This window comes from Dactylosporangium maewongense (assembly GCF_039531485.1).
Classification (GTDB): domain Bacteria; phylum Actinomycetota; class Actinomycetes; order Mycobacteriales; family Micromonosporaceae; genus Dactylosporangium; species Dactylosporangium maewongense.
Map to the genome: position 1 here is coordinate 280,257 of NZ_BAAAQD010000002.1, position 57,413 is coordinate 337,669.

General features: G+C 70.9%; 52 protein-coding genes, 1 tRNA gene and 1 pseudogene (2 of these 54 cut by a window edge). 23 read left to right on the forward strand and 31 right to left on the reverse strand.

All coding sequences use genetic code 11. The annotated features are described in order from the left end of the window. The 4 genes from ABD332_RS08160 to ABD332_RS08175 all read left to right on the forward strand — a co-directional run. Nucleotides 1-2,720, forward strand: partial view of a sensor histidine kinase gene (locus ABD332_RS08160; protein ID WP_344501173.1) — the 3' portion only. Its footprint begins 25 nt before the window's first position; 2,720 of the gene's 2,745 nt are visible here — the last part of the coding sequence; its start codon lies beyond the left edge, outside the window; it ends in the stop codon at nt 2,718-2,720. A gap of 5 nt (nt 2,721-2,725) precedes the next feature. Next, the gene (locus ABD332_RS08165) at nt 2,726-3,142 is read left to right on the forward strand and encodes a roadblock/LC7 domain-containing protein (RefSeq protein ID WP_344501174.1); all 417 of its coding nucleotides are present in this window, start codon (nt 2,726-2,728) and stop codon (nt 3,140-3,142) included. Then, on the forward strand, nt 3,139-4,104 hold the full coding sequence (locus tag ABD332_RS08170; RefSeq protein ID WP_344501175.1) for a TAXI family TRAP transporter solute-binding subunit: 966 nt from the start codon (nt 3,139-3,141) through the stop codon (nt 4,102-4,104). The genes ABD332_RS08165 and ABD332_RS08170 overlap by 4 nt, the downstream gene beginning before the upstream one ends. A 75-nt stretch (nt 4,105-4,179) precedes the next feature. Further along, complete coding sequence (locus tag ABD332_RS08175; protein ID WP_344501176.1) at nt 4,180-5,139, forward strand: threonine ammonia-lyase; 960 nt, start codon at nt 4,180-4,182, stop codon at nt 5,137-5,139. A gap of 257 nt (nt 5,140-5,396) precedes the next feature. Here ABD332_RS08175 and ABD332_RS08180 read toward each other — a convergent pair whose 3' ends face one another. The 6 genes from ABD332_RS08180 to ABD332_RS08205 form a co-directional block, all read right to left on the reverse strand. Then, nucleotides 5,397-6,377 (reverse strand): glycosyltransferase family 2 protein, encoded by a 981-nt coding sequence (locus tag ABD332_RS08180; RefSeq protein WP_344501177.1) that lies wholly within the window; start codon nt 6,375-6,377, stop codon nt 5,397-5,399. A 53-nt stretch (nt 6,378-6,430) separates the two neighbouring features. Next, nucleotides 6,431-7,624 carry an acyl-CoA reductase gene (locus tag ABD332_RS08185; protein WP_425552159.1) on the reverse strand — a complete coding sequence of 398 codons (1,194 nt, stop codon included), beginning with the start codon at nt 7,622-7,624 and terminating at the stop codon, nt 6,431-6,433. Nucleotides 7,625-7,650: 26 nt separating this feature from the next. Then, nucleotides 7,651-8,697, reverse strand: a complete 1,047-nt coding sequence (locus tag ABD332_RS08190) for a LuxE/PaaK family acyltransferase (protein ID WP_344501179.1) — start codon at nt 8,695-8,697, stop codon at nt 7,651-7,653. Continuing rightward, nucleotides 8,694-10,094 carry an AMP-binding protein gene (locus ABD332_RS08195; protein ID WP_344501180.1) on the reverse strand — a complete coding sequence of 467 codons (1,401 nt, stop codon included), beginning with the start codon at nt 10,092-10,094 and terminating at the stop codon, nt 8,694-8,696. Before ABD332_RS08195 ends, ABD332_RS08190 begins: the two co-directional genes overlap by 4 nt. A gap of 111 nt (nt 10,095-10,205) precedes the next feature. Continuing rightward, entirely contained in the window at nt 10,206-10,955 is a 750-nt protein-coding gene (locus ABD332_RS08200; RefSeq protein ID WP_344501181.1) for an SDR family NAD(P)-dependent oxidoreductase, read from the reverse strand. Next, entirely contained in the window at nt 10,939-11,184 is a 246-nt protein-coding gene (locus tag ABD332_RS08205) for an acyl carrier protein (protein WP_344501182.1), read from the reverse strand. The genes ABD332_RS08200 and ABD332_RS08205 overlap by 17 nt, the downstream gene beginning before the upstream one ends. Nucleotides 11,185-11,289: 105 nt before the next feature. Between ABD332_RS08205 and ABD332_RS08210 the strand changes: the two genes are divergently transcribed. Then, entirely contained in the window at nt 11,290-11,784 is a 495-nt protein-coding gene (locus tag ABD332_RS08210) for a GNAT family N-acetyltransferase (protein WP_344501183.1), read from the forward strand. Here ABD332_RS08210 and ABD332_RS08215 read toward each other — a convergent pair. Together ABD332_RS08215 and ABD332_RS08220 are read right to left on the reverse strand one after the other, a co-directional pair. Beyond that, nucleotides 11,781-13,001 (reverse strand): FAD-binding oxidoreductase, encoded by a 1,221-nt coding sequence (locus tag ABD332_RS08215; protein ID WP_344501184.1) that lies wholly within the window; start codon nt 12,999-13,001, stop codon nt 11,781-11,783. The two genes, ABD332_RS08210 and ABD332_RS08215, sit on opposite strands and share 4 nt — an antisense overlap. A gap of 223 nt (nt 13,002-13,224) precedes the next feature. Further along, entirely contained in the window at nt 13,225-14,151 is a 927-nt protein-coding gene (locus ABD332_RS08220) for an alpha/beta hydrolase family protein (protein ID WP_344501185.1), read from the reverse strand. Nucleotides 14,152-14,390: 239 nt separating this feature from the next. Here ABD332_RS08220 and ABD332_RS08225 point away from each other — a divergent pair, with 239 nt between their 5' ends. After that, entirely contained in the window at nt 14,391-16,469 is a 2,079-nt protein-coding gene (locus tag ABD332_RS08225) for a S9 family peptidase (protein ID WP_344501455.1), read from the forward strand. Nucleotides 16,470-17,563: 1,094 nt separating this feature from the next. Here the strand turns inward: ABD332_RS08225 and ABD332_RS08230 are convergent. Genes ABD332_RS08230 through ABD332_RS08250 form a run of 5 tightly spaced genes read right to left on the reverse strand, consistent with a single transcriptional unit; the run spans nt 17,564 to nt 23,882 of the window. Then, on the reverse strand, nt 17,564-18,142 hold the full coding sequence (locus tag ABD332_RS08230) for a GtrA family protein (RefSeq protein ID WP_344501186.1): 579 nt from the start codon (nt 18,140-18,142) through the stop codon (nt 17,564-17,566). Further along, nucleotides 18,139-19,296 carry a dTDP-4-amino-4,6-dideoxygalactose transaminase gene (gene rffA, locus ABD332_RS08235; protein ID WP_344501187.1) on the reverse strand — a complete coding sequence of 386 codons (1,158 nt, stop codon included), beginning with the start codon at nt 19,294-19,296 and terminating at the stop codon, nt 18,139-18,141. The genes ABD332_RS08230 and rffA overlap by 4 nt, the downstream gene beginning before the upstream one ends. Nucleotides 19,297-19,323: 27 nt before the next feature. Then, complete coding sequence (locus ABD332_RS08240; protein WP_344501188.1) at nt 19,324-21,687, reverse strand: hypothetical protein; 2,364 nt, start codon at nt 21,685-21,687, stop codon at nt 19,324-19,326. Between the two features lie 43 nt (nt 21,688-21,730). Next, nucleotides 21,731-22,546 carry a MaoC/PaaZ C-terminal domain-containing protein gene (locus tag ABD332_RS08245; protein WP_344501189.1) on the reverse strand — a complete coding sequence of 272 codons (816 nt, stop codon included), beginning with the start codon at nt 22,544-22,546 and terminating at the stop codon, nt 21,731-21,733. A 22-nt stretch (nt 22,547-22,568) separates the two neighbouring features. Next, nucleotides 22,569-23,882 carry a 3-oxoacyl-ACP reductase gene (locus tag ABD332_RS08250; protein WP_344501190.1) on the reverse strand — a complete coding sequence of 438 codons (1,314 nt, stop codon included), beginning with the start codon at nt 23,880-23,882 and terminating at the stop codon, nt 22,569-22,571. A gap of 88 nt (nt 23,883-23,970) precedes the next feature. Here ABD332_RS08250 and ABD332_RS08255 point away from each other — a divergent pair, with 88 nt between their 5' ends. From ABD332_RS08255 to ABD332_RS08295, 9 genes are all read left to right on the forward strand, one after another. Beyond that, entirely contained in the window at nt 23,971-25,245 is a 1,275-nt protein-coding gene (locus ABD332_RS08255) for an acetyl-CoA C-acetyltransferase (protein ID WP_344501191.1), read from the forward strand. Between the two features lie 33 nt (nt 25,246-25,278). Beyond that, nucleotides 25,279-26,868 carry a sugar ABC transporter permease gene (locus ABD332_RS08260; RefSeq protein WP_344501192.1) on the forward strand — a complete coding sequence of 530 codons (1,590 nt, stop codon included), beginning with the start codon at nt 25,279-25,281 and terminating at the stop codon, nt 26,866-26,868. A 54-nt stretch (nt 26,869-26,922) separates the two neighbouring features. Next, nucleotides 26,923-27,489, forward strand: a complete 567-nt coding sequence (locus tag ABD332_RS08265) for a helix-turn-helix domain-containing protein (protein WP_344501193.1) — start codon at nt 26,923-26,925, stop codon at nt 27,487-27,489. A 37-nt stretch (nt 27,490-27,526) separates the two neighbouring features. Then, complete coding sequence (locus tag ABD332_RS08270) at nt 27,527-27,955, forward strand: hypothetical protein (protein WP_344501194.1); 429 nt, start codon at nt 27,527-27,529, stop codon at nt 27,953-27,955. Nucleotides 27,956-27,969: 14 nt separating this feature from the next. Next, a complete protein-coding gene (purB, locus tag ABD332_RS08275) occupies nt 27,970-29,397 on the forward strand; it encodes an adenylosuccinate lyase (protein WP_425552160.1) in 1,428 nt (475 codons plus the stop codon). Between the two features lie 161 nt (nt 29,398-29,558). Continuing rightward, nucleotides 29,559-29,819, forward strand: a complete 261-nt coding sequence (gene purS, locus ABD332_RS08280; RefSeq protein ID WP_344501196.1) for a phosphoribosylformylglycinamidine synthase subunit PurS — start codon at nt 29,559-29,561, stop codon at nt 29,817-29,819. Further along, nucleotides 29,816-30,496 carry a phosphoribosylformylglycinamidine synthase subunit PurQ gene (gene purQ, locus ABD332_RS08285; RefSeq protein WP_344501197.1) on the forward strand — a complete coding sequence of 227 codons (681 nt, stop codon included), beginning with the start codon at nt 29,816-29,818 and terminating at the stop codon, nt 30,494-30,496. The genes purS and purQ overlap by 4 nt, the downstream gene beginning before the upstream one ends. Then, nucleotides 30,493-32,985: a phosphoribosylformylglycinamidine synthase subunit PurL gene (gene purL / locus ABD332_RS08290; protein WP_344501198.1), complete on the forward strand. Its 2,493-nt coding sequence runs from the start codon at nt 30,493-30,495 to the stop codon at nt 32,983-32,985. Before purQ ends, purL begins: the two co-directional genes overlap by 4 nt. A gap of 2 nt (nt 32,986-32,987) precedes the next feature. Beyond that, nucleotides 32,988-33,746: a 2-phosphosulfolactate phosphatase gene (locus ABD332_RS08295; RefSeq protein ID WP_344501199.1), complete on the forward strand. Its 759-nt coding sequence runs from the start codon at nt 32,988-32,990 to the stop codon at nt 33,744-33,746. Between the two features lie 215 nt (nt 33,747-33,961). On the opposite strand, the gene ABD332_RS08300 is transcribed toward ABD332_RS08295, so the two are convergent. The 3 genes from ABD332_RS08300 to ABD332_RS08310 form a co-directional block, all read right to left on the reverse strand. Continuing rightward, nucleotides 33,962-35,401, reverse strand: coding sequence for a Fic family protein (locus ABD332_RS08300; protein ID WP_344501200.1), 1,440 nt, complete (start codon nt 35,399-35,401; stop codon nt 33,962-33,964). 62 nt (nt 35,402-35,463) lie between these two features. Next, nucleotides 35,464-35,551 (reverse strand) — tRNA-Ser (locus ABD332_RS08305). Nucleotides 35,552-35,717: 166 nt separating this feature from the next. After that, entirely contained in the window at nt 35,718-36,248 is a 531-nt protein-coding gene (locus tag ABD332_RS08310; RefSeq protein ID WP_344501201.1) for a hypothetical protein, read from the reverse strand. A 101-nt stretch (nt 36,249-36,349) separates the two neighbouring features. On the opposite strand from ABD332_RS08310, the gene ABD332_RS08315 reads away from it, so the two are divergent. Further along, nucleotides 36,350-37,300: an NAD(P)H-quinone oxidoreductase gene (locus ABD332_RS08315; RefSeq protein WP_344501202.1), complete on the forward strand. Its 951-nt coding sequence runs from the start codon at nt 36,350-36,352 to the stop codon at nt 37,298-37,300. On the opposite strand, the gene soxR is transcribed toward ABD332_RS08315, so the two are convergent. Next, on the reverse strand, nt 37,281-37,751 hold the full coding sequence (gene soxR / locus ABD332_RS08320) for a redox-sensitive transcriptional activator SoxR (RefSeq protein ID WP_344501203.1): 471 nt from the start codon (nt 37,749-37,751) through the stop codon (nt 37,281-37,283). The genes ABD332_RS08315 and soxR overlap by 20 nt on opposite strands. A 5-nt stretch (nt 37,752-37,756) precedes the next feature. After that, complete coding sequence (locus tag ABD332_RS08325; RefSeq protein WP_344501204.1) at nt 37,757-38,455, reverse strand: glycosyltransferase family 2 protein; 699 nt, start codon at nt 38,453-38,455, stop codon at nt 37,757-37,759. A gap of 102 nt (nt 38,456-38,557) precedes the next feature. On the opposite strand from ABD332_RS08325, the gene ABD332_RS08330 reads away from it, so the two are divergent. After that, nucleotides 38,558-38,938 carry a PPOX class F420-dependent oxidoreductase gene (locus tag ABD332_RS08330; protein WP_344501205.1) on the forward strand — a complete coding sequence of 127 codons (381 nt, stop codon included), beginning with the start codon at nt 38,558-38,560 and terminating at the stop codon, nt 38,936-38,938. A gap of 117 nt (nt 38,939-39,055) precedes the next feature. Here ABD332_RS08330 and ABD332_RS08335 read toward each other — a convergent pair whose 3' ends face one another. Beyond that, nucleotides 39,056-39,265 carry a BldC family transcriptional regulator gene (locus ABD332_RS08335; RefSeq protein WP_033365012.1) on the reverse strand — a complete coding sequence of 70 codons (210 nt, stop codon included), beginning with the start codon at nt 39,263-39,265 and terminating at the stop codon, nt 39,056-39,058. A 424-nt stretch (nt 39,266-39,689) separates the two neighbouring features. Beyond that, a complete protein-coding gene (locus tag ABD332_RS08340) occupies nt 39,690-40,529 on the reverse strand; it encodes a DUF8083 family protein (protein WP_344501206.1) in 840 nt (279 codons plus the stop codon). Nucleotides 40,530-40,628: 99 nt separating this feature from the next. Here ABD332_RS08340 and ABD332_RS08345 point away from each other — a divergent pair, with 99 nt between their 5' ends. Together ABD332_RS08345 and ABD332_RS08350 are read left to right on the forward strand one after the other, a co-directional pair. Continuing rightward, nucleotides 40,629-41,687, forward strand: coding sequence for a Glu/Leu/Phe/Val dehydrogenase dimerization domain-containing protein (locus ABD332_RS08345; RefSeq protein WP_344501207.1), 1,059 nt, complete (start codon nt 40,629-40,631; stop codon nt 41,685-41,687). Nucleotides 41,688-41,884: 197 nt separating this feature from the next. After that, nucleotides 41,885-42,115 (forward strand): DUF3073 domain-containing protein, encoded by a 231-nt coding sequence (locus tag ABD332_RS08350; RefSeq protein WP_033365009.1) that lies wholly within the window; start codon nt 41,885-41,887, stop codon nt 42,113-42,115. Nucleotides 42,116-42,253: 138 nt separating this feature from the next. Here ABD332_RS08350 and amcA read toward each other — a convergent pair whose 3' ends face one another. From amcA to ABD332_RS08375, 5 genes and pseudogenes are all read right to left on the reverse strand, one after another. Continuing rightward, entirely contained in the window at nt 42,254-42,388 is a 135-nt protein-coding gene (amcA, locus tag ABD332_RS08355; protein ID WP_425552161.1) for a multiple cyclophane-containing RiPP AmcA, read from the reverse strand. Nucleotides 42,389-42,424: 36 nt separating this feature from the next. Beyond that, nucleotides 42,425-43,526, reverse strand: a pseudogene (amcB, locus tag ABD332_RS08360) (cyclophane-forming radical SAM peptide maturase AmcB); the annotation flags it as partial. A 159-nt stretch (nt 43,527-43,685) separates the two neighbouring features. After that, the gene (gene purM, locus ABD332_RS08365) at nt 43,686-44,840 is read right to left on the reverse strand and encodes a phosphoribosylformylglycinamidine cyclo-ligase (RefSeq protein ID WP_344501209.1); all 1,155 of its coding nucleotides are present in this window, start codon (nt 44,838-44,840) and stop codon (nt 43,686-43,688) included. A gap of 57 nt (nt 44,841-44,897) precedes the next feature. After that, nucleotides 44,898-46,457 (reverse strand): amidophosphoribosyltransferase, encoded by a 1,560-nt coding sequence (gene purF, locus ABD332_RS08370; RefSeq protein WP_344501210.1) that lies wholly within the window; start codon nt 46,455-46,457, stop codon nt 44,898-44,900. Nucleotides 46,458-46,641: 184 nt separating this feature from the next. After that, the gene (locus ABD332_RS08375; RefSeq protein ID WP_344501211.1) at nt 46,642-46,995 is read right to left on the reverse strand and encodes a sterol carrier family protein; all 354 of its coding nucleotides are present in this window, start codon (nt 46,993-46,995) and stop codon (nt 46,642-46,644) included. Between the two features lie 184 nt (nt 46,996-47,179). Here ABD332_RS08375 and ABD332_RS08380 point away from each other — a divergent pair, with 184 nt between their 5' ends. Further along, nucleotides 47,180-49,258, forward strand: a complete 2,079-nt coding sequence (locus tag ABD332_RS08380) for a carboxypeptidase-like regulatory domain-containing protein (RefSeq protein WP_344501212.1) — start codon at nt 47,180-47,182, stop codon at nt 49,256-49,258. A gap of 110 nt (nt 49,259-49,368) precedes the next feature. On the opposite strand, the gene ABD332_RS08385 is transcribed toward ABD332_RS08380, so the two are convergent. From ABD332_RS08385 to ABD332_RS08405, 5 genes are all read right to left on the reverse strand, one after another. Beyond that, nucleotides 49,369-49,554 carry a hypothetical protein gene (locus tag ABD332_RS08385; RefSeq protein ID WP_344501213.1) on the reverse strand — a complete coding sequence of 62 codons (186 nt, stop codon included), beginning with the start codon at nt 49,552-49,554 and terminating at the stop codon, nt 49,369-49,371. 142 nt (nt 49,555-49,696) lie between these two features. After that, complete coding sequence (locus ABD332_RS08390) at nt 49,697-50,203, reverse strand: NUDIX domain-containing protein (protein ID WP_344501214.1); 507 nt, start codon at nt 50,201-50,203, stop codon at nt 49,697-49,699. Between the two features lie 35 nt (nt 50,204-50,238). Next, entirely contained in the window at nt 50,239-51,165 is a 927-nt protein-coding gene (locus ABD332_RS08395; RefSeq protein ID WP_344501215.1) for an anti-sigma factor RsbA family regulatory protein, read from the reverse strand. A gap of 49 nt (nt 51,166-51,214) precedes the next feature. Continuing rightward, nucleotides 51,215-52,084, reverse strand: a complete 870-nt coding sequence (locus ABD332_RS08400; RefSeq protein WP_344501457.1) for an MEDS domain-containing protein — start codon at nt 52,082-52,084, stop codon at nt 51,215-51,217. A gap of 34 nt (nt 52,085-52,118) precedes the next feature. After that, a complete protein-coding gene (locus ABD332_RS08405; protein WP_344501216.1) occupies nt 52,119-52,910 on the reverse strand; it encodes a hypothetical protein in 792 nt (263 codons plus the stop codon). Between the two features lie 358 nt (nt 52,911-53,268). Between ABD332_RS08405 and ABD332_RS08410 the strand changes: the two genes are divergently transcribed. Next, complete coding sequence (locus tag ABD332_RS08410) at nt 53,269-54,822, forward strand: peptide deformylase (RefSeq protein WP_344501217.1); 1,554 nt, start codon at nt 53,269-53,271, stop codon at nt 54,820-54,822. Nucleotides 54,823-54,874: 52 nt separating this feature from the next. Here ABD332_RS08410 and ABD332_RS08415 read toward each other — a convergent pair whose 3' ends face one another. After that, nucleotides 54,875-55,321, reverse strand: a complete 447-nt coding sequence (locus ABD332_RS08415) for a pyridoxamine 5'-phosphate oxidase family protein (RefSeq protein ID WP_344501218.1) — start codon at nt 55,319-55,321, stop codon at nt 54,875-54,877. Between the two features lie 245 nt (nt 55,322-55,566). Between ABD332_RS08415 and ABD332_RS08420 the strand changes: the two genes are divergently transcribed. Beyond that, a complete protein-coding gene (locus tag ABD332_RS08420) occupies nt 55,567-56,679 on the forward strand; it encodes a globin domain-containing protein (protein ID WP_344501219.1) in 1,113 nt (370 codons plus the stop codon). Between the two features lie 57 nt (nt 56,680-56,736). Continuing rightward, nucleotides 56,737-57,413, forward strand: partial view of a CPBP family intramembrane glutamic endopeptidase gene (locus ABD332_RS08425; RefSeq protein WP_344501220.1) — the 5' portion only. The gene runs 61 nt beyond the window's last position; only the first 677 of its 738 coding nucleotides appear in the window; its start codon is at nt 56,737-56,739; its stop codon lies beyond the right edge, outside the window.

Genomic DNA, 57,413 nt, shown 5'->3' on the forward strand with positions numbered 1-57,413 from the left:
CGACCGGCACCGACTCGCCCCGCGCGATCGGCGGCGGCGGTCGGCAGCGCCGATCGGGCGCGCCTGACACCTCGGTCGCCGGGCATCGGCGCGGCGGCGCGACCCGGCCCAGCCGGTTGCGGTCGGTCCGCACGCAGCTGCTCGCCCCCATCGTCGTCGCGATGATCGGGCTCGCCGTCCTCAGCACCGCCCAGGCCGCCACCGCCACGTCCGCCGCCGGGGACGCGGCGCGAGCTCGTACATTGGCATCCACCGCGACCAGCGCGGTCAGCTTCGTGCACGAGCTGGAGCGCGAGGTCGCCGAGACCGCGGCACTGCGGCAACGGGGCGGCAAGGCCGGAATGTCCCTCGTCGTCGCCCAGCGTGGGCGGACCGACCAGGCCGCGGCCCGTTACCTCGCCGACAGTCGCGCGGCGGTCAAGGCCGTGCCCGACCTCGACCGGTCCGTCCGGGCCGTCAACGAGATCTACAGCCGGCTCGGCGCCACCCGCGAGGCCGCCGACACGAACCCCGCGATCACGCTGATGACCGACCCCGTGTACCGGCCGCTCGCCGAGGCCCTGCTGGCGATCGCGGACGCCGTGCCGGCGCAGATCGCCGACATCGAGCTCGCCAACGCCGCCCGGGCCGTCGCCGCCGTCGCGGCCGTCGAGCACTACGCCGCCCTCGAGCGGGACCTGCTGCGCGCGGTGTTCTCCCGCGGCGCCGTCGAGCCCGGCGACCTGGGCGCCATGTCGGAGCTGCGGGGCGCGCGCGACCAGCGGGCCGCCGAGTTCCAGCGGGCCGCGACCAGCGCCGGGCGCACCGTGTACGACCAGGAGATCCGCGGCCTCGACGTCGACAAGGCCGACAAGCTCAGCGCCGCCGCCCGCAACGCCGAAAAGGACCCGGCCGGGCTGAAGGTCGACGCCGACACGTGGTTCGTGGCGCAGTCCGGCGTCATCCGCCGGCTCAACATCGTCAGCCTCGACCTGTCGGACCGGCTCGACGGGCGCGCCGAGCAGATCGCCGTCACCGCCCAGCGGCGCGCGTGGGCGACCCTCATCGGCACCGCCGTGATCGGTCTCGCCGCCCTCGCGATCGCGATCACCCTGGCCGTACGGACGGCCCGGCGCCTCCGGCGGCTGCGTGCCGCGGCCCTGACGGTCGCCCGGCAGGAGCTGCCCGACGTGATTCACTCCGTCGCGGCCGGCGCACCGATGCCGACCGGCACCTCGGCCGCCGCCGCCACCCGGAGCATCGCCGCCACCAACGACGAGATCGGCCAGGTCGCCGACGCGTTCGCCACCGTCCACCGCACCGCGCTGCGCCTCGCCGGCGAGCAGGCCGAGCTGCGCGTCGACGTGTCACGGATGGCCGAGGTGCTGGCCCGGCGCATCCGCACCCTCATCACCCGGCAGCTGCGGCTCCTCGACGAGTTCGAGCGCGACGAGACCGACCCTGACGTGCTCGCCCGCCTCTTCGCCCTCGACCACATCGCGGCCCGCCTGCGCCGCAACGGCGAGAACCTGCTGGTCCTCTCCGGCGGCGAGCCGGGCCGCCCGGCGACCCAGGCGGTCGGCATCGGCGCGGTCATCACGGCCGCCGCGTCGGAGATCGAGGACTTCCAGCGGGTCGAAATCCAGCCCACCGACCTGGCGATCACCGGGCCGGTCGTGGGTGACCTCGTCCACCTCCTGGCGGAACTGCTCGAAAACGCCACGACGTTCTCGCCGCCGACGCAGCAGGTCCGGGTCGACGCCCGGCCCACGGTCGACGGCGCCATCATCCGCGTCCACGACAGCGGGATCGGCATCGCGCCGCGCCGGCTCGCGGAGATCAACTCGCGGCTGGCGACGCCGACGACGCTGAGCAGCGCGGCGGCCGGCACGATGGGGCTGCACGTGGTGTCGCACCTGGCCGCCCGGCACCGGATCCGGGTGGAGCTGCACGCCACCGGCAGCGGCACCGTCGCCTACGTGGCGCTGCCGCACCGGGCCCTGGAGCGGATGCCGGCGCTGACACCGGCCGCCGCTTCCTCAGCCCCTGCCGCTGCCGTGTCCGCGCCCCCCGCCGCCGTTCCGTCGGCTCCCCCGCTTGCGGCACTTCCGCCGTTTCCGCCGGTCTCGCCGGTCTTCTCCGCGCCGGCCGTCGTCGCGTCCGTTTCGTCCGCTGCGTCCGCGCCGGTGTCCCCTGCGCCGGTGTCCCCTGCGCCGGTGTCCCCTGCGCCGGTGTCGGCGGCGCCGATCTCGGGCGTGCCCGTCTCCGCCTCGCCCCGCCCCGGGCCGCCGCCGGTCGTCGTGCCCTCGACGGTCGGTGCGCCGCTGGGGCGGCCCCGCGTACCGCAGCAACACCAGCCGGCTCCGTCCGGGGCGCCCGCACCATGGTTCCGCCCCTATCTCAGCAGCGGTGGCGACACCCCCAGGCCACCCGTCCCGTCCGTCCCGCCACAGCCTTCCCCGGGTGCCTGGCCGCCACGGCCGGGGGGCCCGTCCAGCCCCCTCGGCGGCCCGGGCTCCACCGAGGACGGCCTGCCCCGCCGCCGCCCAGGAGCGCAGCTCGCACCTGGAGTGACCGACCCGGAGCCGCAAACCACCCGCAGCAACGCGGTCGACCCGGACGCCGTCCGGTCCCGGCTGTCGGCGTTCGCGGAAGGTGTCTCGGCCGCTGCCCGCCGGACCAGCGCGGGCGGCTTCAACAGCGCGACCCACAGCGCAACCTTTGGACAGAAGGACCGATGATGGCGATGCCAGACGCTCAGAACCCGACCGGCGCGGGCCAGCTCGACTGGCTCATGGCCAGCTTCGCCCGGCAGGTCCCCGATGTCGCGCACGCGATCACCGTCTCCGGCGACGGGCTGCGCCTGGCCTGCTCCGCCGACCTGCCCGTGGACCAGGCCGACCACCTCTCCGCCGTCATCAGCGGGCTGGCCAGCCTCACCTTCGGCGCCGCCCGCGTGATGCAGGCCGGCCAGGTCCGCCAGACCATCGTCGACATGGACGGCGGCGTCATGATCGTCATGGCGGTCGGCGACCGCGCGCTGCTCGGCGTGCTCGCCGCCCCCGGCTGCGACCTCGGCCAGGTCGGCTACGAGACGGCCATGCTCGTCCACCGGGTCGCCGACGCGCTCGACCCCCTTCCGCGGGATGCGATGCTCCGGTGAGGCGGCTCGCGGCTGTCCTGCTCGTGTGCGCCCTCCTGGCCGGCTGCGGCTCGACGGCGCCACCCCGCGCCGGCGCGGGCCTGTGGCACGGCGGGCGGATCTACATCGCCACCGGCAACACGACCGGCGTGTACTACCAGTTCGGCGGCGGCTACGCCGACCTCGTCACCAAGCACGTGCCCGGCTACGAGGCACGCGCCGAGGCGACCGGCGCCTCCGGCGAGAACATCACGCGCGTCGCGACCGGTGACATGGACGTCGCGTTCAGCATCGCCGACACCGCCGCCGACGCCGTGACCGGCAAGGGCGCCTTCGAGGGCCGGCCGCAGAAGGTCGTGGCGCTGGGGCGGCTGTACCGCAGCTACGCCCAGGTCGTGGTCCGCAACAACCTGCGCGTCACGAAGTTCGCCGACCTGCGCGGCAAGCGGATCTCCACCGGCTCCGCCGGCTCCGGTGCCGACGTCTTCGCCGGCCGGCTGCTCTTCGCGGGCGGGATCAACCCCGACACCGACATCGTCCGGCAGCGCCTGTCCCTGCCGGAGACGACCAAGGGCATGCTGGCCGGCACCACCGACGCGCTGATCTTCACCGGCGGCCTGCCCACGCCCGGCATCGCCGACCTGCTGGCCAGCGCCCCCGGGCAGTTCTCCCTGCTGCCGCTCGACGAGCTGCTCAAGCCGCTCTCGTTCCGCTACGGCACGGTGTACGGGGCGGGCAAGCTCCCCAAGTCCACCTACGACACGCCGGCGGACGTCGACACGATCGTGATCGGCAACCTCCTGCTGGTGTCGCCCGACATGCCCGACCAGCTCGCGTACGACCTCACCAAGATCCTGTTCGACTATCAGGTCGAGTTGAGCCGCGTACATCCTGAGGGCGCCAATTACGACAAAGCGGGCGCCGTGACCACCGACCCTGTACCGCTACACCCCGGCGCCGCGCGGTTCTACGGCAGCGGCTGATTATCGACGTTATGGATCTCTCATTCGCCGGATGCGAGGAGGGTGATCATGCCCGTGGGCTGTCAAGATGACCCCGTGACCGCCACCGCTCAACACCTCGTCCGGCTGGACGACATCCGCGACGCCGCCGCGCGGATCTCCGGCCTCGTGGTTCGCACCCCGCTCCTGCCGTGCCCCTGGGCCGACGAACTGTGGCTGAAGCCCGAAAGCCTCCAGCCGATCGGCGCGTTCAAGCTCCGCGGCGCCACCAACGCCCTGCACCGCCTCGACCTCGACCACCGCCGCGCCGGCGTGGTCACCCACTCCTCCGGCAACCACGGCCAGGCCCTCGCCTACGCCGGCCGCTCCCTCGGCATCCCGGTCACCGTCGTCATGCCCGACGTCTCGACGCCCCTGAAGATCGAAGCGACCCGCGGCTACGGCGCCGAGGTCATCCTCGTCCGGCAGGCCGAGCGCGAGACCGTCGCCCGTGAGCTGGTCGCCGAGCGCGGCCTGACCCTGATCCCGCCCTACGACCACCCCGACATCATCGCCGGCCAGGGCACCGTCGGCCTGGAGATCTTCGAGGACCTCTCCAATGTCGACGTCGTCGTCGTCCCCGTCGGCGGCGGTGGCCTCTCCTCGGGCGTCGCGACCGCGATCAAGGCCCTCGCCCCGCACGTCGCCGTCATCGGCGTCGAGCCCGCCGTGGCCGCCGACGCCGCCGAAAGCCTCGCCGCCGGCGTCGTGCGCGTCTGGCCCGAGCAGCGCATGCTGAGCACCGTCGCCGACGGCCTGCGGACCCCGCTGTCCGAGCTCACCCTCGCGCACCTCAGCGCCCACCTGGACGCGATCGTGACCGTCGCCGAGGACGAGATCCTCGACGCCGTGAAGGTCCTCGCCCGCCGCGGCCGCCTCATCGCCGAACCCAGCGGCGCCGCCGCCACCGCCGCCGTCCTGCACCACCGCGACGAGCTCCCCGCCGGCCGCACCGTGGCCGTCGTCAGCGGCGGCAACATCGACCCCGGCCTGGCCGCCCGCCTCTTCACCGACTGACCGGTTATCCACAGCCTGTGGGTAACCCCTGTGGGCATCATCTCCCCAGGTCCCCCGTGTCCTAGGTCTCACACCGCCTACACGCAGGTGGATCCGGGGTGTACTCCGCGTTTATTCCACACGGTTATCCACAGCCCCGCGCACAGTCATCCACAGGTTCGGCGGGAGTTATCCACAGCTGGGGACATCCGGTTGGGGACATCCATGCGTAATGCGCCCGGCGCCCCGTAGAGGGGCGCCGGGCGGACGGTGTTCGATCAGGCGACGTCGGCGTGGCTCACGGGGCGGCTCACGGCGCGGCTCGCGGGGCGGGCCGCCGGGCTGTTGACGTGCTCGCGGACGACGTAGGTCGGGCGGCCCATGCCGTGGGCGTGCACCCGGCCCAGGTACTCGCCCAGGACGCCGATGCCGATCAGCTGGGCCGACGAGAAGACCGTGACCAGCGACGCGACGGTGGTGAAACCGGCGACGGTCGTGTCACCGACGACATAGAGCCAGACCAGCCGGATCGTGAGGATCAGGCCACAGATGCCGATCAGGAACCCCAGGTACGTCACGAGCCGCAGCGGCTTCGTCGAATACCCGAGGATCATGTTGACGGCGTGCTTCATGAGCGACTTGAAGGTGAAGCCCGAGCGGCCCTCGGTGCGCTGGTCCATGCGGACGGTCGCGGTGCCGACGCGGGTCGTGGTCCACGACAGGACGATGTCGACGGAGACGTGCGGGCCGCTGACCTGCTCGAAGCCCGCCCGCAGGAACGTGCGGAAGATGCGCAGCGCGCCGAGGACATCGGCGTTGGGAATGCCCATCGTGCGGCCCATGACCAGGGTCTTCGCGCCCCACGAGGTGAGGTTGCGGAAGGCGCTGTGCTCCTCCTGCTCGGAGATCGCGTAGACGACGTCGAGGTCGTCGGTGAGGGCGTCGACGAGCTTCGGCAGCTCCTCCGGCGGGTGCTGGAGGTCGTCGTCCATCGTGATGATGCGCTCGAACGACGCGGCGCGGATGCCGGCGATGAGGGCGTTGTGCTGGCCGTAGTTGCGGGCCATGCGGATCGCCTGGACGTGCTCGTACTTGCCGGCGAGCTCGCTGGCGACGTCCCACGTGTTGTCGGTGCTGTCGACGACGAGGATCACCTCGTGGTCGGGGGTGATGCCGGGAAGCACGCCGTTGAGCCGCTCGACCAGCGTGGGGAGGATACGCGCGGAGCGGTAGCACGGGACGACGACGGACAGAGACACGTTGTGGAGCTCCTCACAGAACCGTGTACGGAGGAGAGTACTCCGTTTTGAGGTCAGGCCTGGATCGTGATGATGCGCGTGAACTCGTGGAGCAGATTGAAGCCGTCCCAGGTCCCCGCGAACGTCAGCGCCTGGCCGAACGGCACGATCCGGTCGATGCCGCGGCCGGCGAGGGTGGTGACGAAGTCGTCGAGGTCGGACATGGTGAAGCCGTACTGGCTGAGCGTCTGGTCCTTGCGCTGGATCGCCGGGGCGAGCTCGCCGAGCGAACCGACCGTGACGTGGCAGATGGTGCCGGCGCCGAGCCAGTGCCGCTGCAGGTCGTCGAGGCCGGCGAGGGACACGTTGGCGACGGCGTTGCCGTTGAACGCGATCTTGGTGGCGGCGCCGGTGGCGGCGAGGCCGTAGGTGGCGACGTACTTCTCCACGGCCATCGCCGGATCCACGCCCCACCCGCGCTGCACGACGACCTCGCTGAGCAGCTCGTCGAACTCGGCGCGGGCCTCTTCGACGCCGCCTTCGCCAACCCAGAAGAGGTCGCGAGGGGAGGAGCAGGCGGCCTGGTCGAACCAGTAGAGGTCGTTGGCGAACCCGTCCACGGCCGCCCGGCGCTGCTCAGGGGTCGAGCTCTGCCAGCCGGCGACGGAGATCGCGGCGAACGAGGACCGGTCCGGGAACGCGAGGTCCCGGGCGAGCGGCTGGATCGGGTGCTTGCGGAGCTGGTTGACGGACTGGTCGCCGCCCCACAGCACGCGCAGGTCGCAGGCGCCGATGAGGGCGCCGGTGATCGCGTCGTCGCGGTCGTACGTGACCATCCGCTGGGTCTGCGCGATCGCCGGGTGGGCGTCGGCGAGCACGTCGTTGAGCGCTTCGAGGACGGTCTGCGCGGCGCCGGCGGCGCGGGCGGAGACCCGCACGATGTTGTGGTTGCCGGCGAGGGCGGACAGCGCCCACGAGTAGACGAAGATCGTGTCGACGTTCGCCGGCGGGAAGTGCAGCACCAGGCCGCGGGGGGCACGGCGCTGGCCGTTGGCCCCGTCGGCGAGGCGCTCGACGGCGCGGGCCAGCTCGCCCTTGCGCAGGAAGAAGCCGAGCGAGCCGAGCTCAGGGTGGCGGCGGGCGAGGTCGGGCTTGAGCAGCCGCCGCGAGAACGCGATCAGGAAGTCCCGGACCCGCTCGTCGCCGACGGTCAGCCGCCCGCCTTCGGGCTCGTCGGTGATCTCCGCCAGGAGCCGATCCACCGAAATATCGGAAATTTCGGGAAAGACGCTTTTCACGATGCACCCACAAACGTGTCGCTGCAGCCGCGGGCCTCGGCGCGCGGCAGCCGGCCCAGGATGGAGAAGCGCTTGCCGGGCCACGCGCCGTCGTCGATGCCGTTGATGACGCCCATGTCCTCGGTGAGCAGCACGTGGCCCGGGTACGACTCCGGCAGCGTGCTGATCACCTCGACGAGGCCGGGCTTGCCGGGCGGCAGCGGCTCCCACGTCTCCGGGTCGCGGATGACGACGTCGGCGAAGTCGGGGCAGTACAGCGAGTTGCCGTCCGGGCCTTCGAGGTAGACGACGCCGATCTGCTCGACCATGCCGTAGAAGTTGTGGATGTTGCGCAGCCCGGTGTCGGCCTGGAACGCGCGGCGGAACTCGGCGTTGTCGACCTGCTGGTCGACCAGCTTCTTCCAGCCGCCGGAGTGCACGAGGATCCCGTTGCTGAGGTCCAGGCCGTTGTCGCGCGCCAGTTCGTACAGGTAGAGCCAGACCATGAACGTGAAGCCGAAGACCAGGAAGGGCTTGTCGCCGTGCTTGGCGAGGAACCCGCGGACGGCCTCGAGGTCGGGCTTGCTGTCCTCGTCGAGCGCCCAGACGTGGTCCCGGCCGAACGTGATCATGCCGAGGACGCCGGCGCCGCGGGCGCTGAACGAGCGGCGGTTCTTGATGATCGCGGTCGTGTCGACGATGAGCATCGGCAGCCGCTTCGGGCCGAGGACCGCCTGCAGCGTCTGGCCGAGCATCCTGGTCTGCGCGGCCGCGGCGGCCTTGTCCAGGTAGATGCGGCTGACGTCGCCGGTGGTGCCGCTGGAGGTCAGGACCTTGAAGACCTCGTCGTCGGGGATGCTCTTGAGCTGGTGCGTCTTGAACAGCCGCACCGGCAGCCACGGCAGGTCGCTGATCCGCTCGTACGAGCGCCCGGGGCCGTGACCCGTCGCGGCGAGGATGTTGGCGTACGCCTCGCCCCGCGCCCGGTGCTGGTCGGTCAGCTCGGCCAGGCGGGGCAGCAGCTGCGCCTCGCGGTCCGGCTGCGACAGGGTGAACACGCTCATCGTGCGGACTCCAACGCTCGATAGTCGACCTTGCCGTTGCTGAGCAGCGGCAGGGCGGGGAGGCCGCGCATCTCGAAGCCCGACCAGTGCAGCTTCAGCCGGTCGGCGAGCTCGGTCACCCGCGGCGCCAGCGCCTCGGCCGTCGCCCCGTCGCCTTCGACGAAGATGATGACTTTGTCGTCGCCCGCGACGGCCGCGACGGCGCCCGGGCCGGTGGCGGCCGCCAGCTGCTCGATGTCGTCGAGGTTGAGCCGGACGCCGAACACCTTGCCGAAGCGCTTGAGCCGCCCGTCGATGAACAGGTAGCCGTCCTCGTCGAGGTGCCCGAGGTCGCCGGTCTCCAGCAGCCCGCCCTGCTCGTCGCCGCGGGCCAGGTCGGTGGCGGTCTCCGCGTAGCCCATCATCACGTTCGGGCCGCGGTAGAGCACCTCGCCGACGACGCCGGGGGCGGTGGTCTCGGTGCCGTCCTCGAGCCGGATGGCGAGCGTGCCGCCGGGCACCGCGGGCCCGACCGAGCCGAGCTTCTCCGCGAGCCGTCCGGCGGGCAGCGTGGTCAGGCGCGGAGCGGCCTCGGTCTGCCCGTACATGACGAACAGCCGCCCGTCCACGGTCGCCATGCGGTCGTGGAAGTCCTGCACCAGCTCGGCCCGCAGCCGGCCGCCGGCCTGCGTCAGCGTGCGCAGGCTCGGGTAACGCTTCGGGTCGAACCGCAGGCGGCGCAGCATCTCGTACTGCGACGGCACCAGCGCGAGCGAGGTCACGCCGAACTTCGTGATCGCCGGCCAGAACGACCGCGCGACCAGCCCCTCGGACTCCACCACGACGGTCGCGCCGGCGGCGAGGTGCGTGTTGAGCACCGACATGCCGAAGCTGTAGTAGAACGGCAGGCTGCTCACCGCGACGTCGGCGCCGGTGATGCCGAGCGCCTCGATGATCGAGGTCGTGTTGGCCAGGATCGCCGTGCGCGACAGCCGGACCAGCTTGGGGCTGCCGGTGGAGCCCGACGTCGCCAGCAGCGTGGCCAGGTCGGGGTGCGGCACGGTGGCCGACGGTGTGTCGCGCTCCCACAGTTCGTCGTCGCGGCGGGTGTACCCCTTGTGCACGTCCTGCGGCACGGGGCCGCAGACGGCGGCGGGCTCGAAACGCTCGATGAAGTCGGCGAGGATCTCGGCGGGCAGGCCCGGGTCGAGCAGCGCCAGCGGGCGTCCCGACTCGAACGCGCCGATGTAGCGGACGATCGCCTCGACGGTGGTCGGCGTGCGCAGGAACACCACGCCCGGCGTGATCTCGGCGAACCCCGCGACCGCGGCGTGCACGGCTTCGCGGAGCGGCACGCCACTGAGCTCGGCGCCGGTCGCCGCGTCGATCAGTCTGGCGTCTGGGTGCAACAACGTCATGGCGTCACCTCCGCGGCGCATTGATGCCGTTGAGGTGGACACGGATGCTTCTCACCGTACAGGATCCAAAAAAATGGTCCGATTTGTCGTATAGGGAGCCGTCGCGGTGTGTCATACGACCAGGCCGCCATCGACTTCGATCACCTGGCCGGTGACGAACCGGGACGCGTCGGAGAGCAGGAACGCGATCACGTCGGCGACGTCCGAGGGTTCGCCGAGGCGGCGCAGCGCGGTCGCGGCGATCCGCTCGGCGCGGCCGGCATCGTCGAGGGACTCGAGCATCTCGGTGGCGATGAACCCGGGGGCGACCGCGTTGACCCTGATGCCGGCCGGTCCGAGCTCCTTCGCCGCGGCGCGGGCGAACCCGGCGACGGCGGCCTTGGTCGCGCCGTAGACGACCTGACCGGCCGAGCCGGCGGTGCCCATGACGGAGGAGAGCAGGACGACCGAGGGTGCGGTGCCCCGGCGCAGCAGTTTGACCGCGCCGTTCACCGTGTACGTGGCGCCGACGGCGTTGACGGCGAACAGCCGCTCGATCGCGGCGTCGCCCATCATGCCGAGGAAGCCCGCCTCGTGGACGCCGGCGTTGACGACCAGGGCGTCGAGGCGGCGGTGGCGCTCGAAGACGAGCCGCAGGATGGCCTTGACGTCGGCGGCGTCGCTGACGTCGCCGTGCACGACGAGCGGCTCGATGCCGAAGTCGGCGGTGATCTCGTCGGCCGTGGTCTTGGCCGACCCTTCGCGCATGCCGTGCAGGACGAGTTGGTAGCCCTCAGTAGCGAGCTTGCGCGCGACGGCCCGGCCGATCCCGCGCGAGGAGCCCGTGACGAGAGCGACCCTGCCCTCAGCCGGAGAACTCAACGTCGTGCTTTCCGAGGATCTCGACGGCCTTGCCGAAGGAGCTGAGGTCGATCACCTCATCGGTGTCGATCATCACGTCGAAGGTGTCCTCGATCTCGCCGACCAGGGAGAGATGCGCCAGCGAGTCCCATTTCTCGATGCCTCGGTATTCAAGCTTGTCGACGTCGTAGTCCTCCGGCAGTGCCAGTGCGGTGCGGAAGGCGACACGAAGACGATCGAGGTTGCTCATCAGCTCAAGGTCCTGTTCGATCGGGTAAGCGGCTGTCGTCCGCGAGCGAGTGTACCGTTGGCCGGTCTTTCAATGCCCACACGCCCGCCCACGGGAGGTAACACGGTGCTGCGCGAAGCCGACGATTCGGACGTCGAGACCATTCGGCGCTGGCGCAATCACCCGAAGACGCGCGGCGCCAGCATCTACACAGCGTTCATCACACCGGAGGGTCACGCTCAGTGGTGGGCGAAGGTCCAGTCCGATCCGTCCCGCCGGGTGCTGATCTTCTCGTACAAGGGCAACGACTGCGGCGTGGTGACCTTCAACGACCACGACGAGGCGGCCGGGACCTCCGAGTGGGGCTTCTTCCTCGACGTCGACGGTCTGGAGGAGCGCGGTGAGCTGCTGCCGGCGTGGATGGAGCTGGAGAAGGCCGCCGTGGCGTACGCGTTCGACGAGATGAAGCTCACGTCCGTCGGCGGCCGCACCCTGGCGTGGAACAAGCAGGTGATCGCCCTGCACCGCCGCTTCGGCTTCAGGGAAGTGCCGGAGCGGGAGTACACCACCGAGATCGACGGCGTGGACCAGCTGGTCGTCTGGACCGAGAAGTCGCTCTAGCACGCGGGCAGGCGGCCGGGGGCCATCCGCTCCTCGGGGTCCAGGGCGAGCTTCAGCCGGACGGACGCGTCGCAGAGCCGGGCCGGGCCGTAGGTCTCCACGAGCTCGCGCAGGTCGGCCGGGGCGCGCAGCAGCGTGCACCCGCCCCCGCCGCGGGCCATGAGCACCGTCCGGGCGGCGTTGAGCATGCCCGCGAGCCGGTCCGCCGGGGTCGTGGCGGGCAGGGCCACGTGCGCGATGCCGGCGCCGACCGAGCCGCGGACCGGCACCGGCATGCCGGCGGCGTCGCGCAGGGCGTAGACGACGGCGAAGAGTTCACTGGGCTGACCCCAGATCTTCAGCGCCACGTCGTCGGCGTCGAAGGGGTAACGGCCCCACCATTCCGGCGGTGCGGGCTCGACTGAGGCGCCGCCGCCGAGTAAGTGCGCGGCGGCCTCGGCCCGGGCGGCGCTGCCGGCGCGGCTGCCCTCGAACAGCGCGGCGAGCTCGGCGGGGCGCCCGGCGCCGCCGGGCAGGTCGGCCTCGATCGCCGCGGCGCCGAGCGACGAGGAGACCAGCGCCTCCGTGAGCTGGTGCACCTCGCGCGGGGTAGACACCGGCCGCACGACCCAGGCCCGCGCGGTCGGCGTCGGCTCGAGCCGGACCGTCGCCTCCGTGATGACGCCGAGGGTGCCGAACGAGCCGCAGATCTGCCTGGCCAGGTCGTGCCCGTCGAGGTGCCGCTCCAGGCTGCCCTCGTCGAGCGCGACCCGTACGCCGGCGACCAGGTCGCGCGGCGTGCCGAACCGGTGGCGCAGCGGGCCCGCCTCGTTGGTGGCGAGGACCCCGCCGAGGGTCGCGCCGGGCGACGCGACGTCGAGCGCGATCCGCTGCCCCGCCCGCAGCAGGTGCGCCCGCAGCGCCCGCATCGGGGTGCCGGCGGCGACGGTCGCGACGAGGTCGTCCGGGGCGTGGTCGAGCACGCCCGACATGCGGCCGAGGTCGATCAGGACGTCGACGTGCGCGGGCGGGAGTCCCCAGTCGAGCTTGGTGCCGGCGCCGGACGGCACGACCGACAGCCCGGCGGCGGCCGCGGCGCGCAGCACGCCGGAGACCTCCTCGGCGCTGCCGGGCGCGACCACCCAGCCGGCTGGCACGCCGTCCACCCTGTCGGCCGGGCCGGCCTCCCACACGTGCTCCGGCCCGCACGCCTCCGCCAGCACTTCGATCACGCTCACCGCAGCCCACGCTTCCCTGTTCACGACCCAGCGTCAGCTGGACCGTCCGACGAGACGACCACACGGGGAAGTGCTCGCCGGCGGGATTCGCGGAAGCCAGGACTCGCCGGTCAGGGCGTGATCCAGGCTTTCCCAACGACGCGTTCAAATATGCTCGAGGCCGCGGACGATGCACATGCTGCACCAAGCGACATCGAACATGTGTTCGAAGCGTAGTGGGTCCCTACTTCAGTCGCAACTGCTTCCGCAGGAAGGCCACCCGGTCGGTGACCGCGGCCTCGAAGCCGACGAGATCGTGACCGGTGTCGTAGTCCTTGCGCTCCTTGGGCCCGGCCACGCCGTTCAGCAACTCAGCGCGCTCGCCGTCCGGGACGACGGTGTCCTGCTTGCCGAACTGCAGCAGCATCGGCTTGCGGCCGGTCACCTGGGTGTACGGCGGCGCGTCGAAGCGCGACAATGCGTCCAGGTACGCGTGCCAGTCCTTCGGCACCGGATTGCGGACCATCCACCGGGAGATCCGGCTGGTCCCGGACGCCAGGACGCTCGCCGTGATGCGGGAGTCGATGCCGTACAGGACGGCGCCCATGGCCGCGCCCCAGCTGTGGCCGGCGAACCCGGCTCTCGACCCGTCGCAGTCCGAGCGGCGGATCAGCAGGTCGTACGCGCGGCGCAGTGCCACCACGGAGTCGGCCACCACCTTGCTGTCGGCGACCGGGTCGCCCGACGGCTTGAGCGGCAGCTCCGGCACGCACACCAGCGCCCCCAGCCGGGCGAGCGCCATCCCCTCCTTGAGCAGGGTGTCGCGGTCGCCGCCGCTGCCGTGCGCGTACACCACCGCGGGCAGGCGGCCGGTGAACTTCTCCGGACCCAGCACGTAGGCCGGGATCTCCTCGCGACCCCTCGTGTCGGAGAACGTGATGTCCTCCAGGATCACGCCGTCGCCTGTCCGCTTGTCGGTCAGCTGGGCGTTGAGCGTCGCCTTGGAGTCGTACGAGTAGAGCTTCTTCAGCTCTGCGATCGGCACGGCGGCGGGCACGTACGCCGAGGGGTCGAACGTGGGGGACGGCTGGACCGCGCCGGAGGAGCCCGCCGCCGCGCCGCCCTTCACGTCAGGTGTATCCGACTCCCCGGCGCACGCTTGGACCAGCATTGCTGCCAGTCCCGCCACCCCGATGTGCAACACCCCGCGACGCCGCACCGCACTCCTCCATGGGCTCGCCCGAACTTCGAGACCATGACGGTACCGGCGTCGCTTTCTCCTACATGACAGACTGCCGAGTTCACCCCCTGGTTGCGTGTTCCGCCCGGTGTCTCTCGGGTGTTTTTGAGGGGTCGAGGCGCCGGAAAGTGTCGGGGGGTACGGGTAACGTCTTGGGCGTGACTACAGGTGTGACGGGCGTTCAGCCGCCGACGGCGAAGCAGGTTCCGCACGAGCGGACGCACCACGGCGACACCGTGGTCGACGAGTTCTTCTGGCTGCAGGACAAGGAAGACCCAGACACGGTCGCCTATCTCGAGGCGGAGAACGCGTTCACCACCGCGGCGACCGCGCACCTGGAGAGCCTGCGCGAGACGGCGTTCAGCGAGATCAAGTCGCGCACCAAGGAGACCGACCTCTCGGTGCCGACCCGCAAGGGCGGCTTCTGGTATTACACGCGCACCGAAGAGGGCAAGCAGTATGGCATCCACTGCCGGGTCCCGGTGGAGGTCGGCCAGGCCGCCCCGCCCGACCTCGGCGACGGCGGCGCCCTGCCCGGCGAGCACGTCCTCCTCGACGGCAACGCCCTCGCGGGCGACTCGGAGTTCTTCGCCCTGGGCACGTTCGACATCAGCCCTGACAGCCGCCTCCTGGCCTACAGCACCGACTTCGCCGGCGACGAGCGCTTCACGCTGCGCGTCAAGGACCTCGACACGGGCGAGCTGCTGCCCGACACCGTCGAGGGCGCGTTCTACGGCTCGGCCTGGTCCGCCGACGGCTCCACACTCTTCTACATCACCATCGACGAGGCGTGGCGGCCGAACAAGATCTGGCGGCACGCCATGGGCACCGACTCCTCCGCCGACGTGGTGGTCCACGAGGAGACCGACGAGCGCTTCTGGGTCGGCGTCGACCTGACCCGCTCCGAGCGCTTCATCCTCATCGACATCCACAGCAAGGTCACCAGCGAGGTCCTGGTCATCCCGGCCGACGCGCCGACCAGCCCGCCGCAGTCGATCGCGCCGCGCCGACAGGGCGTGGAGTATTCGGTGGAGCATCACGGTCACCGGTTCCTGATCCTGCACAACGACGGCGCCGAGGACTTCGCCCTGGCGTACACGTCCGCCGACGCGCCCGGCGCCTGGACGACGCTCATCGAGCACGAGCCCGGCACCCGGCTGCTCGGCGTCGACGCGTTCTCCGGCCACCTGGTCGTCTCGCTGCGCCGCGACGGGCTCACCGGCATCCGGGTCGTGCCATTGCAAGGCGCCGCGTCCTACGACATCGCCTTCCCCGAGCCGATCTACTCCGCGGGCCCCGAGGCCAACCTCGAATACGACACCACCTCGTTCCGCCTGCACTACGTCTCGCTGGTCACGCCCGACTCGGTCTTCGACTGCAACCTCGACAGCGGCGAGCTGACCCTGCGCAAGCAGAAGCCGGTCCTGGGCGAGTTCGACCCGTCCCGCTACGAGCAGCACCGCGAATGGGCCCTCGCCGAGGACGGCACCCGCGTCCCGATCTCCATCGTGGCCCGCGCCGGCACTCCCCGCGACGGCTCGGCTCCCGCCGTCCTGTATGGCTACGGCTCCTACGAGGCGTCGATGGACCCGTGGTTCTCCATCCCGCGCCTGTCCCTGCTCGACCGTGGCGTCGTCTTCGCCGTCGCCCACATCCGCGGCGGCGGCGAGATGGGCCGCCGCTGGTATGACGAGGGCAAGCTGCTCGCGAAGCGGAACACCTTCACCGACTTCGTCGCCTGCGCCGAGCACCTGGTCAAGGCCGGCTGGACGTCGTCGGACAAGCTCGTCGCCCGCGGCGGCTCCGCTGGCGGCCTGCTCATGGGCGCCGTGGCCAACATCGCCCCGGAGGCGTTCGCGGGCATCGTCGCCCAGGTCCCGTTCGTCGACGCCCTCAACACCATCCTCGACCCGTCGCTCCCGCTGACCGTCACCGAGTGGGAGGAGTGGGGCAACCCGCTGGCTGACCCCGAGGTGTACGCGTACATGAAGTCCTACACCCCCTACGAGAACCTGTCGGCCCGCCCGTATCCGGCGATCCTGGCCGTGACCAGCCTCAACGACACCCGCGTCCTCTACCACGAGCCGGCCAAGTGGGTGGCCCGCCTGCGCAGCCTCTCGCCCGACTCCGACGTCCTGCTCAAGACCGAGATGGGCGCCGGCCACGGCGGCCCGAGCGGCCGCTACGACGCCTGGCGCGAGGAGGCGTTCATCACCGCCTGGGTCCTGGACCGCGTAGGCCTGGCCTGACGCCCGCCCAACGCTTTCGCCGCCAGCCCGCCCGCCCCCGCGCCCGGGGCGGGCACGGTCGGCCGTCGGTCGGCCGTCGGTCGGCGCTGGGCAGGTCGCCACGCCCGCCCATCGGCGGGCTTGGGTCACGCCTTTCGCAGGCAGGTGTGCAGGTGGGCCAGGCTGCGCCCGACCGCAGGCCAGGTGGTCAGGCGGGCTGGCCTGCGCCCGATCGCTGGGCAGGCGGGCCGGCCTGCGCCTGACTCATCCGGCCGAGCGGATGGGCACGTCCTGCTGTGCCGGAAGGGCGGGCCGCGCCTGGCTTCTCCGGCAGACCCGACTTTTCGGGCAGGACAGGCGGGAGCTCGCGCCGGGTGAGCCGCGCCTGACCGTCCGGTAGGACAGGCGGGCAAACCCAGTCTGTCAGGGGTCCGGGTCGCGAACCTTGATCTGGACCGTCCGGCTTGGCAAGCGTCACGCCGGTCACGTCCGTTGCGGCGGAGGCCCGGTCCGCCGTGATCCGGCCGGTTGCTGTGCCGCTGCGTCGCGTTCGGAATCCGCCTGCTGGATCAGGTGCACCGCCGGTGCCAGGTGATTCGGGTGTGCTGGCCGATGCCGCCGGATCGAGAGTGGCGCGACGCCTCCGGACGACCGCAGCATTGCCGACTGCCGAACTCGGCCGCCAGCCTGCCGAACGCGTGGAACCTCACCCGCCGGCAACACCTTCGCGCGACGCCGCAAGATCGAAGGATGGAGCCGGTCGTCCCCGCGACCCGTTCCATCCTTCGATCACCACACCGCCGGGCGCCGCGGTGTCGCGTCGGTGCTTGGTGTCCGTTCGGCTTGATCGAGAGACGGATCTGGCTGTGATCGCGACCGGATCTGTCTTTTGATCACCACGTCGGCAGGGGTTTGTGCGGCACTGGTTGCCGTGGGCTCAATCGTGGCGCTGGCTTGAAATCGGGCGCGGTGCTCCCGAGTGTGTGAGCCTTGCGCCGCAAGATCGAAGGAGGGATCTGGCCGTCCCCACGACCCGATCCATCCTTCGATCACCGCGCCGTCGGGCGCGGTGATCTCGAGCGGGTTCGGCCTTCGAGCACCGGGTTGGGGAGGGGTCAGCGGCGGAAGGCCCAGAGCTTGCTGAGCTGGTAGTTGATCAGGGGGGCGACGACGATCAGGATCGCCTGGGAGATGAGGACGGGGATGTGGAAGACCTCGACGAGGAGGGGGAGTCCGAGCATGGTGAACGCGAGGGCCCACAGGCAGACCACGTAGAACTTCAGGAAGCCCGAGATGATCGGGCCCTTCGACTGGAAGACGAAGTGGCGCTGCAGCGGGTAGGTGCAGACGGCGCAGATGAAGTTGGCGATGATCGTGGGCACCAGGTAGTGCCAGTGGTCGCGGGTCAGCAGGTAGACGGCCGCGAAGCTGACGTAGTAGGTGACCGCGGAGACGCCGCCGACGCCGAGGTAACGGATGCGGCGGTCGTTGTAGAGCACGATCGCGGTGCGGACGAGCCAGGAGCGGTGGGAAGCGGCGGGCTCGGCTGAGGGGGCGCCGGGGCGTGACCCGAGGTCGAGGGCCTCGGGGAGGCGGGCGTCGCGGGCGTCGGGGACCGCCGGTGGCGTGTTGCCCCGCGCCGCCAGGTTGAGAGCGTCGGGCAGGGCGGGGCCGCCGTCCATGGTTTCGGTCATCCGCGCGGGTTGTAGGACTCGACCGCGGTGACGACCAGGTCGATGTCGGCCTCGGACATGCCGCCGTACAGCGGCAGGCGCAGCAGCCGGTCGGCGACGTCCTCGGTGACGGGGCAGCCGCCGGGGCCGGTGCGGCCGAACTTCACGCCGGCCGGGGCGAAGTGCAGCGGCTGGTAGTGGAAGGTGCCCAGGACGCCGTGGCCGAGGAGGTGCTTGAGCATCCCCTGGCGGCTCTCGAGGTCAGGCAGGAGCAGGTAGTACAGGTGGGCCGGCTGCGAACGGTCGCCGGGGACCGTCGGCTGGGTGACGCCGTGCTCGGCGGCCCAGGTGGCCAGGCGCTGGTGGTAGCTGTCCCAGATGTGGGAGCGCCGGCGCTGGATGTCGGTGAACTGCTCCAGCTGCGCGGTGAGGAACGCGGCGAGCAGGTCCGACGGCAGGTAGGACGAGCCGATGTCGATCCAGCGGTACTTGTCGACCATGCCGCGGAAGAACTGGCCGCGGTTGGTGCCCTTCTCGCGGATGATCTCGGCGCGCTCGAAGTAGGTGTCGTCGTTGAAGATGAGGGCGCCGCCCTCGCCGCACTGCACGTTCTTCGTCTCGTGGAAGCTCTGGGTCGCCATCGCGCCGATCGAGCCGAGCTTGCGGCCACGGTACGTGCCGCCGATGCCGTGCGCGTTGTCCTCGATGACCACGAGGCCGTGCCGCTGGGCGATCGCCTCGATCTCGTCCATCTCGACGGCGACGCCGGCGTAGTGCACGACGACGATCGCCTTGGTGCGCGGGGTGACGGCGGCCTCGACCAGGCGCTCGTCGAGGTTGAGCGTGTCGGGGCGGCAGTCGACGAAGACCGGCACGGCGCCGCGCAGCGCGTAGGCGTTGGCGGTCGAGCAGAACGTGAACGAGGGCACGATGACCTCGTCGCCCGGCTCCAGGTCCAGCAGCAGCGCGGTCATGTCCAGCGCGTGCGTGCAGGAGGTGGTCAGCAATGAGTGCTTGGCGCCGAGGATCTCGGTGAGCAGAGCGCTCGCACGCTTCGTGTAGGGCCCGTCACCGGTGAGCGGCCCATTCGTCATTGCCTGCTGGATGTACCCGGTCTCGGCACCCGTCAGATAGGCCTTGTTGAATGGGACGGCGAGCTGGTTCGTGGGGGTCACTGCTGGAGCCTACCTAATGGTGTGTGGTCATGCCGACGGCAGTTCATACACCACGACGACCCCCGACCGGTAACGTTCGGTAGCGAAGGTCGACAGCTGTGGTGAAACGTTGTTCTGGCTTTCGTCAACGAACAGCCAGCGTACCCCGTAGCGGTCGCGCAGGATGCCCACCGTTTGGGGTGACGGCCTGCTGAACGCTGCGTCATTGTCCGCGAGGATCTCGGGGCGCCAGTAGGGGATGGATCCGACCCACATGCCGAGCCGCTCGGCCTCGACGTGGGCGGTCGTGGTGAAGCCCCAGCCCTCGACGAGCATGCGCCGCTCGCTGTACGCCGTCATCGAGAAGTGCAGATCCGAGCACTCCTTGTTCCACAGCTGACAGTGCGCGTTGGTGGCGACGAGGTCGTCGGGGTCGGAGTGGTCGCGCAGCCAGCGGCCGGCCTCCAGGACGCCCTTGGAGACGATGACCTCACCCTTGGCGTTGACGACGTTCTTCCAGCCGGCGTGGTTCGAGTCCCAGAGGACCTGGTAGTAGTTCTGGAACGTCGTGTTGATCGCGAAACCCGCGAGCAGGGCGACGACCAGGGCGACCGTCATGCCCCGCAGCGCCGGCAACCGGCGCCGGGCGAGCAGCAGCGCGACCGCGACGACGACCGCGGCGGCCGCGAGCGCCGCGTAGGGCAGGACGACGGCGCGGGTCAGCGCCGCCTCGGAGCCGGTGCTGTGGACGGTGGGCACGTCGGTGCGGCCGGCGCGGATGACGACCTGGGTGATCGCCATGCCGAGCACGACGAAGCCGATCAGCGCTCCCGCGCGGCGGACGGTCATCCGCCCGGCGGGCAGCAGCGCGTGGAGGCCGACGATCGCGGCGACGGCGAGGTACGGCCGGCCGCCCTCGACGAAGAACCGCTGGCTGTCGCCGGACTGGCCGGTCAGGAGCGTGGCGGCGGCGCCGGCGACGCCGACCCCGATCATGGCCACGACCGCCGGCTCGGGCAGGCGGCGGCGCACCAGGCCGGCGAGCCCGCCCCAGATGCACACCCAGCAGAAGATGAGCAGGACGCCGAGGACGAGCTTGTCCCGGTAGCCGGTGGTGCCCGCGAGGGCGCCGGCGACGAGCGCGGTGAACGGCTTGAGCTCGGTGCCCTGGCTGGTGCCGCCGAAGAGCACGAGCTGCGCGAAGACCAGCCCGCCGAACGTGATGCCGAGGCCGATCAGGGCGCCGCGGTGCAGGGTGCGGTGGAAGACCAGCTCGACGGCGACGACCAGCAGCAGCCCGCAGAACAGCAGCGGCAGGTAGATCGCCTTGGCGCCCATCACCCCGCACAGCAGGAGGGTGAAGAGGATCCAGCCGCGCGGGTCGCGCCACTGCCGGGCCGGGGCCCGGAGCCGGTCGACGAGCACGATCATCAGCGGCACCATGAGCAGGGCGCCGAAGGTCTGGGTCGGGCCGGTCCACACGGTGAGCCGCAGCGACGAGCCGTCCTCCAACGAGCTGAACGCGAGGTTCACGAAGAAGTCCCAGGCCACCCAGTTGTACGGGGTGGGTGACAGCGCGAACAGAGTCAGCACGCTCGCCGCGACGCCGCTCCACCAGCCGCCGGTCACCTTGCGGGCCAGGACGGCGACGAGCACGGCGAACGCCATCAGCATCGGCAGCACCGACAGCCGCAGCAGCAGGACCTGCGGCTCGATCCCCGTCACCCAGCTGGACGCGGCCATCTCGGGGTAGACGAACCAGTGGTAGTAGAGCGGCTCGTCGGTGATCCACGGAATCACCATCGGCATGTGGTGCTTCGCCTCGCCGAGGAGCGCGAGGTGGAAGGTGGAGTCGGTGTCGGGGGTCGAGTTGTACGGGTAGCGCAGCCCGTACTGCCGGTAGAACTTGAAGCTCCACAGCAGCGTCATGCCGGCGATCAGCGTGAGCGCCCAGCGCCACAGCAGCGGCGGCACCGGGGCGTCGGCGGCGGTCCGCCAGTACCGGCGCAGCGACGGCACCAGCAGGAACACCGCCACCGTGCCGATCGGCCAGGCGAGCACCAGCAGCGGCAGCCCGAGCAGCCGGGCGCCGATGTAGACGAAGACCTCGCCGACGTAGCCGAGCGCGAGGCCGGCCGCGACGTCGGCGACGAAGAACCCGCCGCCGCGGTGGAGGAGGCGCCACCACAGCGTGCCCGGCAGCGCGATGCCGGCCGCCAGGTACAGCGTGAACACGGCCGTGGTGGCGGGCGGGACCTCGAAGAACCACAGGGTCGCGACCGTGACCAGCCACAGCAGCCCGGCGGGCAGCCAGCCGGACGTCAGGACGCTGGGCCACCGGCCGCGGTCCGGGCCGGGGGAGCTGCTCGGCGAGGGCGCGGCGGGTGCGGTGGCTTCGGTCGGCGTCTGCACGGTCTTGAGCCCCCCGAGACAATGGCGTTTGGCGCTGAGCAGGTTACCTGACGGTTCCGGTCAGGTGCGGCCTGCCGGAACGCCCATCATGCACCCCGTAATCCCACCCACCACCCTGTGCGACCGCGGTGAAGCCGACCGTGGCCGGCAGCAGGATCGGCGTCTTGAAGGCGACGTCCACGGTGTACGAGTCGGGCAGGCGCCCTTCCAGCGCGGCGAGGCAGCGGGCCTTCGTCCACATGCCGTGCGCGATCGTGCGGGGAAAGCCGAACACCTTCGCCAGCAGGCGCGAGGTGTGGATCGGGTTGCGGTCGCCGGACACGGCCGCGTAGTCGGTGCCTACCCGTCGTGGCACCCGCCACACGGCGTTCGGCGCCGGCGGCTCGGCGGCCGGACGGGCGGAAGCCGCCGAGGCTCCCGAGCCGGTCCGGCGGAGGTAGGTGGACGTGTCCGAGAAGACCGGATTCCCGTCGATCGTCGCCGTCGTGACGACGTCCAGCTGGGTGCCGCGGTCGTGCGGTCGCAGCGCGCCGGCTCGTACAGACACCGAAAACGCGGCGGAGGAGGGCAGCGGACGCAAGAGCTCGATCCGGTTCGCCACGTGGACCAGTCCGAGCACCGGAAACGGGAAGTCCGGCGCGGTCATCAGCGCCATGGCCAGGGGAAACGCGACGGCGTGCAGGTAGGTGGCGGGCAGCTCGTCGCGGAGCCGGAAGCCGCAGACCCGGTTGTACTCCGCCAGGTGCGCCCGGTCGACGGTGACGGCCTCGACCGTGAGCTCGCGCTCCGGCAGTACGGGATCGGCGGCGACCGCACGCCGTAGCGCCGCGGCGCGGTACAGGGGGCCCAGGCGGGGCATCCGGTCGAGCGGAGCCGGCATCTCAGGCGCCCAGCAGGCTCTGCCCGCACACCCGGATGACGTTGCCGTTGACCCCGCCGGACGCCGGGTGCGCCAGCCACGCGATGGTCTCGGCCACGTCGACGGGCAGGCCGCCCTGCGACATGCTGTTCATGCGGCGGCCCGCCTCGCGGATGAACATGGGCATCGCGGCGGTCATCTTCGTCTCGATGAAGCCGGGCGCGACCGCGTTGAGGGTCAGGCCGGCCGCGGCGAGCGCCGGCGCGTGCGCCTGCACGAGGCCGATGACGCCGGCCTTGGACGTGGCGTAGTTGGTCTGGCCCCGGTTTCCGGCGATGCCGGAGACGGAGGAGACGGCGACGATCCGGCCGTTGCCGCCGAGCAGCTTCTCCGCGAGGAGCACCTCGTTGATCCGCTCCTGGCTGCCGAGGTTGACGTCGAGGACGGACTGCCACTGGGCGGCGTCCATCCGGCCGAGCGTCTTGTCGCGGGTGATGCCGGCGTTGTGCACGAAGATGTCGGCGTGCACGTGCCGGGTCGCGATGAAGTCCGCGAGCCGCCGCGGCGCGTCGGCGGCGGTGAGGTCGAGCTGCAGCGCGGTGCCCTTGAGCTCGTTGGCGACCTGGGTGAGGTCCTCGCCGGCCGCGGGCACGTCGAGGCAGACCACGTGCGCGCCGTCGCGGGTGAGCACGCGGGCGATCGCCGCGCCGATGCCCCGGGCGGCGCCGGTGACGATCGCGGTCTTGCCGACGAGCGGCTGGTCCCAGTCCTCGGGGACGTCGATCGCGGCCGGCCCGACCCGGATGACCTGCCCCGACACGTACGCCGAACGCCCCGACAGCAGGAACCGCAGCGTCGACTCGATCGCCTCCTCGGCGCCTGGCGCGACGTAGACCAGCTGCGCGGTGCCGCCCCGGCCGACCTCCTTGCCGACGGACCGCACGAAGCCCTCGAGAGCCCGCTGGGCGGTGGCCTCACGGGCGTCGGCGCACAGCTCCGGCTGGCTGCCCAGCACGACGACCCGGCCGGACGAGCGCAGCGTGCGGATCAGCGGGTGGAAGAAGTCGTACAGGGTGCGCAGGCCGTCCGTGTCGACGATGGCGGTGGCGTCGAACACGAGCGCCGCGGTGGGCCCTTCCGACGGCGCCCCCAGCTTCTCCAGCAGCTTGCGGACCGGCTCGATGAGGCGCCCGCCGCCGCTGACCACGACCTGCCCGTCGACGGGCGACGATCCCGGATCGTGCCGCCGCAGCTTCGGCGGGTCGGGCAGGCCGAGCCGCCTGACGAAGAACTTCCCGGCGCCCGAGTGGGCGAAGCTGGCGTAACGATCGGACATTGCAGTGCCTCCCCAGTCACAACAATCGCGCTAACCTACTCATGAGTAGGCTAACGCCGGCCTGCCCGTCGCACTGGAGGAGAATCCGATGGCCCCGAATCGAGTGGCGATCGTCGGCGGTAATCGCATCCCCTTCGCGCGCTCGGGCAGTGCCTACGCCACTGCATCAAACCAGGACATGCTGACTGCCGCTATAGACGGACTCGTGGCGCGGTTCGGCCTGGCAGGAGTGCGACTCGGCGAGGTCGCGGCGGGTGCGGTGCTCAAGCACAGCCGCGATTTCAACCTGACGCGTGAATCCGTGCTCGGGTCCCGCCTCGACCCGCGGACTCCCGCGTACGACGTCCAGCAGGCGTGCGGAACCGGACTCGAGGCCGTCACCCTCGTCGCCAACAAGATCGCCCTCGGGCAGATCGACGCCGGCATCGCCGGTGGCGTCGACACCACCTCCGACGCGCCCCTCGGCGTCAACGAGGACATGCGGCGGGTCTTCATGGAGCTCAACCGGGCCCGGTCGCTCGGCGCGCGGCTCCGCGCGGTCAGCAAGCTGCGCCCGACCCAGCTCAAGCCCGACATCCCGCGCAACTCCGAGCCCCGCACCGGGCTGTCGATGGGCGACTCCGCCGCGCTGACCGCGCGGGAGTTCGGGATCACCCGGGCCGCCCAGGACGAGCTGGCGCTCGCGTCGCACCTGCAGCTCGCCGCCGCCTACGGGCGCGGCTTCTTCGACGACCTGGTCACGCCGTACCTCGGCCTCCAACGCGACCAGAACCTGCGCCCCGACACCTCCCTGGAGCGCCTCGGCACGCTGAAGCCCGTCTTCGGCCGCGGGAAGTCGGCGACCATGACCGCCGGCAACTCGTCACCGCTGACGGACGGCGCGGCGGTCGTGCTCCTGGCGTCCGAGCAGTGGGCCGCCTCGCGCAACCTCCCGGTCCTCGCCTGGTTCGACACGGCGGAGACCGCGGCGGTCGACTTCGTGCACGGCGGCGACGGCCTGCTGATGGCGCCGGCGTACGCGGTGCCGCGCATGCTCGCCCGCACGGGCCTCAAGCTGCAGGACTTCGACTTCTACGAGATCCACGAGGCGTTCGCGTCGCAGGTGCTCGCCACCCTGAAGGCGTGGGAGGACCCGGCGTTCTGCAAGGAGCGCCTCGGCCTCGACGAGCCGCTCGGCGCCGTCGACCGCTCCCGGCTCAACGTCAACGGCTCCTCCCTCGCCGCCGGGCACCCGTTCGCCGCGACCGGCGGCCGGATCGTGGCGACCCTGGCCAAGCTCCTCGCGGAGCGCGGCTCCGGGCGCGGCCTCATCTCCATCTGCGCCGCCGGCGGGCAAGGGGTGACCGCGATCCTGTCCAGGTGAGCGGCGGCCCTGATTCACCCATATCGTTGACGCATGACGATCCAGCCGACGATGCTCCGGCCGCCGACGCCCCGACCCGGCTGGCAGGTCGCCGTCGGCCTGATCCTCACCCTGCCCGCGTTCGTCCTGCTCCTGACGTCCTACGTCGAGCCGCTGTACTGGACCGTCACGTCCAGCTTCCGCAAGCTCAACGGGCTACGGCTGACCGAGGGCGGCGACAGCGTCGGCTGGGACAACTACGACACCGCGTATTCGCGTGGGCTCGCCGACGCGCACTGGTTCACCCTGAGCCTCGCCGTCGTGCCGATCCTGCTGGTCCTGCTGCTGGCGCCGGCCATCGCCTGGGCCGCGCACGCCGGCGGCACGTGGGCGCGGTGGGTCACCCGGGTCGCGCTCGCCCTGCCCCTCGTGGCCTTCGCCCCCGTGGCGATCGCCGTCGCGCTGCGCGAGTCGTCCACCCGGGCGTCGTACTGGCTGGGCACGTTCGGCCTGGTCGTCGCGCTCGCCGCGACCGCCTACCTGGCCGCGCTGCGCCGCCGCACCCTCGACTCCACCCGCAGCCCGATCCCCGCCGCGCTGGTCGTCGGCGGCCTGGCCGTGCTCACCGTCGTCGCGGTCGCGCTGCAGGACTTCACGTACTCCTTCATCGGCGGCTTCGGCACCAGGGCCGACCTCAGCCCGGCCCGCCTCATGTACGAGACCTCCTTCCGCACGATGACCTTCGGCGTCGGCGCGGCCGCGTCCGTGACGCTCCTCGTGCCGCTGATCCTGCTCGGCCTCGCCGCCACCCTGCTGGTGATCCTGCCCGGCACCCGCCTCGAGGTGGACCCCGCCGCCCCTCGCGTGCAGAAGACCCCGCCGGTCGTGCCGTGGATCGTCGGCGGCGTCCTGCTGCTCGCCACGCTCGGCACGGTCATCTCCGGCCTGGGCCCCTGGCTGTCGCACATCACCGAGACCGGCCGCCCCGGCGCCCCCTCCACCTGGGTCAACACCTGGCTGCCGCCGGTCGTCTCCACCCTCGTCGGGGTCACCGTCGCCGCCCTGGCCGCGTTCGGCATCAGCGGCCTGCGCCCCTTCGGCCGGCACAGCGAGTGGCTGCTGCTGCCCTTCGGCCTGTTCCTCTTCGTCGGCTCCGCCCCGCTCGCGCTGCGCAACTTCGCCGCCGGCGTCACCGCCGACCGCCTCGACTCCTTCATCGGCCTCATCCCGCCGTCCCGCGTGGCGATCCCGGCCCTGTTCATCCTGGCGCTGCTCTTCCGCGGCCAGGCCCAGCGCCGCGAGGTCCTGCTGCAGGAGGGCCACCGCGCCCCCTGGACCGGCGTCCTGCTGCCCGCGCTGCCGATGCTGGCGCTGGCGTACGTGGCGACGTGGCTGGTCCAGGCCCAGGACCTGATCTGGCCCCTGGTCACCGCCGCCGGCGACCACCCGACCGCGCAGAACGCCCTCGTGCAGTCCCTGTTCATGCGCGGCGGCGCGAACGCCCCCCTGCCCTACGCCCAGCTGCTCCCGCTGTGGCTGCTCGTCCTGCTCTTCCTGGCCGCGGTCGCCGCGCAGCTGCTGTACCTGGACCGCGTCGCCCTGCGCGTCGGCCTCCCCGAACGCGACCACCCGCCCCGCACGTGACCAGCGAACTTGCACACCATGCAAGCTAATATGCAGGGTGTGCAAGCTTCGTCGATGCTGTTGCCGCTGCTGCGCTCGCCGTTTCAGGGCGAGCTGCTGGCGTGGCTCTTCCTGCACCCGGACGGCGAGTTCTCGCTCATCGAGCTGGCGCGGCGCCTCGGTGTCTCGCACGCGACCGCGAGCCGCGAGGCGGACCGCCTCGTCTCCTCGGGTCTTGTGCTCGAACGCCGGATGGGCAACCTCCGGCTCATCCGTTCCAACCAGTCGACCGTGGTGACTCGTCCGTTGACGGAGCTGCTTGCGGTAACATTCGGCCCTATGGCCATAGTGGGAGAACTGCTCGCGCCGATCAGGGGCGTCGACCGCGCCTACATCTACGGCTCGTGGGCCGCCCGGTATCAGGGCGAGCCCGGCCCCGTCCCCGGTGATCTGGACGTCATCGTCGTCGGGGCCGCCGATCCCGACGACGTGTTCGAGGCCGCCGGCACCGCACAGCGCCGCCTCGGCCGCGAGGTCAACGTGCGGATCGTGACACCGGCGGCCTGGGCCGCGCCGGGTGACGACCCGTTTCTGCAGTCGGTCCAGACCAGGCCACTCTTCGAGCTCGACCTGGCGGTGTGACGTGAGATGGGAGCAGGGACGCTCGACGCTCGACGACATGCTGACGAAGGGTCTGCTGGAGCGGGTTCCGCCCAGTCGCGAACATGCCGACGCCATGATCGACCAAGCACGCCGCCACCTGGCCGCCGCAGGCGTCATCGCGACCGTCGACCCGATCGGTGCGTATCAACTGGCTTACGACGCCGCGCGAAAGGCGCTGACGGCGGTGCTCGAAAACCAGGGACTCCGACCGACCCGTGCTGGTGGGCACATCGCAGTGCTCGACGCGGTTCGAGCACAGGTTGATCCACCGCTGGGTGGGGTGCTGCGGCCGTTCGACCGGATGCGACGGCGGCGCAACGACGCCGAATACCCCGCGGCTGATCGTCCGGCGCTGACCGCGGACGAGGTGGTCGTCGACCGGGTCAAGGTCGACGCGATCATCGAACTGGCCGGGAAGGTGCTGGACCAGATGAGTCCGTACTGAGGCCGCGGGAGAGAATAGGGCACGTGATTCCTAATGTGCTTGCTGGTCGGTATGCGTCGCCGGAGCTCGTGGCGATCTGGTCGCCTGAGGAGAAGGTGCGGTTGGAGCGGCGGCTGTGGCTGGCCGTGCTCACCGCGCAGCGGGACCTCGGGGTGGCGGTGCCGGACGGGGTGGTCGAGGACTACCGGCGGGTGCTCGACGACGTCGACCTGCACAGCATCGCGGAGCGGGAGCGGGTCACCCGGCACGACGTGAAGGCGCGGATCGAGGAGTTCTCCGCGCTCGCCGGGCACGAGCACATCCACAAGGGCATGACCTCGCGCGACCTGACCGAGAACGTCGAGCAGCTGCAGATCCGCAGGTCGCTGGAGCTGGTCCGGGACCGGATGGTGGCGGCGCTCGCCCGGCTCGCGGCGCGGGCCCGGCAGTACGACGACCTGGTCATGGTCGGCCGGTCGCACAACGTGGCGGCGCAGGCGACCACCCTCGGCAAGCGGTTCGCCAGCGCCGCCGAGGAGCTGCTCATCGCGTACCGGCGAATCGACGACCTCCTGCGGCGCTATCCGCTGCGGGGGATCAAGGGCCCGGTCGGCACGGCGGCGGACCAGCTGGACCTGCTCGGCGGCGACGCCGGGAAGGCCGCGGAGCTGGAGCGGCGGGTGGCGGAGCACCTCGGGTTCGGCACCGTGCTGACCAGCGTCGGCCAGGTGTACCCGCGCTCGCTGGACTTCGACGTGGTGTCGGCGCTCGCGCAGGCGGTCGCGGGGCCGTCGAGCCTGGCGACCACGATCCGGCTCATGGCCGGCTACGAGCTGGCCACCGAGGGCTTCAAGCCGGGCCAGGTCGGGTCGTCGGCGATGCCGCACAAGATGAACACGCGCTCGTGCGAGCGGGTCAACGGGCTCGCCGTGATCACCCGGGGTTACCTGTCGATGGTCGGCGAGCTGGCCGGCGACCAGTGGAACGAGGGCGACGTGTCGTGCTCGGTGGTCCGCCGGGTGGCGCTGCCGGACGCGTTCTTCGCCGTCGACGGGCTGTTCGCCACGTTCCTGACCGTTCTGGACGAGTTCGGGGCGTATCCGGCGGTCGTCGCCCGGGAGCTGGACCGCTACCTGCCGTTCCTGGCGACCACGCGGGTCCTGGTGGCGGCCGTCTCACGCGGCGTGGGCCGTGAGGATGCTCACGAAGCGATCAAGGAGCACGCCGTCGCGGTGGCGCTCGCCATGCGCGAAAAGGGCATCCAGGACAACGACCTCCTGCGGCGGCTGGCCGGCGACGAGCGGCTACGGTTGACCCAGGACGAGATCGACGCCCTGGTGGCCGACCCGCAGCAGTTCGTCGGGGCAGCATCAGCCCAGGTCAGTGCCGTGATCGAGCAGATCGAGGCGGTCGTCGCGGAGCACCCGCAGGCAGGAAGCTACGTGCCACCGCCCATCCTGTGAGCAGAAGATCTTGACAGCGGAGCGGGCCGCTAAGATGCGTGGCGGGCGATATTTCGGGCCTCGCCGCACGGTCATCGAGCCGGTGATCTGCGGCGGAGCCCCGCCCGGTAGGCTCGTGTCGCTCGCCCTCGAGCGCCCGACTCAACTGTCAGGAGTGCCCCGTGGCCCGCGTCGTGGTGGACGTCATGCTCAAACCGGAGATCTTGGACCCCCAGGGTCAGGCGGTCGCGAACGCGCTGCCACGTCTCGGCGTCGCCGACGTGGCATCCGTCCGCATCGGCAAGCGGATCGAGATCGAGTTCGACGGCGCCGCCGACCTCGACCGGGCCCGCGAGATCGCCGACAAGCTCCTCGCCAACCCGGTGATCGAAGACTTCACCCTGCGGGTCGAGGAGACGCCGGCCGAGGGCGAGCAGCAGTGACCGCCAGGATCGGTGTCGTCACGTTCCCCGGCTCGCTCGACGACCGCGACGCCGCCCGTGCCGTGCACCTGACCGGCGCCGTGCCGATCTCGCTCTGGCACGCGGACTCCGAGTTGTACGGCGTCGACGCCGTCATCCTGCCGGGTGGCTTCTCCTACGGCGACTACCTGCGCGCCGGCGCGATCGCCCGGTTCTCCGCCGTGATGGAGTCGATCATCAAGGCGGCCAGCGACGGCCTGCCCGTGCTCGGCATCTGCAACGGCTTCCAGGTGCTGTGCGAGGCCCACCTGCTGCCGGGTGCGCTGACCCGCAATCAGCACCTGCACTTCCGCAACCGGGACCAGTCGCTGCGCGTGGAGATCACCGCGACCGCGTGGACGGGCGGGTTCCAGCACGGCCAGGAGATCGTCATCCCGGTCAAGAACGGCGAAGGCTGCTACATGGCCGACGAGCACACGCTCGACGAGCTCGAAGGCGAGGGTCGGGTCGTCGCGCGGTACATCCGCGGCAACCCCAACGGCTCGCTGCACGACATCGCCGCCATCACCAACGCTGCCGGCAACGTCGTCGGGATCATGCCCCACCCGGAGCACGCGGTCGAGGTGCTGACCGGCCCGTCGATCGACGGGCTGGGCATCTTCACGTCCGTGCTCGCACACCTGGGAGCTCGTGTATGACCGCCAAAACGGGTTTCGACACCGTCTCGCACGCCACGGAGACCTCCGACGAGGAGCAGCCCTACGAGGAGCTCGGCCTCCGCGAGGACGAGTACGAGCGGATCAAGCAGATCCTCGGCCGCCGCCCCACGTCGTCCGAGCTCGCCATGTACTCGATCATGTGGAGCGAGCACTGCTCGTACAAGAGCAGCAAGGTCCACCTGCGGCAGTTCAGCGAGAAGGCGCCGAAGTCGGACCTGATGCTGGCCGGCATCGGGGAGAACGCCGGGGTCATCCGGATCTCCGACGAGATCGCGGTCACGTTCAAGGTCGAGTCACACAACCACCCGAGCTTCGTCGAGCCCTACCAGGGTGCGGCGACCGGCGTCGGCGGCATCGTCCGCGACATCCTCGCCATGGGCGCCCGCCCGGTCGCCGTGATGGACCCGCTGCGCTTCGGCGCCGCCGACCACGAGGACACCAAGCGCGTCCTGCCCGGGGTCGTCGCGGGCGTCGGCGGCTACGGCAACTGCCTCGGCCTGCCCAACATCGGCGGCGAGGTCGTCTTCGACCCCTGCTACCAGGGCAACCCGCTGGTCAACGCGCTCTGCGTCGGCGTGCTGCCGGTCAACCGGCTGCAGAACAAAGAGGCGCACGGCCCCGGCAACGTCGTGGTCCTGCTCGGCGCCAAGACCGGCCGCGACGGCATCGGCGGCGTGTCGGTGCTGGCCAGCGCCACCTTCGACAGCGACGGCCCGGCCCGGCGCCCGTCCGTGCAGGTGGGCGACCCGTTCATCGAGAAGCTGCTCATCGAGAGCTGCCTCGAGTTGTACGAGCGGGAGCTCATCGTCGGCGTGCAGGACCTCGGCGGCGCGGGCCTCACGTGCGCGCTGACCGAGACCAGCGCGTCCGCCGGCACCGGCATGGACATCAACCTCAACCTGGTGCCCCTGCGCGAGGCCTCGATGGACCCGCAGGAGGTCCTCGCCAGCGAGTCGCAGGAGCGCATGCTCCTCATCGTCGAGCCGTCGAAGCTCGACGAGGTGCTCCGCGTCGCCGAGCGCTGGGGCGTCATCGCCACCGCGATCGGCCGCGTCACCGAGGGCGGCCGCCTGGTCATCAGCTGGCACGGCGAGATCGTCGTCGACGTCCCGCCCGGCTCCCTCGTCGACGACGGCCCGGTCTACGCCCGGCCGATGCGCGAGCCCGCCGACCTGATCCTGCTGCAGGCCGACCGGGCCGAGACGCTGCCCCGGCCGCGCACCGGCGTGGAGCTGCGCGAGACGCTGCTGCGCCTGGCCGCCAGCCCCAACCTGTGCGACAAGAGCTGGGTCACCGAGCAGTACGACCGCTACGTGCAGGGCAACACGATCCTCGCCCAGCCGGAGAACTCGGGCATCATCCGCATCGACGAGCAGACCGGCCTCGGCATCGCGCTGTCGACCGACGGCAACGCCCGCTTCGCCCGGCTCGACCCGTACAACGGCGCGAAGCTCGCCCTCGCCGAGTCGTACCGCAACGTGGCCGCCGCCGGCGCGACGCCGCTCGCCGTGACCAACTGCCTCAACTTCGGCTCGCCGGAGGACCCGCAGGTCATGTGGCAGTTCGCCGAAGCGGTCCGGGGCCTCGCCGACGGCTGCGCCGAGCTCGGCATCCCCGTCACCGGCGGCAACGTCAGCTTCTACAACTCCACCGGCTCGCAGGCCATCCACCCGACCCCGGTCGTCGGCGTCCTCGGCGTGCTCTCCAACGTCGGCAACCGCGTCCCGATGGGCTTCGGCGGCGACAGCGACGTGATCATGCTGCTCGGCGAGACGCAGGAGGAGCTGTCCGGCTCCGAGTGGGCCTGGGTGACGCACAACCACCTCGGCGGCCAGCCGCCCAGGGTCAACCTGGTCCGCGAGCGCATCCTCGCCTCCGTCCTCACCGAGGCGGGCGAGCGGGGCCACCTCTCCTCGGCGCACGACCTCTCCGACGGCGGCCTGGCCCAGGCCCTCGTCGAGACGACGCTGCGCTACGACCACGGCGCCAACATCACGCTGCCGGAGGGGCTGAACCCGTTCGTCGCGCTCTTCTCCGAGTCGACGGCCCGGGCGCTGGTCTCGGTGCCGCGCGGCCACGAGCAGGCGTTCACGGCGCTCTGCGCCCAGCACGGCCTGCCGGTGACCACCATCGGCACGGTCGACGGCCGCAGCCGGGCGCTGGACGTGCGGGGGCAGTTCACGATCTCCCTGGACGAGATGCGCTCCGCGTGGAAGGGCACGCTGCCGTCGCTCTTCGGCGAGGTGTCGACGGAGGCTCCCGCGTACGAGCCGCCGGCTTCCGCTTCCGCCTCTTCGGACAATTCGGGTTCTTCGGATTCTTCGGGCGGTTCGACTTCTTCGGGCGGTTCGACGACGGGGATCTTCGATCCGGTCGCCGCGCCCGAGGTGCCCGAGGTGCCGTCCGCGGTGTCCGGCGCTCCCGTCGCCGCCTACCCGGACGCCGCGCCGGACGAGCCCGACGCCTGACGATGACCGAGGGCGTCTTCAGCCAGCCCGGCTCGGGCGCCCGGTTCGACTGGGGCCCGGCCGGCGCCGCTGAGCTGGCGCGCGTCTGCTCGGTCCTGGTCGTCGTCGACGTCCTGTCGTTCTCCACCGCGGTCGACATCGCCGTCGGCCGCGGTATCCGGGTCCACCCGTTCCCCTGGAGCGACCAGGCCCGCGCCTACGCCGACCGCATCGGCGCCGCCGTCGCCGTCGGCCGTAAGCAGGTCTCCGCGGCCTCCCCATGGTCCCTGTCGCCGGCCGCCCTGCAGGCCGCCCCCTTCGTGGCCGAGCTGGTCCTGCCGTCCCCCAACGGCGCCTCCATCTGCTCCGCGGCCGCCTCCACCGGCGTCCCCGTCATCGCCGCCTGCCTGCGCAACGCGCCCGCCGTGGCCCGCTGGCTGCACTCCCAGGGCCACGGCACCCCGTCCACCCCCATCGGCGTCGTCGCCGCCGGCGAGCTCTGGCCCGACGGCACCCTCCGCCCCTGCGTCGAGGACCTCCTGGGCGCAGCCGCCGTCCTGGACGGCCTGTCCCTGCACGGCGTACCCCTGTCAGTGGAGGCCGCGGTCACCCTCGCCGCCCTCGCCGCGGTCCGCGACGTCCCAGCCGCGGTCCGCCGCTGCGTCAGCGGCCAGGAGCTCATCTCCCGCGGCTTCACCGACGACGTAACCCTCGCCATCCAGTCCGGCACCTCCGACACCGTCCCGCTCCTCACCGGCCAGTCTTTTACCCCCGCGCAGTAATGCTGTAATTCCCCCCACCGCAATTCCCCCCACCGCTCCGCGGCGGGGCCCGGCGGGGATTCTCACCCGCACCCCAATGCTCGCTGCGCTCGCACTGCCAGCGCTTGCGCGCGGCAGCCTCACCCGCATGCGCGCCGCATCCCGGTGGTCGCTGTGGCGCGGTGTGCGCTGGAGGTCGATCACTGACGTGGCGGAATGAGGCGTGCGCCTCGCTATTAGCCGATCACGACGTCCAGCACCTCGGGCGCATAAAATCGGCGGTTCAAAGCGCCCACGGAGTCCAGCGGCGCCAGGATCCCTAGTTGAACCAGTTGATTGACGAGTGAGTTGGCGCGTCCATAGGAGATGCTGAGATAGCTTTCCACTGCCCGGACCGTAAATGTAGTGTTCGCAATTGCGTAGTCCGCAAGTGTGTGGGCCGTGTCTGCGCGAAGGGTTGACCTTCGGATTCGCTCCTTGAACGACTTCTGTACTTCAACCAAGGCAAGCATACGTTCGTGGGTTGTGTCGGCTGATGAGCCGAGACCGGTTGCAAAGAATCGGATGTATGAGTCCCAGTCCCCGCGCGTGCTGACTGCCAGGAGCTGGTCGTAGTACTCTGAGCGGCGAGCTTCGAACCAGGGTGAAACCGTCAACGTCGGTTCCAGCAGGACCTGCTGGCCCAGCAGGTGAACCACGATGATGAACCGTCCGATTCGGCCGTTGCCGTCGTGAAACGGATGTAGCGTTTCAAATTGATAGTGCGCGAGTGCTGCGGCGACGACCGGATCTATCTCGTGCGCGATCTCTGCGTCGACCATCCAGTCCAGCAGATCCTGCAGGCTGGCTCGGAGGTCCAGGCCGGGCGGAGAAGGAACAAAGCGCGCGGAATGGATGCGGGGTGCCGTCGGGTGTGCGCCTTCTCGCTGGCCGACGACCACCTGGTGATCGCGAAGCGCTCCCGAGTTGCCACCCTCGCTCCGGGTGCCGCGCATCAAAATGCCTTGCAATTGCTCCAACATGGACACGGTCAGCTGCTGCCCGGATTCAATCAGGCCGAAAGCCGTGTCACCCATCCGGACGTAATTCAATACCTCCCGCAGGTCGAGATTGGGTGGTCGCTCCTCGTCTGCGGTGAGCACCTCGATCAGCGGTGCGTACGTGCCCTCCAAGGCAGATGTGCTTTGCGCTTCTGCTTGAAGCGCGGGACGACGGAAGATGCGTGGGTTCGGCAGCCGGCGAGCCGTGCTGTCCAGTGCGGCCAAGGCGGCACGTGCGTCTGCCACAGCTCTGTAGGTGCGAGCGGAGAGGTCCGGAGAGGTCCGAGGAAGGGGGTCGGGCACGAACGCCGCATGTTCCCACGGCCCATGGCTGGGGTCCGTGCCAGTGATCCGGACAAGCCGTCCTGGCGCCTGGGGTTCGAAGGCTCCGAGATCCACGCATAGCAGTGTAGTGCAAGATGTGTGACATCTTGGCGATGTGTGACATGTGCACGATGTCTGTAAACCGCAACATCGCGGGAGTGCATTGCACACAAGTGGTGGTTCACTGACATCTGCCAGGACCCTGGGTCCGGCAACACGAGTGTCTGCAGACGGCGGACAGCACCGGGATGCGGCGCGCATGCGTGTGAGGCTGCCGCGCGCAAGCGCTGGCAGTGCGAGCGCAGCGAGCATTGGGGTGCGGGTGAGAATCCCCGCCGGGGCCCCGCCGCGGAGCGGTGGGGGTGATTACAGCGCGGAGGGCGTGGGATTCGAACCCACGGAGACGCGGAACGCCTCACCGGTTTTCAAGACCGGCGCCATCGGCCACTAGGCGAGCCCTCCAGCGGAACGTCGAACAGTCTGCCAGATCGCCCCGGGGCGGTGGTGGTCACCCGTGTGAGGGAGGCCGGATGTCCTGGGGGCGGTGGCGGACTGGGCGACCGCGACCAGATGACATCGTGACACTCCGTCCCAAATGTCGCATCTCATTAGTGGGAGCTGCGCAGACTCAGGGGAAGTGACAGACACACCACGGGCGGGGGCCGGTAGGGATGCATCTCTTCTTCAACGATCCACGGGCAGCGTACGTCACCAGGCACCGGCGGATCGTCAGGCATCCGTTGGTGGCGCTGGTCGCGGGTGGGGTCGGGGTGGCGGCGCTCGGGGTGGTGATCGGCGCGGCGGGGTGGGAGTCGCCGCAGCGGGGCGGGCCGGCGCCGCAGCCGCAGCGGGCCGAGCAGGGGATGGCGATGCCCGAGCCGGTGGTGGACGTCAACATGTACGGGGTGCCCGCCGCGCCCCAGCCGGTCCTGGAGCTCGGCACGCCGCCGGTTCGGGCGGTGCCGGGCGCCGTGCAGCCGCAGCGGCCGGTGCAGACGGCGAAGAAGCCGGTGAAGCGCGTCGAGAGGGCCGGGGCTCCCGCTGTACAGACGCCGCAGACGACGGCAGAGCCCACGACGGAGCCGACGACCCAGCCGACCACCGGGCCGACGGGCGGACCGACCGCGCAGCCGACGACGGACCCGACGGGGGGACCCACGGCAGGACCCACGACAGGGCCGACGCGGACGACGCCGGCGGAGCCGGGGCCGATGTGGACGGCGTGGATGCGCGATCATCGCGTGGCGCAAAATGGGTGGCATGCGCGCGATCACGATCGAGCAGGCTGGTGGTCCTGAGGTACTGCGCTGGAGCGAGGTGCCCGATCCGGTGCCGGCCGACGGTGAGGTGCTGATCGAGGTGCGTGCGGCGGGGGTCAACCGCGCCGACCTGTTGCAGCGGCAGGGGCTCTATCCGCCGCCTGAGGGGGCGCCGCCGTATCCGGGCATGGAGGTGTCGGGGCGGGTCGTCGAGAGCCGGTCGCCGCAGTGGCAGGCCGGGCAGGAGGTCTGCGCCCTCATCGAGGGTGGCGGCTACGCGGAGCTGGCGGTGGCGTCGGCGGGGCAGGTGCTGCCGGTGCCGCGGAACGTGAGCCTCGAGGACGCCGCGGCGCTGCCCGAGGTGGCGGCGACGGTCTTCTCCAACGTGGTCGAGGTCGCGGGGCTCCAGCCGGGCGAGACGCTGCTGGTGCACGGCGGTGGCAGCGGGATCGGCACGTTCGCGGTGCAGCTGGGCGCGGCGCTCGGGGCGCACGTGGTGACGACGGCCCGGGCGCCCAAGCACGAGGCGTTGAAGAAGCTCGGCGCGGAGCGGGTGATCGACTACACGGCGGAGGACTTCAGCGAGACGGTGAAGGCCGACGTCATCCTCGACATCATCGGCGGCGCCTACCTCAAGGGCAACGTGAAGGCGCTCAAGGAGGGCGGCCGCCTGGTGGTGATCGGCATGCAGGGTGGCCGCAAGGCGGAGCTCGACCTCGGTGCGCTGCTGGCGAAGCGGGGCAGCGTGTCCGCGACGGCCCTGCGGTCCAGGTCGAAGGCGCAGAAGGCGGCGATCATCCGAGGTGTACGGGAAGAGGTCTGGCCCCTGATGGACGAGGGCATCGTCGGGCCGGTCGTGCACAGCCGGATCCCGCTGCCGGACGCCGCGGAAGCGCACCGGCTGATGGCCTCCAGCGAGCACTTCGGCAAGATCATTCTGACTCGGCCGTAGGAGGCGCGGCCGTAGGAGGGTCGGTCAGGATCACCGGGCCCGGGCCGCGGGAGGCGAGGCGGTCGGCCGTGTTGGCGAGGGTGCAGCTGCGCAGGGAGAGGCAGCCGCACCCGATGCAGCCGGTCAGGGTGTCGCGGAGCCGCTCCAGGAGCGCGATCTGCTCGTCGAGGTGGCCGCGCCAGTTTCGGGACAGCCGGGCCCAGTCGGCGCGGGTCGGGGTGCGGTTCGCCGGCAGGGACGCCAGCGCCTCCTTGATCGTCTCCAGGGGGATGCCGACCTGCGCGGAGATCCTGATGAACGAGACCCGGCGCAGCTCGGTGCGCTCGTAACGGCGCTGGTTGCCGCCGGTGCGGGTGGAGTGGATCAGGCCGAGCTTCTCGTAGAACCGCAGCGCGGACGGCGCGACCCCGCTGCGCGCCGAGAGCTCGCCGATCGTGAGCAGCTCAGCCATACGGCTCAGCGCTTGTGCGACGGCTTGCGGACGCGCTCACGGGAGAGGATCCACAGCGCCTCGACGCCGTCCTTCCAGGTGATCTTCTTGCCCTCTTCGCGGGTGCGGGCGCGGTAGCTGATCGGCACCTCGTAGGGGCGGTGCCGGTTGCGCAGCAGCTTGCCGGTCACCTCGGCCTCCATGCCGAAGCCGGCGGACTTGATCTGCAGCGACCGGTACAGCTCGACGGGCATGAGCTTGAAGCAGGTCTCGAGGTCGCCGAGGTAGCAGTTGTACAGCATGTTGGCGGCCGTGGTGACGGCCTTGTTGCCCATGACGTACCAGAACGAGAAGGAGCTGTGGCTGCCGAAGGTGCGGTTGCCGTAGACCACGGTCGCGCGGCCGTCGAGGACCGGCTCGAGCAGCTTCGGGATGTCCTGTGGGTCGTATTCGAGGTCAGCGTCGAGGATGACCATGTAGTCGCCCGTGGCGTGCTCGACCGCGGTGCGGATGGCCGCGCCCTTGCCCTTGTTCCTCGGGTGGATGACGACGCGGATGCGCTCGTCGTGCAGCCCGTTGAGGATCTCGGCGGTGCGGTCCCGGCTGCCGTCGTCGACGATGACAAGCTCGGTCTCCGTCGGGTAGTCCACGTCGAGCGCCTGTTTGACGGCGTCGGCGACGCGGACCTCCTCGTTGTAGACCGGCATCAGGATCGACAGCTTCATCACGATCTCCGAAGAGTTCTGGTTGGGACCATCAGACTAGCCTTTCATCACCCGCGCGTGTGATGTCCCCACGAGCGCTTGCACCTACGTACGGTGTGGCCTATGACGAGTGCGGCGAAGCAGCTGGGCGACGAAGCGTACATCGCGGTGACGACGTTCCGGCGGGACGGCACCGCGGTGTCGACGCCGGTGTGGGTGGCGCCCGACGGTGACGCGTTGGTGATCTGGACCGTCGCCGACTCCGGCAAGGTGAAGCGGATCCGCCGGGACGGCGCGGTGACGGTGGCGCCGTGCACGGTCCGGGGAGTGCCGACCGGCGAGGCGGTGCCGGGGCACGCGACGATCCTCGGCGCGGACGGCGGCCGCACCGCCCGCGAGCTCATCAAGCGCAAGTACGGCCTGCGTGGCCGCCTCTTCGTCTGGATGAGCGTCCGGCGGCGCGGCGAGGACGGCACGGTCGGGGTGCGGATCACGCTGGGCTGAACGGCTGTGTCCGCACAAAGCAACGCGCCCGGATCACCGGGGGGTGACGATCCGAGCGCGTCGCGGGAACAAGCGTGTCGTTTGGCACCGGAGGAATGCGCGAGGTAGGGTTGCGCCTCAGTCGCCCTGGCGCTGCTGCGGGATCTGTCCCTGGAGCAGCGCGCGCACCTCGGATTCGCGATAGCGGCGGTGGCCTCCGAGGGTGCGGATGGCGCTCAGCTTGCCCGCCTTCGCCCATCGGGTGACGGTCTTCGGGTCGACGCGGAACATCGACGCGACCTCAGCCGGTGTTAGCAACGGCTCAGGCTCATGCGTGCGAGATGGCATCGGTCACTCCTCCACAGGTACCCAGGAACGTCGGACGGGGTCCCGCCGGCCGACGCGTTTCCTATGGTCCGGCTAGTCCCCGATGTCCGACATGGGCCGAACGGCTGAAGGTCCCTGTATGGACGGATGATGAATAAGTGAATTTTCCCAATTTGGTGACACGAAATGGGATAAAGCGGGACCGGATGTGACGCTCTGTGGGTGAGCCGATACGAATCTAGCTCACCCGACCGGGTGAGCGGTAGCCCACAAAGTCCTCCCAATAACCCATAACGGACACCACTTCGGAGCGATTCGGTTGCGAAGGGTGACACCCGTTCGTGGCTGTTGGGATTCGTACATTTACGGTGATCGAAATCCACGGCAAAACACCCCGCGACGCCATGCGTGCGGGGTGTGATGGCCGGAAAAGGCCGGACCGGGGTTAGTTGCAGCGCTCCAGGAGCTGCACGGCGCGCCAGCGCTCGACCAGCTTCTCGTATACCTCGGTCGCCTCGTCGGCGTCGCCGCGGGCCACGCTGGACAGGCCCGCCGACACCAGTCCCGGCGAGTCGTCCTCGATGAGGGTCTCGTCGGACAGCAGGCCGACCAGGCCGCCGTAGTCCAGCTCGACGATCGAGCGGGAGTGGAACTCCTCCAGCCAGCGCGCCGTCTCCTCGACCGCGACCGTGATCGGCGCGTCGCCGATGGCCCGGCGCAGCACCGCATAGGCACGGTGCGCCCGCCGGCGGGCCTTGGAGATCTCGGTGCGGTAGCGCAGCACCCGCCGCCCGGGGCGCAGCGACAGCTCGCGCTCCTCCAGGTCGACGAAGACGAACCAGCGCAGGGGCACCCCCCACGTGGCGACCTGCTCGTGCACCCGGGGCATGCCGCGCTCCAGGACGTGGTCGCCGCTGCGCCAGTCGTCGACGACGGTCTGCGCCAGGCCGGCGAGCACCGGCGGGACGAAGGCGTCGGCGATCACGCTCGGCACGCCGTCGCGGGCGGTGAGCGCCGCCTCGGCGACCCGGATGCGCAGGTTCCACGGGCAGACGAGCAGGGTGTCGTCGGCCTCCAGGACGTAGGCCTCGTCGGGCAGGTCGGGCAGGCGCGTCCAGCCGGCGCCGAGCGCCTCGATGACCGCTGTCCGCTGCCGCCCGGGGCCGTCGGACAGCGCGACCGCCCGGCCCTCTTTGACGTAGCGACGCCAGTACAGCTGGTGGTCGCGATCGAAAGCGGCCAGCGGCTCGTACACCCGCAGATATGACGCGAAGAGCGACGGCACGGGCCGATCGTCGCACGAAACTGTCGGCCACCGGTATTAGGGTCGGTGTACAGGCGCCGTCTCACGAGGATCGGGCCCCCCACCGACACAGGAGCATCCATGGGTGTCTTCACCACCAGCCACGAGCAGGTCGTCTACTGTCACGACCGGCCGTCCGGCCTGCGCGCGATCATCGCCATCTACTCGACGGCGCTCGGACCGGCGTTGGGCGGGACCCGCTTCTACCCGTATGCGTCGGAGGACGACGCGCTGCACGACGTGCTCGACCTCTCCCGCGGCATGGCGTACAAGAACGCGCTCGCCGGCCTTGACCTCGGCGGCGGCAAGGCCGTCATCTGGGGTGACCCGGACAAGGACAAGAGTGAGGCGCTGCTGCGGGCCTACGGCAGGTTCGTGCAGTCGCTCGGCGGTCGTTACTACACGGCGTGCGATGTGGGCACCTATGTGCAGGACATGGACGTCGTGGCGAAGGAGACCAGGTTCGTCACGGGACGCTCCGAGTCGCACGGCGGCGCGGGTGATTCGTCGGTCCTTACCGCCTATGGGGTCTTCCAGGGCATGCGGGCTGCCGCGGAGCACCGCTGGGGCAGCCCGACGCTCGCCGGCCGGCGGGTCGGCATCGCCGGGCTCGGCAAGGTCGGCAAGCACCTGACCGAGCACCTCATCGAGGACGGCGCGTCGATCGTCGCGACCGACGTCAACGAGCGCGCCCTGGAGTGGGTCCGCACCACCTATCCGCAGGTGGACGTGGTCGACAGCAGCGAAGACCTCGTCGCGGCCGACCTGGACGTGTATGCGCCGTGCGCGCTCGGTGGGGCGCTCAGCGACGAGACCGTGGCCGTGCTGCGCGCGAAGATCGTCGCCGGCGCGGCGAACAACCAGCTGGCTCACCCGGGGGTGGAGAAACTGCTCGCCGAGCGCGACGTGCTCTACGCCCCCGACTATGTCGTCAACTCCGGCGGGGTCATCCAGGTGGCCGACGAGATCGAAGGCTTCAACTTCGCCCGGGCGCAGCAGCGGGCCGCCCGGATCTTCCACACCACCCGGGAGATCCTGCAGCTCGCGGAGGCTGAGGGGGTTCCGCCGGCGGCCGCCGCGGACCGACTCGCCGAACGGCGGATGGCCGATGTCGGAAGGCTCCGTACGATCCTCTTGTAGGACGTGACGACCACGGTACGACGGTGGTGCTTACCCAACCGGTCCGGTCGGGTAAGCAACGCCACCGAATTGGTCGGCAGGGGCGAGATGCCGAAAGGTGCCCTCGACATGTACCGTAAGAGCCACGAGAGATGCCTGACGTTGTCGGGGCCTGCCGGTAATGGCTGCCCCGTAATTCTGTGCGAGGGGGTCGAGCCATGGGGCGCGGCCGTGCGAAGGCCAAGCAGACTAGGGTGGCCAGGGAGTTGAAGTATCACTCCCCAAACACCGACCTCGACGCGTTGCAGCGCGAGCTCGCGGGCAGCCCGAAGTCTTACGACGACTACGCCGGATCCGGCGATCAAGTCGACGATGAGGCCGACGACGAGGACGACGGTAACTACGACGACTCCTCCAGCGACAGCGATTGGCGCTCACGGAGTCGTTGATCATCGGTCTACCCGGCTGACGGGCACGTGGCGACCCCACGTGCCCGCGTCATGTCCGAGACACCCGCGCGGTGGCCGTTCTCTCGACGGCACACCGCGTGGGTGTCTGGTCATAGCCTGACGCTGCTGGACCAGCCCTCAACGGGGACGGTTGTTCCAGTTGTAGAAGGTCGGGATGTTCTCGAAGTGGTTCCAGGCGCAGACGGCGCTCGCGCCGTCCTGACCACTCGCCTCCGAGCGGGCGGCCCTTGCCACGGCGGCCTCGTCGAGCAGCGCACGGAGGCCGTCAGCGGCTCCGTGGACGCGCTCGGTGACCGGGTCAGCGTGCTCCGGCATGGTCCAGCACTCCCTCCAGAAGGCAAATCTTGCTGTTGCGGCAGTGATTCGTCTCGGTGCTGTCGAACCTGCCGTGCTCGAAGTAGCGGTTCGCCGCGTGGGCACCGCCGCAGAAGCCGAAGTACGCGCACGTCGAGCGGCACGCCTCGACGCCGCGCAGGTACTCCGGCACCCACCCGGCCGAGCCGGCCGCACCGGCCAGGATCTCGGCCAGCGGGGTCTGCAGGACGCTGCCGGAGGAGAAGTCGCCGTAGCGCGCGTCCGTGAAGCCCGCCAGCTCGGGTGAGAGCAGGAAGACGCGCCCGTCGGCGGCGATCGTCGGGATCGGGTCGAGCGCGGCGGGCAGCACGCCGTCGGCGCCGCCGGCCAGGACCGCGCCCGCGTAGCGCAGCGTCCACTCGATCTCCCGCACGTGGATGCGCGGGTCGCGCCGCCACGCCGCGACGAGCTCGGCCCAGAAGCCGCGGACCGCGGCGGTGCCGTGGTCGTTCGCGCGGGCGTTGACGCCCTCCTGCTCCTCGATGTTGATCCCGAGGACGTCGCAGCCGAGGCCGAGGAAGTAGTCGTAGAGCCGGGTGGCGAGGCCCGGCCCGGGCGCGCTGACGACGCAGAGCGCCGAGAAGGGGATCCCGTGCCGCCGCAGCGTCTCGATGCCGCGCTGGATCCGGCTGTACGAGGGGGAGCCCGCCCGGTCGACCCGCTGGTCGTTGAGCTCGGGTGGCCCGTCGACGCTGACGCTGACGTGCATCTGGTGCTCGGTGAAGAACTCGCACCAGTCGTCGTCGATGAGCGTCGCGTTCGTCTGTACGTGGTGCTCGACGCCCTCGAACGGGGCCATCAGCTCGGCGAGCGCGACCCGCCCGGCGGTCAGCGGCTCGCCGCCGTGCCACACCACGGAGAAGCGGTCGTTGCCGGCGGCCCACCCGTTGACCGACGCGGCGACCGCGCCCGCGACGGCGGGGCTCATCCGGTCGTTGCGGGACCGGAACGGCAGGTAGCAGTACGTGCAGTCAAGGTTGCACAACGTCGTGGGCTGCATCACGACGTAGCCTGGCACCGGCGAGATGCCGCGCATGCCGCTCCACGACACCGCCCCGTCCTCCTTTTGGGTGTAGGGACGTGTCGCTTCAGCCTAGGTCTCTTCCCCCTCCGCGGTAAGACCTGGAGATCGGAATAGGCGAGACTTCCCCAATCCCGCCTATTCCGACAGCTTCCGGCATCCCCAGGGGGACGGTCAGCCTCGCGTGTGCGAGCCGACCATCTGCACCTGGCCGGTGCCCTCGATGACCTCGCCGACCTGCCAGGCGTCCAGGCCGCGACCGGCGAGGAACGCCAGGGTGCGGTCCGCGTCCTCGGCGGAGACGACGGTCAGCATGCCGATGCCCATGTTGAACGTGCTCTCCATCTCCATGTCCTCGATGCGCCCCTTGGTGCGCACGAGGTCGAAGATGGGCTGCGGCCGCCAGGTCGCACGGTCGACGACGGCGTCCACGTTCTCCGGCAGGACGCGGACCAGGTTGCCCGGGATGCCGCCGCCGGTGACGTGGGCATACGCGTGGACCTCGCTCTCGGTGATGAGGTCGAGGCAGTCCTTCGCGTAGATCCGGGTCGGCGTGAGCAGCTCCTCACCGAGGGTGCGCTGCGAGCCGAACTCGTCGATGACGCTGTCCAGGCGCATGCGGCCCGCGCCGAGCAGCACGTGCCGGACCAGGGAGTAGCCGTTGGAGTGCAGGCCCGAGGAGCGCAGGGCGATGACGACGTCACCGACCTCGACCCGGTCGCGGCCGAGGATCTTGTCCTCCTCGACGACGCCGACGCCGGTGCCGGAGATGTCGTACTCGTCCGGGCGCATCACGCCGGGGTGCTCGGCCGTCTCGCCACCGAGCAGGGCGCAGCCCGCGTAGCGGCAGCCGTCGGCGATACCGGCGCCGATCTCGGCGACCCGGTCCGGCACGACCTCGCCGCAGGCGATGTAGTCGAGCAGGAACAGCGGCTCGGCGCCGCAGGCCACCAGGTCGTCGACGACCATCGCGACGAGGTCGATGCCGACCGTGTCGTGGATGCCCATGGCCTGGGCGATGGCGAGCTTCGTGCCGACGCCGTCGGTGGACGAGGCGAGGATCGGGCTCTTGTACTTCTTGAGGTCGAGCCGGAACAGGCCCGCGAACCCGCCGATGTCACCCATGACCTCGGGCCGGTGCGTGCGGTGCACCTTGGTGCGGAGCAGCTCGACGGCCTTCTCGCCGGCGTGGATCGACACGCCCGCGTCGGCGTACGTCACGGTGCGCCTGCGGCCCCTGCCGTTACCGGCGGTCCACAACTGCCGCTCGGGGGTGCTGCCCTGGCCGGTCTCACCGGCCTTCTCGGCGCGCTCATCCACGTGCGTCACTTTCTCCCCTTTGATTGCCTTGGCGGCGGCCACCGCATGGTGCTACGGGTGGGCGGGTCACGGGCGCAGCAGTGCGCCCGAGCCGCCCGGACTGGCGGCGACGCTGACCGCGCCACCGTCGGTCGTGGTGGAAGCGGCCCCCGCAGCGCGCGCCACACCTTCCAGGACGTGCTTGCCGATCACGTTGTCGGCCGGCAGCTCGATCGGGTACTGACCGTCGAAGCACGCGCTGCACAGCCGGTTGGCCGGCTGCTCGGTCGCCGCGATCAGGCCGGGCAGCGACACGTAGCCGAGCGAGTCAGCGCCGATCGACCGGCGGATCCCCTCCAGGTCGAGCCCGTTGGCGAGCAGCTCCGCCCGGGTGGCGAAGTCGATGCCGTAGAAGCACGGCCACTTGACCGGCGGCGACGAGATGCGGACGTGCACTTCGACCGCACCAGCTTCTCGCAGCATACGCACGATCGCACGTTGAGTGTTGCCGCGCACGACAGAGTCGTCGACGACGACGAGGCGCTTGCCCCGCACGTTGTCGCGCAGCGGGTTGAGCTTGAGCCGGATGCCCAGCTGGCGGATCGTCTGGGACGGCTGGATGAAGGTGCGCCCGACATAGGCGTTCTTGACCAGGCCGTGGCCGAACGGGATGCCGGACTCCGTCGCGTAGCCGATCGCGGCCGGGGTGCCCGACTCCGGCACCGGCATGACCATGTCGGCCTCGACCGGGTGCTCCTTGGCGAGCGTGCGGCCGATCGCCACGCGCGCGGCGTGCACGTTGCGCCCGACGATCGTGGTGTCGGGGCGGGCCAGGTAGACGTACTCGAACAGGCAGCCCTTGGGGTCGGGGGTGCCGAAGCGGGTGGAGCGCAGGCCGTGCTCGTCGATGGCGATCAGCTCGCCGGGCTCGATCTCGCGCACGATGCTGGCGCCGACGATGTCCAGCGCGGCGGTCTCACTGGCCACCACCCAGCCGCGCTCCAGGCGGCCGAGCACCAGCGGGCGGACGCCGTTGACGTCGCGGGCCGCATACAGGGTGTCCTCGTCCATGAACACGAAGCTGAACGCGCCGCGCAGGGTCGGCAGTACCTCCAGCGCCGCGGCCTCCACCGACAGGTCCGGGCGGGCCGCGAGCAGCGCCGTCACCAGAGCGGTGTCGTTGGTCGAGTTCATCTGGTCGCGCTCGCCGAGCTCGGCGACGCGGCGGGCCAGCTCGGCCGTGTTGACCAGGTTGCCGTTGTGCGCCAGGGCGATCGTGGTGCCGCCGCGGTCCTCGCCGGGGGCGGTGGAGCGCAGCGTGGGCTGCGCGTTCTCCCAGTTGGATCCGCCGGTGGTCGAATAGCGGGCGTGGCCGATCGCGATGTGGCCGCGCAGGCTCGCCAGGGTCGGCTCGTCGAAGACCTGCGACACGAGGCCGAGGTCCTTGTACACCACCACGCCTGAGCCGTCGGAAACCGCGATGCCGGCCGCTTCCTGGCCACGGTGCTGCAATGCATACAGCCCGTAGTAGGTCATCTTCGCGACCTCTTCGCCCGGCGCCCAGACGCCGAACACACCGCACTTGTCCTGAGGACCTGGACGCTGGGGGTCGAGCTCGTGGCTCAACCGGCCATCGCCTCGGGGCACGTTGCCGCTCCTGTCGTCGCAGTTCGTCGGGGTTCGTCGGCGGTGTGGGTCGAGGGGAATCCGACCTGATAGGCGCCGCAATTCGGTCGCCTTCGCGCCCCAAAGTGTACGCGAGGAATTCGGCATGACGCACAGCCACAGTTCACGCGCGGTTCGTAACCAGTGTCACGTACGAATTGCGCAGTTACAAGGGTAGATAGGCCGATAAATCAGCCCGAACTCCGCTCGCGCGGATCTTCCCGGTGGTGACTGCTTCATGCCACGATTTCCGACCCGTGGCGATCTCCAGCCAGGTGGCTGGGTCGGTCTCCACGACGTTGGGTGGCGTACCTCTCGTGTGACGCGGACCCTCGACACATTGAATCGCACCGTATGGAGGAACCCGCACCTCCACCGAACGGCCGGGAACACGGGACCGCAGGTCAGCCAGAAGCTCGCGCACAGCGTCACGCAGCGCGAACCGGTCCGGAACGAGCCCGGCATCCATCGCATCAAGGACGGTCTGCACCGTGTCGGAATATCGGTGCGGAGTGGACATGACGGGACGATACGACCGCCTGTGGGCCGGTCGCAACACCCTGCGCCTTTCGCCGACCCCTGTGGACAAGGCATAGTTTGCTGCGGCGCACCATGCAAAGCGAGCCCCGCTCGCATGATGGACCATCGACAGACATGCTCGGCAGAGACGCTCGGGTGAAGTCAAGATCCGGAGGGGTGTGGACGTGACTACCCACCTACGAGCCTTGCTGCTCCGCTCGGGGGCGGCGGCCGTACTGGTGACGGGCGCTCTAGTCGGCACGACAGCCGCACCAGCGTTCGCGGCGGCGAACCTCAACATCAGTGCGAGCAGCGCGACGATCACCGTCGGTGGCGGCGCGGGGTCCTCGACGATCACGGTTCGGAACACCGGCGACGCCCCTCCGAACAACGACGTCAAGTTCAGCGTCGACATCCCGGTCGGTGACCAGGGCATCTCGATGAACACGCCCGGTGGGTGCTCGAACACCTCGACGGGCTTCGAGTGCACGGTCGCGCCGGGCGACCTGCCGGCGGAGGGCTCGAAGAGCTTCACCGTCTCCTTCAGCCCGCCCGCACAGAGCTCGATCCCGGCCGGCCAGTCGCGTGACGTCAACGGGCAGCTCAAGATCCAGGGCGGCGGGAACGGCTCGATCAAGGTGACCCTGAAGGCGGCCGCGGCGACCGCGCCGGCGACGCAGACGGTGACCGAGGTCTCAGGCACGGTCAACGACTCGACCACCGGCAAGGCGCTCAAGGGCGCGACCGTCACCATGGAGGACGGCGCCGGCAAGAGCCGCTCGACGACCACCAACGACGCCGGCGCCTACCGCTGGCTCGGCACCGAGAGCAACCCCATCGCCCCGGGCGGCATCTCGATCTCGGTCACCATGAACGGGTACGACGCCGGGACGAAGAACATCAACGTGCAGGCGGGCAAGGGGAGCACCGGCAACAGGATCGCCCTGGTGCCGATCGGCTCGACGGCCTCCCCGATCGCGCCGCCGTCCATGGAGGAGACCACGCCCGCCGACGCGGACTCGCAGTCGGCCGCGGCACCGGGCGCGCAGAACACGACCAACACGTCCAGCGGGGGCGGCAGCAATTCCTCGTACATCCTGATCGCGCTCGGCGCGCTCCTGGTCATCTTCGGCATCGTCGCGATCGTGCTGCTCCTGCGCCGCCGCGGTGACGACGACGAAGAGGACCTCGAGGAGGAGCCGGCCCCGCGGCGCGGTGGCGGAGGCGCGGCCCAGCGCCCCGGCTACCGCCAGGCCCAGGCCGACCCGACGATGGTCAGCGCGATGGGCGGCTCGCCCACGATGATCAACCGTGGCTCCGCGAACGACGCGACCGCGATCGTGCGCCCGGGCCGCGCCAGCGACTACGACGTGCCGCCGGACCCGTACGGCGCGCCCCTGCCGCGGGCGGGCTCCGGCTACGGTGCCGCGGCCGCCGGTGCTGGCTACGGCGCGGCGAACGGCGGCGGGTACAACGACCAGGACGGCTACGCGCAGGGCGCCCCCTCGGCGGGCTACGGCCCCTCGTCCCGCCCGGCGGTCGACCCCTACAGCCCCGAATACGGCGCGGGCGGCGGCAACGGCTACAACGACCAGGCCGGCTACGGCCCCTCGGGCGGTGGCGGCGGTGGCGGCGGGTACGCGGACTCCACCCAGCGCTGGGAGCCGAGCGCCGGCAACGGCTACGCGGGCGGCCAGGGCGGCGGCTACGGCCCCGGCTCCGGCGGTGCCAACGGCTACGGCGCGGACGGCGGTCAGAACGGCTACGGCGCGGACGGCGGTCAGAACGGCTACGGCGCGGACGACGGCCAGAACGGCTACGGCCCCTCGTCCGGCGGCGGCTACAACGGCAACGGCGCCAACGGGTACGGCGGCGACCAGGGTGGCTACGGCCCCGGCGGTGGCCAGGGTGGCTACGGCCCGTCGGCCGGTAGCGGCCAGGGCGGCTACGGCCCCGGCGGCGGTGGCGACGGCTACCCGAGCGCCGGCGGTGGCTACAGCCCGAGCGCCGGCAACGGCTACAACGGCCAGGCCGACTACGACGGCCCGTACGCCGGCCGCGGCGGCTACGAGCAGCGCGGCGGTTACGAGCCCGCCGCCGGCTACGAGCGCGACGGCTACGAGCGCGTCCCCGAGCCCCCGCGGGCCGGCAACGACAACTACGAGCAGCGCGGCGGCTACGGCGACCCGCAGGGCGCCCCTCGCGGCGGCGCCAACGGCAGCAACGGCGGCAACCGGCGCTCGCTGGACTGGCTCGACGACTGACACACACCCGGCAAACGGCGCCTCTGACACCAGGGGCGCCGTTTTTCGTGCCGGCCGCTGACCGGGGAAGGCGGGCCGTCGCACAGGTCGGCCTCCCCGCGGTCGGCGGGTTATGTGATGTGGGTGGGGAGCGCGACTGCCGACGGCCAGGAGACGCAGGTGGGGTCCAGACCCGCGTCCATGGCGACCACCGACGGTGCCGGCAGGCGCGGGTGCATCACCCGGAGCCAGCGCACCTTGCGCAGCATCTTGACGGTCGGGCCGGGCTCCCGGTGGCGGGGCGTGTGGCCGATCATGCTGCTTCCTCAATGAACCGTGTCACGCAACAGAGTGTGCGCGGCCGGACACGAAGTCGTCAGCATGCGAACGGTTCCGGTCCTGCGCTGGTCAGCTTCCCCCGTTCGGGGGCGAGTAGGGCGTGCCCGGGGTTGAGTAACGCTACTGGTGGCGGTGGCCCATCTCGGCGTGGATCGGCTCGCCGGTGGTGAGTGCCGTCAATGCCAATGACAGGCGGCGGTGCAGGGACGCGCGGATGGTGGCGTCCTCCAGCGGGAGCCACCGGACGCCGGTGAGCTCGTCGGCGGCGGGGCGCAGATCGGTGGCGGGGTCGAGGACGCCGCCGTCGAAGACGAACTGGACCTGGTCGCTCCAGGGGTCGCGGCCGGGCGTCCAGTCGACGACCAGCAGGCGCCCGGTGGGCCGGTCGAGGCCGAGCTCCTCGAGGACCTCGCGGCGGCAGGCGGCGCTCGGCGGCTCGCCCGTCTCCACGATGCCGCCGGGCAGGTCGAGGTACGGCTTGTAGTTGGGCACGACGAAGAGGATCCGGCCGGTGGGGTCCCTGATCAGGGCGCCGGCGGCGACCGTCTTGTGGGCCATCCGCCGGGCGATGCCGGGGTGGAACTCCGCCTCCGGCGGACCTTCGGCGGCGAAGAAGGAAGCGGTCACGGTGTCCATCCAACCAGGGGCGCGCCGCTGCGCCCTCAGAAGACCGCCCGCCGCATGTGGAGGCGGACGGTGGTGCCGGCGGTGCCGGTGCGCATCTCCAGCAGGTCGCAGATCTGCCGGGCGATCCACAGCCCGTGGCCGCGCTCCGAGTGCGGGCCGGCGCGCAGGAAACCCAGGAAGTTGCCGGTGGCGGTGCCGGAGTCGGTGATCTCGCAGATGACCCGGCGGTCGGTCGCCCACATGCGGGCCTCGCCCGTGCCGCCGCCGTGCCGCAGGACGTTGGTGGCGATCTCGTTGACGGCGAGCACGTAGTCGTCGACCCGGTCGTTCGCGACGCCGAGGCGCGGGGCGTGGTCGGCGACGAACTGCCGGACCGGTGCCAGGTCGGGGTGGACCGGGATCCATTCGACACCGGTGGCCGGGCACGGCGTGAGTGGCGTGTTGTGGGCGGCGTAGTAGGAGGCCGGCTCGGCGAAGTCGGCGCTGATCTCGCTGGCGGTGCCGACCGCGAGCCGCGGGTGGGTGCGGCGGGCGTCGTCGACGATGGTGCTGGCGAGGGCGCTGCTGTCGTAGCCGCACATGACCCAGGCGCGGGAGTCGGCGAGCGCGACGTTGACCACCGACTCGTACCGGCCCCACTCCGACGTCTCGAGGTCGTCCCGGCCCGCCCAGACCGGCTCGCCGATGACCCGCAGGACGGCGCTGTCGCCGGCGAGGGCGTCGATGCGGCGGTGGTGGGCGTCGAGGGTGCGCCCGGGGGAGTCGAACCAGCCGGACGGCTCGAGGAAGATGACCCGGTCCGCGGCGGCGTCGAGCCGCTCGTGCAGGAGGCCGGTGTTGCGGGTGGAGGTCACGGCCAGGACGGTGTCGCCGCGGTGCACGCCCTCGACGATGAACGGCACGGCCGCCGCGAGGAACTGCTCGGGCGAGTCGAACAGCAGCGCCTGGTGGATCAGGGTCACGACGTCGCCCCCGTTGTGCTCCGGCGCCGTTCGCGGCGCTTCAGGCCCGTCACGACGCCCGCACCCCCGCGTCCCCGATGGTGAGGCCCGGAGTGGTGTCCCAGCCGACGATGCGCAGCACGTTGCGCAGGGTCGGCGCGAGGTGGCGCACCTCCAGCGCCCGGTCCGGTGGCAGCGCCTCGGCGGCGCGGACCAGGGCGCGGATGCCGGCGACGTCGATGAAGCGCAGCTCGGCGAGGTCGATCACGACGATCGGCTCGGGCCATCCCGCGGTGTGGGCGAGCGCCTCGGCGAACGGCCCGGCGGTCGAGTCGTCGACGGTGCCGATGACGCGCAGGCCGCGGGGTGCGAACGTGGGCACGATGCGGAGCCGGCGGTCGTCGTGCAGCGGGTCGATGGTCATCACCCCGAAGTGCCGGGCGACGAGACCGGAGAAGTCCGCCTTGTCGAAGAGGCGCTCGTCGTACTGGCAGACCGCCGCGACGCCGTCGGAGCCGGTGACGGTCGAGGCGACACCCGACTCGTACTCGTGCAGGCGGACGGTGTCGGGCAGGGCCCAGCTCATCTCGCCGGTGAGGCGCAGCCCCTGGAAGCCCGCGGCGCGGGCGTCCCGGATGGCGTCCCGGATGCCGTCGACGAGGACGCCGGGGTCGAAGCGGTCGTCGGCCGCCGGGCGGACCTCGAGCTGGCCGCGGGCGATCGCGAGGGCCCCGTCGACGCCGCGCGGGTCGAGCCACGCGTCGATGGCGCCCGGCGCGGTCCGGTCCGAGTAGTACAGGACGCGCTCACCACGGACGAGGCCGTCGGCGATGTAGGCGGACACCACCTCGCGCTGCTCCTGGTCGCTCGCGAACGGCAGGCACAGGTGGTCGCCCAGGCGGACGTGCCTGGTGTGTCTGGTCGAGACGCTGTCGTTGATGACATCAACTTACCCATCGACGCCGGAATTGATGTCAGGCGCGGATGCAGCAGCTCGAGCAGACCTTCGGGGTGGGCAGGGTGAAGGCGAGGCAGCAGGTGCGCCGCTTGATGTCGAGGCCGCCCTGATCGCGGGCGCTGAGGTCGACGAGGTCGTCGGCGCCGAGCGCGGCCAGCACGCGGTGGGCGGTGTCGAGGAGGACGTCCGGGGGCGCGACGTGGCCGCGGGAGATCGCGTAGGAGACCCCGGAGGCGACCGAGCCCCACAGCGTCCGCCGGCCCAGGCGGGCCTGCTTGCGCACCTCGTCGAGCATCGGGTCGAGGTGGGCGTCGACGAGCGAGCGCCGCATGACGCCCAGCAGCTCGTCCTCGTCGTCGACGATGAGCAGCCCCGGCGTGTCGGTGGCGACGATGGGGTCGGTGGCGAGGACCGCGGTGACGGGCCGGCGCAGCGCGAGGGTGAGGAAGGGCTGCCGGTCGGAGAACCGGACCAGGACGTGATCCGGCGTCATCAGCGGTACCCGCCGCGAACCGGTGAACCCGATCACAGCCGGCAGGGCCAGCCAGTACGAGTAGCACTTCCAGGCGAGGGCCGCGGCGGCGTGCGGCTGCGCGTCCCAGCGCCGGGCGGCGGCGTCGAGCCACTCCCGGACGCCCTCGGCGGTGAGCAGCTCGCCGGCGGCGCGCCAGCCGGGCGTGTGCGGCGGGACCAGCCCGGTGGACAGCCCTTGGAGTGATTCTTTTCCGTGCCGCAGGCCCATCCGCGCCAGCCCGGCGATCACCGGGGCCAGGGGATCGACGGCCGTCCGGCTGATGAGGGCGGTCACGTTGGGTCGCCGATGGTGCCGGGCGGGCAGGGGGACACACTGCGAGGACGCCGCGGCGCGGCGCTCGTCCTATGCGTGTGTGCGGTGCTCACCACCGTCGGATACCCCCAGACGTGCATGCCAAGCGCACACGATACCGCGATTAGGTAAGCCTAACCACTCCAACATTGTCCGTTATCCGATGTCACTTTGTGTAACTCTGCACAGACTGGCTGCTGATGCCCAAGCGTTGATCAACGCCGATGGGAAGGCGTTGTCAACCCTTTTGTCGGCAAATTGTCCGCTTGACCTGTTCGACAGCCGACCGCGGGGACACTGAATCGGGCAGGGGCCGTCTCCCTGCGGGGCTGGGACGGACATGACTTCGAGCGACTCTCCCGTGCAGCGGGCGTCAGAGGCGTTCGTCGCGGAGTTCGCGCGGTGGCGCATCGACCGCGGCATGTCCAAGAAGCAGCTGGCCGCCGCCATGGGGTTCGACGCCTCCTACGTGAGCCACGTCGAGGCCCGCCGCCACCGCCCCACCGAGGACTTCGCCCGGCGCGCCGAGGCGATCCTGCAGAGCGGCGGCGCCATCTGGCAGCGCTACAAGGAGTACGACGAGCTGCGCGCGACCGCCCGCAGCCGGGTCGGCCTCCCCGGCCGCGACCCGCCGGTGCCCGACCAGTGGCTGCCGCCCGGCACGGGACTGGTCGTCGAGCGGGAGACCGCCCGGCTGTCCTACGTCGACGGCAAATACCGGTGCACGGTCCGCCGTGCGCTGTACAACGCCGGCACCGAGCCGGTCACGCGCTACCTGGTGCGGATCTCCGTGGACCGCTACCCGGACGACCCGGCGCGCTCCAACCGCCATCACCGTGACCACCCCATGTCGTGGGACGAGCTGGCGATGGTCGCGTCGTGCGCCGGCGAGCCCATGGACTGGCGGTCCAAGACCGACCGGGACGCGCTCAAGGAGGCGTGGCTGCTGTTCGAGAACGCGCAGGGCCGCTTCCCCCTGTACCCGGGGCAGCGGACCACCATCGCGTACTCGTGGCACATCAGCGTCGAGAAGTGGGGCCACTGGTTCCAGCGCACCGTCCGCCTGCCCACCCGGCAGCTCACCATCGAGGTCGAGTTCCCGGCGCGGATGCGGCCGGTCGTCTGGGGCGTGCAGACGTCGCTGTCGGCGGAGGAGGTGCCGCTGCGCACCCCCATCACGCAGGAGCTGTCCGTCGACGGGCGGGCGGTCTTCTCGTGGCACACCGAGCAGGCGACCCTGCACGACCGCTACCGGCTGGAGTGGCGCTTCCGGGGCACCCGGCCGGAAGGGGCGGTCGAGCAGCCGGACGACTGGGAGGAGCCCCCTTTCGTGCAGCCGGCCTCGAGTGACGCCATGCGCGCGGCCGGTGTGATCCAACGCGGCGACGCCGGCCTCGACCGGCCGGTGCGGCGGCTGGACCTGCCCGGTGAGTCGGCGCGGGCCGAGGACGTCATCGAGCAGCTGTCCACGGCGCTGGACCGGATCGAGGCGCTGCACCCTTTCGTGAAGGGCGTGGGGCTCGCCGCCCCGCAGCTCGGTTCGGGGCTGGCGGTGGCGGTGATCCGCGCGGCCGACTCTGACACGGAGCAGATCGTGCTGATCAACCCGAGGGTCGTGGCGGAGTCGTCCGACGCCGACGAGCAGTTCGAGGGCTGCCTGTCGTTCTTCGACGTCCGCGGGCTGGTGCGGCGGCCGCTGCGGATCACCGTGGAGAGCGAGCTGCTCGACGGTTCGACGGTGACGACGGTGTACGAGCAGGCGCTGGCCCGCCTGGTCACGCACGAGATCGACCACCTGGACGGGCGGCTCTACGTGGACCGGATGGAGGACGACGCGCCGCTCGTGCCGACGACGGAGTACCGCCAGACGGGCAAGCCCTGGCATTACGCCTGAGTGCCCCGGAAGGGCCGGACGCCCGAGCCCGGGCGTCCGGAAGGGCGGGACGCTACAGCTCGCCCGCCGCGGAGATGTAGGCCGACTCGACGTAGACCGTGATCCAGCGCGCCGGGCGGCGGTCGGCGACCAGGTCCAGCGCGGGATCCAGGTGGAGCGAGTGGTACGCGCGCCGCATCGCGTCGTCGTCCAGCACCTTCGCCTTGCCGTTGACGTGCAGCCCGATCGCGCCGCGGGCGAAGTCCACGAAGAGCAGGCCGACCCGCGGGTCGCGCTCGATGTCGGTGATCGCCTCCGACAGGCCCTCGTCGCCGAACTCGGGCCACGCGATCCGGTTCTCCGAAAGGACCCGCACGAAGCCGGCGCCGCCGGTGACGAACGTGCAGTCGTGGCCGTCCTCCGGCTCGCCCGTCGCCACGAACAGCATCTCCTGGCGGCGGATGAAGAGCTGCATCCGGTCGTCGAGCTCATTGGACACGTCGCGCGAAAGATCGGACACGGTCGGCACGGTGCACCTCCATGGGCGGCTGGCTCTGTCACCAGCCAAACACCGGTGGTGTGCGACGGCCGGACAGTCAGTGCGATTGAGCCGAATGGCCGACCTGTCCAGTGCTTCGTACCGGCGCGTCGAGTGGAAAAGAATCGGTGAACACGGGACGTCGCACACTCAGTGCGATGCGTGTTCTTCCCTGGTGGCGACGCTGGCTGTCCTACGGCACCTACGTTTGACCGCGAAGGGCACCGATGAGCGATCTGTCGCGTTTACTGAAGGAGAGTTGGAGCCTCGTCGAGGAGCAGCAGGACAAGCTCGCCAGCTACTTCTACGCGCGTATGTTCCTGAACCAACCGCAGCTGAGGGACCTCTTCCCGGTCCAGATGGACGTGCAGCGCTCCAGGCTTCTCGGCGCGATCGTGACCGCCGTGCAGACCGTCGACGACCCCGACACGTTCGACGAGTACCTGCGCTCGCTCGGGCGTGACCACCGCAAGTTCCACGTGCGGCCCGAGCACTACGACGTCATCCGCGAGGCGCTGTTGGAGGGCCTGCGCACCTTCGCCGGTGACCAGTGGACCTACGAGTTCGACCAGGCCTGGCGGGACGCCTACGCGGTGATCGCCGAGAAGATGATCGCCGGCGCCGAGGCCGACTCCACGAACCCGCCCTACTGGCACGCCGAGGTGCTTTACCACGAGCGGCGCAACCAGGACATCGCCGTCATCACGTGCCGTCCGCTCCAGCCGCTGGAGTACCGCGCCGGCCAGTACATCAGCGTCGAATGCAAATACCAGCCGCGGCTGTGGCGCGTGTACTCCGCGGCGAACGCGCCGCGCAAGGACGGCTCCATCGACTTCCACGTCCGGGCCGTCGGCGCCGGCTGGGTGTCCTCCGCGCTGGTCCGGAAGGTCCAGCCGGGCGACATGATCCGGCTCGGCGCCCCGATGGGCTCGATGGTCCTGGACCGCCGCTCGACCCGCGACATCGTCTGCGTCGCCGGCGGCACCGGCTTCGCCCCGATCAAGGCGCTGATCGAGGAGATGACCCGGGCCAACCGGACCCGCTGGGTGCACGTGTTCGTCGGCGCCCGCAACCGCGACGACCTGTACGACCTGGCCTGCCTCAACCGGCTCGCCGCCCGCTACCCGTGGCTGTCGGTGGTGGCCGCGACCACCGACGACCCCGACTTCCCCGGGGAGCACGGCAGGATCTCCGACGTGGTCGCCCGCTACGGCCCGTGGAACGACCACGACTTCTTCGTCTCCGGCTCGCCGCAGATGGTGCGTTCGACCCTGCGCACCCTCGCGGAGATGCAGGTCCCCGCAATCCGGATCAAATACGACGCCTTCGGGGATTCGTAACATCGGGAGGGGCGCCGTTCGTGCGGGCGGCGCCCCTGCCGAACTAGAGTTTCGCGCGTGATCGACAAGCGTGCCGTCCGCGTCGAGGTCATCCTGCTGCTCGGCGTGTCGCTCGGCAGGTCCGCGATCCTCTCGATCCTGGCGATCATCGACCGGCTCACCTACGTGAAGCCGCTCTCCGAGCAGACCGCGACGCTCAACCCGTCGATCACCCCGGACCGCCCCTGGCTCGACCTGGCATACCAGCTGGTCTACACGGGTCTGGGCTTCGTCGCGCCGCTGCTCGCGGTGTACCTGCTGCGCCGCGACCACGAGGACTGGCGCCTCGGCGTGCGGCCGGGCTCCGACCTCGGCTACGGCGTGGGTCTCGCCGCCCTGATCGGCCTGCCGGGTCTCGCCCTCGTGTGGGCGGCGCGTGAGCTGGGGATCAGCGCGCAGATCGTGCCCGAGGCGCTCGGCACGCACTGGTGGTCGGTGCCGGTGCTGATCCTGGCCGCCCTGCAGAACGGCGTCCTCGAAGAGATCGTCATGATCGCCTACCTGCTGACCCGCCTGCGCGACCTGGGGTGGAACCCCTGGGTGGCGATCGTGACCAGCGCGGCGATCCGCGGGTCGTACCACCTCTACCAGGGCTTCGGCGGGTTCATCGGCAACTTCGTCATGGGGCTGGTCTTCGGCTGGTTCTACCGGCGGACGAACCGGGTCATGCCGCTCATCGTGGCGCACACGATCCT

Excerpts from the sequence above, each read along its gene's own strand:
- ABD332_RS08165 (WP_344501174.1), top strand. The coding sequence starts at position 2,726 with ATGCCAGACGCTCAGAACCCGACCGGCGCGGGCCAGCTCGACTGGCTC.
- ABD332_RS08190 (WP_344501179.1), bottom strand. The coding sequence starts at position 8,697 with ATGAGCGTGTTCACCCTGTCGCAGCCGGACCGCGAGGCGCAGCTGCTG.
- ABD332_RS08195 (WP_344501180.1), bottom strand. The coding sequence starts at position 10,094 with ATGACGTTGTTGCACCCAGACGCCAGACTGATCGACGCGGCGACCGGC.
- ABD332_RS08205 (WP_344501182.1), bottom strand. The coding sequence starts at position 11,184 with ATGAGCAACCTCGATCGTCTTCGTGTCGCCTTCCGCACCGCACTGGCA.
- ABD332_RS08220 (WP_344501185.1), bottom strand. The coding sequence starts at position 14,151 with ATGCTGGTCCAAGCGTGCGCCGGGGAGTCGGATACACCTGACGTGAAG.
- ABD332_RS08230 (WP_344501186.1), bottom strand. The coding sequence starts at position 18,142 with ATGACCGAAACCATGGACGGCGGCCCCGCCCTGCCCGACGCTCTCAAC.
- ABD332_RS08245 (WP_344501189.1), bottom strand. The coding sequence starts at position 22,546 with ATGCCCCGCCTGGGCCCCCTGTACCGCGCCGCGGCGCTACGGCGTGCG.
- ABD332_RS08250 (WP_344501190.1), bottom strand. The coding sequence starts at position 23,882 with ATGTCCGATCGTTACGCCAGCTTCGCCCACTCGGGCGCCGGGAAGTTC.
- ABD332_RS08255 (WP_344501191.1), top strand. The coding sequence starts at position 23,971 with ATGGCCCCGAATCGAGTGGCGATCGTCGGCGGTAATCGCATCCCCTTC.
- ABD332_RS08260 (WP_344501192.1), top strand. The coding sequence starts at position 25,279 with ATGACGATCCAGCCGACGATGCTCCGGCCGCCGACGCCCCGACCCGGC.
- ABD332_RS08265 (WP_344501193.1), top strand. The coding sequence starts at position 26,923 with ATGCTGTTGCCGCTGCTGCGCTCGCCGTTTCAGGGCGAGCTGCTGGCG.
- ABD332_RS08270 (WP_344501194.1), top strand. The coding sequence starts at position 27,527 with ATGCTGACGAAGGGTCTGCTGGAGCGGGTTCCGCCCAGTCGCGAACAT.
- purL (WP_344501198.1), top strand. The coding sequence starts at position 30,493 with ATGACCGCCAAAACGGGTTTCGACACCGTCTCGCACGCCACGGAGACC.
- ABD332_RS08295 (WP_344501199.1), top strand. The coding sequence starts at position 32,988 with ATGACCGAGGGCGTCTTCAGCCAGCCCGGCTCGGGCGCCCGGTTCGAC.
- ABD332_RS08300 (WP_344501200.1), bottom strand. The coding sequence starts at position 35,401 with ATGCTCGCTGCGCTCGCACTGCCAGCGCTTGCGCGCGGCAGCCTCACA.
- ABD332_RS08315 (WP_344501202.1), top strand. The coding sequence starts at position 36,350 with ATGCGCGCGATCACGATCGAGCAGGCTGGTGGTCCTGAGGTACTGCGC.
- soxR (WP_344501203.1), bottom strand. The coding sequence starts at position 37,751 with ATGGCTGAGCTGCTCACGATCGGCGAGCTCTCGGCGCGCAGCGGGGTC.
- ABD332_RS08325 (WP_344501204.1), bottom strand. The coding sequence starts at position 38,455 with ATGAAGCTGTCGATCCTGATGCCGGTCTACAACGAGGAGGTCCGCGTC.
- ABD332_RS08330 (WP_344501205.1), top strand. The coding sequence starts at position 38,558 with ATGACGAGTGCGGCGAAGCAGCTGGGCGACGAAGCGTACATCGCGGTG.
- ABD332_RS08335 (WP_033365012.1), bottom strand. The coding sequence starts at position 39,265 with ATGCCATCTCGCACGCATGAGCCTGAGCCGTTGCTAACACCGGCTGAG.
- ABD332_RS08345 (WP_344501207.1), top strand. The coding sequence starts at position 40,629 with ATGGGTGTCTTCACCACCAGCCACGAGCAGGTCGTCTACTGTCACGAC.
- ABD332_RS08350 (WP_033365009.1), top strand. The coding sequence starts at position 41,885 with ATGGGGCGCGGCCGTGCGAAGGCCAAGCAGACTAGGGTGGCCAGGGAG.
- ABD332_RS08375 (WP_344501211.1), bottom strand. The coding sequence starts at position 46,995 with ATGTCCACTCCGCACCGATATTCCGACACGGTGCAGACCGTCCTTGAT.
- ABD332_RS08385 (WP_344501213.1), bottom strand. The coding sequence starts at position 49,554 with ATGATCGGCCACACGCCCCGCCACCGGGAGCCCGGCCCGACCGTCAAG.
- ABD332_RS08410 (WP_344501217.1), top strand. The coding sequence starts at position 53,269 with ATGACTTCGAGCGACTCTCCCGTGCAGCGGGCGTCAGAGGCGTTCGTC.
- ABD332_RS08420 (WP_344501219.1), top strand. The coding sequence starts at position 55,567 with ATGAGCGATCTGTCGCGTTTACTGAAGGAGAGTTGGAGCCTCGTCGAG.